General features: G+C 68.9%; 46 protein-coding genes and 1 pseudogene (2 of these 47 cut by a window edge). 36 read left to right on the forward strand and 11 right to left on the reverse strand.

Annotation, left to right across the window (positions count from 1 at the left end):
* Positions 1–2,128, forward strand: the 3' portion of a protein-coding gene (locus ACJH5R_RS09710) for a PGRS repeat-containing protein (RefSeq protein ID WP_406757707.1). It extends 440 nt beyond the left edge of the window; only the last 2,128 of its 2,568 coding nucleotides appear in the window; its start codon lies beyond the left edge, outside the window; its stop codon occupies positions 2,126–2,128.
* Positions 2,129–2,314: 186 nt separating this feature from the next.
* Here ACJH5R_RS09710 and ACJH5R_RS09715 read toward each other — a convergent pair whose 3' ends face one another.
* Complete coding sequence (locus ACJH5R_RS09715) at positions 2,315–3,757, reverse strand: PE-PPE domain-containing protein (protein ID WP_406781812.1); 1,443 nt, start codon at positions 3,755–3,757, stop codon at positions 2,315–2,317.
* Between the two features lie 238 nt (positions 3,758–3,995).
* Between ACJH5R_RS09715 and ACJH5R_RS09720 the strand changes: the two genes are divergently transcribed.
* The 9 genes from ACJH5R_RS09720 (at position 3,996) to ACJH5R_RS09760 (ending at position 9,817) form a co-directional block, all read left to right on the forward strand.
* Positions 3,996–4,322, forward strand: coding sequence for a WXG100 family type VII secretion target (locus ACJH5R_RS09720; RefSeq protein ID WP_406757705.1), 327 nt, complete (start codon positions 3,996–3,998; stop codon positions 4,320–4,322).
* Positions 4,323–4,334: 12 nt separating this feature from the next.
* Positions 4,335–4,631, forward strand: coding sequence for a WXG100 family type VII secretion target (locus tag ACJH5R_RS09725; RefSeq protein WP_406757704.1), 297 nt, complete (start codon positions 4,335–4,337; stop codon positions 4,629–4,631).
* A 293-nt stretch (positions 4,632–4,924) separates the two neighbouring features.
* Positions 4,925–5,368: a 50S ribosomal protein L13 gene (rplM, locus tag ACJH5R_RS09730; protein ID WP_046191136.1), complete on the forward strand. Its 444-nt coding sequence runs from the start codon at positions 4,925–4,927 to the stop codon at positions 5,366–5,368.
* Positions 5,365–5,877, forward strand: a complete 513-nt coding sequence (gene rpsI / locus ACJH5R_RS09735) for a 30S ribosomal protein S9 (RefSeq protein ID WP_406757703.1) — start codon at positions 5,365–5,367, stop codon at positions 5,875–5,877. Before rplM ends, rpsI begins: the two co-directional genes overlap by 4 nt.
* Positions 5,878–6,022: 145 nt before the next feature.
* Complete coding sequence (gene glmM, locus ACJH5R_RS09740; RefSeq protein WP_406757702.1) at positions 6,023–7,354, forward strand: phosphoglucosamine mutase; 1,332 nt, start codon at positions 6,023–6,025, stop codon at positions 7,352–7,354.
* A 117-nt stretch (positions 7,355–7,471) separates the two neighbouring features.
* A complete protein-coding gene (locus ACJH5R_RS09745; RefSeq protein ID WP_406757701.1) occupies positions 7,472–7,774 on the forward strand; it encodes a type VII secretion target in 303 nt (100 codons plus the stop codon).
* A 19-nt stretch (positions 7,775–7,793) separates the two neighbouring features.
* Entirely contained in the window at positions 7,794–9,095 is a 1,302-nt protein-coding gene (locus tag ACJH5R_RS09750) for a hypothetical protein (protein WP_406757700.1), read from the forward strand.
* 57 nt (positions 9,096–9,152) lie between these two features.
* Positions 9,153–9,389 (forward strand): CopG family transcriptional regulator, encoded by a 237-nt coding sequence (locus ACJH5R_RS09755; protein ID WP_406781813.1) that lies wholly within the window; start codon positions 9,153–9,155, stop codon positions 9,387–9,389.
* Positions 9,386–9,817 (forward strand): TA system VapC family ribonuclease toxin, encoded by a 432-nt coding sequence (locus ACJH5R_RS09760; RefSeq protein WP_406757698.1) that lies wholly within the window; start codon positions 9,386–9,388, stop codon positions 9,815–9,817. The genes ACJH5R_RS09755 and ACJH5R_RS09760 overlap by 4 nt, the downstream gene beginning before the upstream one ends.
* Positions 9,818–9,833: 16 nt before the next feature.
* On the opposite strand, the gene ACJH5R_RS09765 is transcribed toward ACJH5R_RS09760, so the two are convergent.
* Positions 9,834–11,657, reverse strand: a complete 1,824-nt coding sequence (locus tag ACJH5R_RS09765; protein ID WP_406781814.1) for a fatty acyl-AMP ligase — start codon at positions 11,655–11,657, stop codon at positions 9,834–9,836.
* A 56-nt stretch (positions 11,658–11,713) separates the two neighbouring features.
* A complete protein-coding gene (locus ACJH5R_RS09770) occupies positions 11,714–12,757 on the reverse strand; it encodes an LLM class F420-dependent oxidoreductase (protein WP_406757696.1) in 1,044 nt (347 codons plus the stop codon).
* Positions 12,758–13,052: 295 nt separating this feature from the next.
* On the opposite strand from ACJH5R_RS09770, the gene gjpA (ACJH5R_RS09775) reads away from it, so the two are divergent.
* From gjpA (ACJH5R_RS09775) to gjpA (ACJH5R_RS09805), 7 genes are all read left to right on the forward strand, one after another.
* The gene (gene gjpA, locus ACJH5R_RS09775; RefSeq protein WP_406757695.1) at positions 13,053–14,183 is read left to right on the forward strand and encodes an outer membrane porin GjpA; all 1,131 of its coding nucleotides are present in this window, start codon (positions 13,053–13,055) and stop codon (positions 14,181–14,183) included.
* A gap of 67 nt (positions 14,184–14,250) precedes the next feature.
* Complete coding sequence (locus tag ACJH5R_RS09780; RefSeq protein ID WP_406757694.1) at positions 14,251–17,685, forward strand: PGRS repeat-containing protein; 3,435 nt, start codon at positions 14,251–14,253, stop codon at positions 17,683–17,685.
* Between the two features lie 371 nt (positions 17,686–18,056).
* Positions 18,057–19,247, forward strand: coding sequence for an outer membrane porin GjpA (gene gjpA, locus ACJH5R_RS09785; protein ID WP_406757693.1), 1,191 nt, complete (start codon positions 18,057–18,059; stop codon positions 19,245–19,247).
* A gap of 83 nt (positions 19,248–19,330) precedes the next feature.
* Positions 19,331–22,732, forward strand: coding sequence for a PGRS repeat-containing protein (locus ACJH5R_RS09790; RefSeq protein WP_406781815.1), 3,402 nt, complete (start codon positions 19,331–19,333; stop codon positions 22,730–22,732).
* 550 nt (positions 22,733–23,282) lie between these two features.
* Positions 23,283–24,473: an outer membrane porin GjpA gene (gene gjpA / locus ACJH5R_RS09795; RefSeq protein WP_406757691.1), complete on the forward strand. Its 1,191-nt coding sequence runs from the start codon at positions 23,283–23,285 to the stop codon at positions 24,471–24,473.
* Positions 24,474–24,536: 63 nt separating this feature from the next.
* Positions 24,537–27,911, forward strand: coding sequence for a PGRS repeat-containing protein (locus ACJH5R_RS09800; protein ID WP_406781816.1), 3,375 nt, complete (start codon positions 24,537–24,539; stop codon positions 27,909–27,911).
* A gap of 402 nt (positions 27,912–28,313) precedes the next feature.
* On the forward strand, positions 28,314–29,411 hold the full coding sequence (gene gjpA / locus ACJH5R_RS09805; protein WP_406757689.1) for an outer membrane porin GjpA: 1,098 nt from the start codon (positions 28,314–28,316) through the stop codon (positions 29,409–29,411).
* Between the two features lie 61 nt (positions 29,412–29,472).
* Here the strand turns inward: gjpA (ACJH5R_RS09805) and ACJH5R_RS09810 are convergent, their stop codons facing one another.
* Together ACJH5R_RS09810 and ACJH5R_RS09815 are read right to left on the reverse strand one after the other, a co-directional pair.
* Positions 29,473–30,312, reverse strand: coding sequence for a dienelactone hydrolase family protein (locus tag ACJH5R_RS09810; RefSeq protein ID WP_406757688.1), 840 nt, complete (start codon positions 30,310–30,312; stop codon positions 29,473–29,475).
* A 39-nt stretch (positions 30,313–30,351) separates the two neighbouring features.
* Entirely contained in the window at positions 30,352–32,184 is a 1,833-nt protein-coding gene (locus ACJH5R_RS09815; protein ID WP_406757687.1) for a fatty acyl-AMP ligase, read from the reverse strand.
* A gap of 285 nt (positions 32,185–32,469) precedes the next feature.
* Here ACJH5R_RS09815 and gjpA (ACJH5R_RS09820) point away from each other — a divergent pair, with 285 nt between their 5' ends.
* The 7 genes from gjpA (ACJH5R_RS09820) (at position 32,470) to ACJH5R_RS09850 (ending at position 38,926) form a co-directional block, all read left to right on the forward strand.
* Positions 32,470–33,582, forward strand: a complete 1,113-nt coding sequence (gene gjpA, locus ACJH5R_RS09820; RefSeq protein ID WP_406757686.1) for an outer membrane porin GjpA — start codon at positions 32,470–32,472, stop codon at positions 33,580–33,582.
* 111 nt (positions 33,583–33,693) lie between these two features.
* Entirely contained in the window at positions 33,694–35,562 is a 1,869-nt protein-coding gene (gene glmS / locus ACJH5R_RS09825; protein WP_406757685.1) for a glutamine--fructose-6-phosphate transaminase (isomerizing), read from the forward strand.
* Between the two features lie 12 nt (positions 35,563–35,574).
* Entirely contained in the window at positions 35,575–36,132 is a 558-nt protein-coding gene (locus ACJH5R_RS09830) for a hypothetical protein (RefSeq protein WP_406757684.1), read from the forward strand.
* A 214-nt stretch (positions 36,133–36,346) separates the two neighbouring features.
* The gene (locus ACJH5R_RS09835) at positions 36,347–37,168 is read left to right on the forward strand and encodes a DUF4436 domain-containing protein (protein WP_406757683.1); all 822 of its coding nucleotides are present in this window, start codon (positions 36,347–36,349) and stop codon (positions 37,166–37,168) included.
* Positions 37,169–37,203: 35 nt separating this feature from the next.
* Positions 37,204–37,830 carry a glyoxalase gene (locus ACJH5R_RS09840; protein WP_406781853.1) on the forward strand — a complete coding sequence of 209 codons (627 nt, stop codon included), beginning with the start codon at positions 37,204–37,206 and terminating at the stop codon, positions 37,828–37,830.
* Entirely contained in the window at positions 37,827–38,342 is a 516-nt protein-coding gene (gene rnhA, locus ACJH5R_RS09845) for a ribonuclease HI (RefSeq protein ID WP_406757682.1), read from the forward strand. Before ACJH5R_RS09840 ends, rnhA begins: the two co-directional genes overlap by 4 nt.
* Before the next feature lie 35 nt (positions 38,343–38,377).
* On the forward strand, positions 38,378–38,926 hold the full coding sequence (locus ACJH5R_RS09850; RefSeq protein WP_406781817.1) for a hypothetical protein: 549 nt from the start codon (positions 38,378–38,380) through the stop codon (positions 38,924–38,926).
* A gap of 3 nt (positions 38,927–38,929) precedes the next feature.
* Here ACJH5R_RS09850 and ACJH5R_RS09855 read toward each other — a convergent pair whose 3' ends face one another.
* The 5 genes from ACJH5R_RS09855 to ACJH5R_RS09875 all read right to left on the reverse strand — a co-directional run bounded on the left by ACJH5R_RS09855 (position 38,930) and on the right by ACJH5R_RS09875 (position 44,547).
* The gene (locus ACJH5R_RS09855; RefSeq protein WP_406757680.1) at positions 38,930–39,667 is read right to left on the reverse strand and encodes an SDR family NAD(P)-dependent oxidoreductase; all 738 of its coding nucleotides are present in this window, start codon (positions 39,665–39,667) and stop codon (positions 38,930–38,932) included.
* 1 nt (position 39,668) lies between these two features.
* Complete coding sequence (locus ACJH5R_RS09860) at positions 39,669–41,594, reverse strand: flavin-containing monooxygenase (protein ID WP_406757679.1); 1,926 nt, start codon at positions 41,592–41,594, stop codon at positions 39,669–39,671.
* A 100-nt stretch (positions 41,595–41,694) separates the two neighbouring features.
* The gene (locus tag ACJH5R_RS09865; RefSeq protein WP_406781818.1) at positions 41,695–42,570 is read right to left on the reverse strand and encodes a sensor domain-containing protein; all 876 of its coding nucleotides are present in this window, start codon (positions 42,568–42,570) and stop codon (positions 41,695–41,697) included.
* Between the two features lie 40 nt (positions 42,571–42,610).
* Entirely contained in the window at positions 42,611–43,525 is a 915-nt protein-coding gene (locus tag ACJH5R_RS09870; protein WP_406781819.1) for a sensor domain-containing protein, read from the reverse strand.
* 155 nt (positions 43,526–43,680) lie between these two features.
* Positions 43,681–44,547, reverse strand: a complete 867-nt coding sequence (locus ACJH5R_RS09875) for a sensor domain-containing protein (RefSeq protein ID WP_406781820.1) — start codon at positions 44,545–44,547, stop codon at positions 43,681–43,683.
* A 114-nt stretch (positions 44,548–44,661) separates the two neighbouring features.
* On the opposite strand from ACJH5R_RS09875, the gene ACJH5R_RS09880 reads away from it, so the two are divergent.
* From ACJH5R_RS09880 to ACJH5R_RS09935, 12 genes and pseudogenes are all read left to right on the forward strand, one after another.
* A complete protein-coding gene (locus tag ACJH5R_RS09880) occupies positions 44,662–45,309 on the forward strand; it encodes a rhomboid-like protein (protein WP_406781821.1) in 648 nt (215 codons plus the stop codon).
* Between the two features lie 32 nt (positions 45,310–45,341).
* Entirely contained in the window at positions 45,342–46,763 is a 1,422-nt protein-coding gene (locus tag ACJH5R_RS09885) for an NAD(P)H-hydrate dehydratase (protein ID WP_406757676.1), read from the forward strand.
* Between the two features lie 12 nt (positions 46,764–46,775).
* The gene (locus tag ACJH5R_RS09890; protein ID WP_406757675.1) at positions 46,776–48,164 is read left to right on the forward strand and encodes a glutamate decarboxylase; all 1,389 of its coding nucleotides are present in this window, start codon (positions 46,776–46,778) and stop codon (positions 48,162–48,164) included.
* Positions 48,165–48,286: 122 nt separating this feature from the next.
* Entirely contained in the window at positions 48,287–49,441 is a 1,155-nt protein-coding gene (gene alr, locus ACJH5R_RS09895) for an alanine racemase (protein ID WP_406757674.1), read from the forward strand.
* Positions 49,431–50,537, forward strand: a complete 1,107-nt coding sequence (locus ACJH5R_RS09900) for an alpha/beta fold hydrolase (protein ID WP_406781822.1) — start codon at positions 49,431–49,433, stop codon at positions 50,535–50,537. Before alr ends, ACJH5R_RS09900 begins: the two co-directional genes overlap by 11 nt.
* On the forward strand, positions 50,530–50,991 hold the full coding sequence (gene tsaE / locus ACJH5R_RS09905; RefSeq protein ID WP_406781823.1) for a tRNA (adenosine(37)-N6)-threonylcarbamoyltransferase complex ATPase subunit type 1 TsaE: 462 nt from the start codon (positions 50,530–50,532) through the stop codon (positions 50,989–50,991). Before ACJH5R_RS09900 ends, tsaE begins: the two co-directional genes overlap by 8 nt.
* Positions 50,976–51,602: pseudogene (gene tsaB, locus ACJH5R_RS09910) on the forward strand (tRNA (adenosine(37)-N6)-threonylcarbamoyltransferase complex dimerization subunit type 1 TsaB); the annotation flags it as partial. The gene tsaE and the pseudogene tsaB, both read left to right, overlap by 16 nt.
* Positions 51,603–51,617: 15 nt before the next feature.
* A complete protein-coding gene (gene rimI, locus ACJH5R_RS09915) occupies positions 51,618–52,064 on the forward strand; it encodes a ribosomal protein S18-alanine N-acetyltransferase (RefSeq protein ID WP_406781854.1) in 447 nt (148 codons plus the stop codon).
* Positions 52,061–53,095 carry a tRNA (adenosine(37)-N6)-threonylcarbamoyltransferase complex transferase subunit TsaD gene (gene tsaD / locus ACJH5R_RS09920; RefSeq protein ID WP_406781824.1) on the forward strand — a complete coding sequence of 345 codons (1,035 nt, stop codon included), beginning with the start codon at positions 52,061–52,063 and terminating at the stop codon, positions 53,093–53,095. The genes rimI and tsaD overlap by 4 nt, the downstream gene beginning before the upstream one ends.
* Positions 53,096–53,291: 196 nt before the next feature.
* On the forward strand, positions 53,292–53,594 hold the full coding sequence (gene groES / locus ACJH5R_RS09925; RefSeq protein WP_406757670.1) for a co-chaperone GroES: 303 nt from the start codon (positions 53,292–53,294) through the stop codon (positions 53,592–53,594).
* A 91-nt stretch (positions 53,595–53,685) separates the two neighbouring features.
* On the forward strand, positions 53,686–55,302 hold the full coding sequence (gene groL / locus ACJH5R_RS09930) for a chaperonin GroEL (RefSeq protein ID WP_406781825.1): 1,617 nt from the start codon (positions 53,686–53,688) through the stop codon (positions 55,300–55,302).
* A gap of 230 nt (positions 55,303–55,532) precedes the next feature.
* Entirely contained in the window at positions 55,533–57,359 is a 1,827-nt protein-coding gene (locus ACJH5R_RS09935; RefSeq protein WP_406781826.1) for a hypothetical protein, read from the forward strand.
* 94 nt (positions 57,360–57,453) lie between these two features.
* Here the strand turns inward: ACJH5R_RS09935 and ACJH5R_RS09940 are convergent, their stop codons facing one another.
* Positions 57,454–57,671 carry the 3' portion of a hydrogenase gene (locus ACJH5R_RS09940; protein ID WP_406781827.1) on the reverse strand. Its footprint extends 184 nt past the window's final position, so the window shows 218 of its 402 coding nt (coding positions 185–402); its start codon lies off the right edge, out of view; its stop codon occupies positions 57,454–57,456.

Raw genomic sequence — 57,671 nt, forward strand, 5'->3', positions numbered from 1 at the left:
CGGCGGCAACGGCGGTAACGCGATCGGCTTCGGCAACGGCGGCGACGGTGGTGACGGCGGTGCGGGTGCGGCCGGCGGCAACGGTGGTATCGGTGGGGTCTGGATGGGCCACGGCGGCGACGGCGGCGCCGGCGGCATTGCGACTGTGGCGGGCGGCTTCGGTGGCGCCGGAGGCGATGGCGGTGCGGCGATGGCCTGGATGTTCGGCAACGGCGGCGCCGGCGGAGCCGGCGGCACCGGCATGGATGGCACCCAGAACGCCAGCGGCACGGGCATGAGCGGGGGCCAAGGCGGCAACGGCGGCAACGGCGGGGTCAGCGGATACCTGCTCGGCAACGGCGGCAAGGGTGGCGGCGGCGGCGCGGCCGGCGACGGTGGCGCCGGCACCAACGATGGCACGAACGGACTGGCCGGTGGCGTCGGTGGCCGCGGCGGCGTGGGCGGCCTCGGTGGTGCCCGCGGTTCCATGTTCTATGGCGCCCCGCTCTATGGCAGTGCCGGCCAGGCCGGCGACGGTGGCGACGGCGGCAACGGCGGCGCCGGCGGCGAAGCAGTCAAGGACGCCAACGGCCACTTCATCGGCAACGGCGCTGAGGGCGGCATCGGCGGTGACGGCGGCGCCGGATACGCGGGCGGCAACGGCGGCAACAGCGGCAACGGCGGCTCCGGCATCAACGGCGGCAACGCCGGCGGTTGGGGCGGCAGCGGCGGATACGGCCTGGGCAATTCCGCCACCACCGACGGCGCCACCGGTATCGGCGGGCAGGGCGGCAATGGCGGTGTCGGTGGCAATGCCACCGGTGCGGTCGGGGTGACCGGCACCGCCGGCAACGGTGGATCCGGGGGCCAGGGCGGCTACAGCGGTTCCAACCACGCCGGCGGCGACGCCGGCCAGGCCGGGGCCGGCGGCAACGGCGCCACCACCGACAACACCATCCAGACCATCGGCGGCCGGGGTGGCTATGGCGGCGGCGGCGGCAACGGCCAGACCGCCGGGGCCAGCACCGACGGCGGGGCCGGCGGCACCGGCACTTACAAAGGCGGCGACGGTGGCGGCGGCGGCAACGGCGCCAACGCCGTCAACGGCGGTGCCGGCGGCAACGGCGCCGACGGCGGCGTGGCGACCGGCTGGAAGGACGCCGACGGAGTGATCTGGAGCATCGGCGGCAACGGTGGCGCCGGCGGCGGCGGCGGCCAGACCAGCGGCAACATGCTCACCGGCGGCACCGGCTCCGGCGGGGCCGGCGGCCATGGCGGTGCCGGCGCAGACGGGTTGACCGGTCCCGGCGTGGTCAGCATCGGCGGCAACGGCGGTTGGGGCGGCACCGGCGGCGCGGGTAGCGGCGCCGACGGTGGTGCCGGTGGTGCCGGTGGCGACGGTGGTGACGGCACCGCCTCCGGCGGTAACGGCGGCGGAGGCGGCGGAGGCGGCACTACGGACACCAGCGGAACCGCCGGAGTCGGCGGGGTGGGCGGTAACGGCGGCAACAGCGGTGGCGTGCAAACCCCCACCAACGCCCTCGGCATCGGGCCCAGCCACGCCGGCAACGGCGGCAACGGCGGCAACGGCACCACTTTCTACGGCAGCGGCCCCAGCAGCGTCGGCGGCGCCGGAGGTAATGGCGGCAACGGCGCCGGCGACGTCAACGGCGGCAACGGCGGCACGGGCGGCACCGGTGGTCGCGGCAATTTCGGGGCTGAGGGCTCGACTGGTAACAACCCGCTCACCGGGGCGCCCGGCAAGGTGGCCGGCGGTGTCGGCGGCAACGGCAGCAACGGCGCGGTCGGCGGCAAGGGCGGCAATGGCGGCAGCTCGGAGAACGGTGTCGGCGGCAACGCCGGTAATGGCGGCAAGGGCGGTGACGCCGGCCAAGGCGGCAACGGCGGTGCCGGCGGTGTCGACCCGACCACCGGAGCCGGCCTGGCGGGCGGCGACGGCGGCAACGGCGGCAACGGCGCGGCCGGTGGTGCAGCCGGCACGGCCGGACACGGCGGTGCCGGTAACGGCGCTGCGGGTTCGGTGGGCGCAGGCGGCGCCGGCGGTGCGGCCGGTGCCGGTGGCGCCGGTGGCCCCGGAGACCCCGTTGGTGCTGACGGCAACGCCGGCAACGCGGGCAGCCCTGGCTAGCCAGTACCTCCTCGACACGGTCGCCGGGTCCCTACATGGGGCCCGGCGACCGTGCCATTTGTGGCTGCCCCCTCTCCCGCGAGCCCCTGAGCCGCGAGCCTCTCTACCGCGAGGGTGCGTGTCTGTACACGACACGCGGCGCAGAATCGTGCGTCTGCGCACGCTCGCCGTGGTCCGGGCGAGTGGTTAGAGCAGCGCCCCAATCAGCATGAGCGGGGCGAGTCCGACCAGCGCTGCCAGTGGTTCGCCGATCGCGTCGAGTGGGTTGCCGGCGGCCATCTCGGTGTTGAAGAGCTCCACGGCGAGCGGTGGCAGGGTGAACAGCAGCGCACTGGCCATGTCGACCGCGGGGAGGCCGGTGTGGGTGAACGACAACTCCCCGAAGCTCTGGGTGAACCAGTTCGCGGCGCCGGCGAGGAACGTCGAGAGGTAGTTCGAGATGTCGTCCGGTGATCCGTCGAGGTTGAACGCGGCTATCGCGGAGTTGATGATCGGACCGAGTACGTAGTCCATCGTCTGGGGCGAGATCAGTTGGTAATTGGTCGGATTCATCAGGGTGTTGAACGCGTCCTGGACGCCTTGTTGTATGCCGTTCAGCAGCGCATCGGGAACTTGGTCCAGGACACTTTGGGGCGGCAGGAACCCCATGGGAGTGGGCACATCGGCGAACCCCGGCGACCAACCGTTGTCGATGCTGCCGTAGCCCAGATTGACCAACACCGACAAGCTCGGCTGCAGCAGATCCGCCAGGGGATTGCCGACGAACGGAATCAACCGCAGCGGGTCAAGCAACGGCAGGCTGGGCGACTCGATCATGTAGTAGTTGGTCAGCGAGTCGGCCGTCGACGTCGGGAGTGGGATCGCGTTGGCGACCTGATCCGGTGTCAGGCCCAGGTACGCGATGTGGTTGAAGACGATGCCGAGGTACGCGTTGAGATCGGACAGCAGGTTGATCGGGTACTTCGGGAAGTCGGCAAAGCCGTCGTATTCGTAGGTGTAGATGTCGGTCGGGGAGATATCCGACGGTGTCGCACCACTGAAAGTGAGTCCCAGGCTGGTGGCGTCGGGACTGTTGCCGTCCGGGACCGCGAAGCGTTCCAGCAGGCCGCCGTTGGGATTGCTGGGGTCGCCCAGCAGCACGAAGTGCACGTCGTTGGGGTCCACCCCCTCGGCCGCCAGCCGCGACATCAGCAGCGAGTCGATCGTGGAACTCTGCGAATAGCCGCTGACCACAACGGGATTGTCGTGGCTGACTCCGCCGGCGGCGATCTGCGCTTTGATCGCGTCCAGGATGATCTGCTGGCCCTGGGCCGTCGAGTTGTCGAACGTCATGCTGAAGGGGCCGGTGAACGGATACAGCGACTCCGGTGTGGTCACCGCCAGCATGTCGCCGGTGAAGCCATGTGGTTGCAGGTACAGCCTGTCGAACGCGTTGAGCCAGCCCTGGCTGGGGGTTGCAATGAAGCTGGCGCCCATGATCAGCGCGGTGCCGTCCCCGAGCGAGGACTCAACGGCGGCCAGTAGCGCCGGCGCATGAGCTACCGCAGGTTGCGCCGGCGGAACCAGCTGCATGCCGGCGCCGGTGATGACCAGTCCAGCGGTGAGATAGGCGCCCAGAGCTAGCTGCATTTCCCCTCCTCGATGCAGTCGACGGGCCGGACGCGGCAGTCAGCTCAAGGCGTACGGTCCTCGTTCTGCATTTATGTCATCCAGGCGGTGGCAGTGGACGGGGAATGCGCAGATCGACGCGTCACCTCGGCGGCAACGCGCTGCTGTGGCAATGCCCAATGGAACCGAACCCGCCCGGCAGCAGTCGAACTACATATCAGCGCGACTTGAACCGCGGCCGCCGACGGCAGGAGACGATGTGACCACACCCGCAGCCACCAGCACACTCAGCGCCGACTTCGACCTCATGCTCGCCGTCGCGGCTGCCACCGACGCCCGCAACGAGGAAATCCGGGGGATGCTGCAGGCGTTCGTCGGCAAGATGCGGTCGGTGCCGCCGTCGGTGTGGTCGGGCCTGGCGGCTGCCCGCTTCCAGGACGTGCTGGACCGCTGGAACACCGAATCGCTGAGCCTGCACCACGCGCTGGCGCGCATCGCCGAGACCATCCGCCACAACGAGCGTGCGCTGCGTGAGGTCGCCGAGACCCACTCGCACCACATCGCCGCCGCCGGCGACGGAATCTGAGTGGGGTCGGATATGGACACCGCATTGTCGTACAACTTCGACGAGATCGAATATGGCGTCCGTCAGGAGATCCACGCCACGGCCGCCCGGCTCAACGGGGCCCTGGAGGAGCTGCGGTCGCAGATCGCGCCCCTGCAGCAGGTGTGGACACGGGAGGCGGCCGGTGCCTACCACGCTGAACAGCTGCGATGGCAGCACGCCGTCAGCGCGCTGAACCAGATCCTGTTCGACCTGGGTAGCGCCGTGCGCGACGGCGCCGCCGACGTTGCCGATGCCGATCGTCGCGCCGCGGGAGCTTGGGGCAGCTAGGAGAGCCTGCCCCCGGAGCACGGTGTGGCCCCGAAGGAGGAGAGCCGACGGGGCCACACCGGCATCTAGGCTGGCCACGGCGGCTATTGGGGTGCAATGCCCCGTTTTGACCTGCGCGGATCCCCGCCGGTAAGCTGCACCGTTGGCGTGCGGTGCCTCCTGGCACAGCGGGTCCTCGGGTCACTGTCGGTCGCCGAGAACCAACGCGTCGACGCCAGACCGGCACCCGGCTCGCACCGGGATCCGCAAGAACCGGGAAACCCCGGCTCGAGTTAAAAGAAGAGGTAAGCGCTGTGCCCACCTATGCGCCGAAGGCGGGTGACACCACGCGTTCGTGGTATGTCATCGACGCCACCGACGTGGTGCTCGGCCGGCTCGCCGTTGCGGCAGCAACCCTGCTGCGCGGCAAGCACAAGCCGACATTCGCGCCGAACGTTGACGGCGGTGACTTCGTCATCATCATCAACGCCGACAAGGTCGCCATCAGTGGCGACAAACTGCAGAAGAAAATGGCTTACCGCCACTCGGGCTACCCGGGCGGGCTGCGCAAGCGCAGCATCGGTGAGCTGATGGAGACCCGTCCCGACCGTGTCGTGGAGAAGGCGATCCTCGGGATGATCCCGCACACCAAGCTGGGGCGTCAGATTCAGCGCAAGCTGCACGTCTACGCCGGGCCGGTGCATCCGCACACCGCCCAGCAGCCGATCCCGTTCGAAATCAAGCAGGTGGCGCAATGACCGAGACGGCATTTGAAGGTACTGAGGCCCACGAGGTCGACGAGGCCCCCGAGGCCATCGTGGTCGAGGAGACCGTAGAGGTGCACGAAGAGGTCGCGCCGGCCTACGAGCCGCACGACCTGGGTCGGCCCATCCAGACCGTCGGCCGCCGCAAGGAGGCCGTGGTGCGGGTGCGCCTGGTGCCCGGCACCGGCAAGTTCAACCTGGACGGGCGCACCCTGGAGGCGTACTTCCCGAACAAGGTGCACCAGCAGCTGATCAAGGCTCCGCTGGTCACCGTGGACCGGGTGGACAGCTTCGACGTCTACGCCCACCTCGATGGCGGCGGCCCCTCCGGCCAGGCCGGTGCGCTGCGGCTGGCTCTGGCCCGCGCCCTGATCCTGGTCCAGCCCGAAGACCGTCCGGCGCTGAAGAAGGCCGGCTTCCTGACTCGTGACCCCCGGGCCACCGAGCGCAAGAAGTACGGTCTCAAGAAGGCCCGCAAGGCTCCGCAGTACAGCAAGCGCTGATCTGCGATTGCATTCTGGCAGCGAGTTGGGGGTGCCTTCCGCACGCGGAAGGTGCCCCCGGCTTGCGTTTGAGGGTGCGTGTTCTCGGTCCGATACCGGCGTGTCGGGTCGGGGATACGCGCGCTCGCGGCGATAAAGGATAGTTATGGGTCGACTTTTCGGCACCGACGGCGTCCGCGGCGTTGCCAACCGCGAGCTGACTGCCGAGCTGGCGGTCGCGCTGGGCGGCGCGGCGGCGCAGCGGCTCTCCACCGGTACCGGGCGCCGGGTGGCCGTCGTTGGACGCGACCCGCGGGCCAGCGGCGAGATGCTGGAGGCCGCGGTCATCGCCGGGCTGACCAGTCAGGGCGTTGACGCGCTGCGCGCCGGTGTGCTGCCGACCCCAGCGGTGGCCTATCTGACCAGCGCATATGAAGCCGACTTCGGGGTGATGATCTCCGCCTCGCACAACCCGATGCCCGACAACGGCATCAAATTCTTCGGCCCGGGCGGACACAAACTCGACGACGCCACCGAGGACCAGATCGAAGACCTGGTAGCCGCCGGACCGGGCTTGCGCCCGATCGGCGCCGAGCTGGGCCGGGTGGTGGACGCCAAGGATGCGCTGGACTGCTACCTGCGGCACCTGGGCGAATCCCATCGCACCCGCTTGGACGGCCTGACCGTGGTGGTGGACTGCGCTCACGGCGCGGCATCGGACGCGGCGCCGCGGGCCTACCGGGCCGCCGGTGCCACCGTGATCACCATCAACGCCGAGCCCGACGGCCTCAATATCAACGAGGGCTGCGGCTCGACGCACCTGGAACCGGTGCGCGCCGCTGTACTGCACCACGGCGCCGACCTGGGCCTGGCACACGACGGGGACGCCGACCGCTGCCTGGCCGTGGATGCCGACGGCAACGTGATCGACGGCGACGCCATCATGGTCGTGCTGGCCCTGGCCATGCGCGATGACGGTGAACTGGCCGAGGACACCCTGGTGGCGACCGTGATGAGCAACCTCGGACTGCATCTGGCGATGCGCGAGGCCGGGGTGACCGTGCACACCACCGATGTCGGCGACCGCTATGTCCTCGAACAGCTGCGGGCCGGCGGATTCACCCTCGGTGGTGAGCAGTCGGGTCACATCGTGCTGCCCCAGGTGGCCACCACCGGCGACGGCATCATCACCGGCCTGCGTCTGATGGCGCGGATGGCGCAGACTGGCACTCCACTGGCCGGCCTGGCCTCGGCGATGCGCACGCTGCCGCAGGTGCTGATCAACGTCGAGGTCACCGACAAGGCCGAGGCGGTCGGGCGCCCGACCGTGCGCGACGCGGTGCAGCGTGCCACCGACGAGCTCGGTGATACCGGACGAATCTTGTTGCGCCCGTCCGGAACCGAGCAGCTGGTCCGGGTGATGGTGGAGGCCTCCGACGAGGAGACGGCTCGCCGGATCGCGGCCGACGTCGCCGACGCGGTCCGCACCCGGCGCTGAGCCCGGCGGTTCAGCGAGGCTCGACGTAGGAGAGGCGAAGCTGGGACCGCCGCATGAACCCGGCGAATCTCGGCGAACCCAGGGGAACCCCTCGAGCGCTGTCAGCGTCAAACCCGTATGGGACGACAACAGCTCTACCTCGAGGCCTCCGCGCTGCGCTCGGTGGCCGACCACTTCGATTCCACCGCAGCGGCTATCGATATGGCCTCCCGTATCCGGTTGGGCGGGTTGACATTCGATGGCGGAACTGCCGGGCGCGACCATGTCGGGGCAGGGGAGGCACTGCGCCGTGCCGTACAGGCCTGGTCGCCCGAGCTGATGCGCTGGTCGCGGGCCACCAGTGAGATCGCGACGGCACTGCGCGCCGCGCTGGCGCGTTACGGGCAGGTCGAGGCCGCTTCTGCCCTGCGAGTGGGCTGAGGTGGCCCAGCGATATGACGTGTCCGCACGGCTGGCCGAGGGGCGCAAGGCTGTCACGGACACTCAGGCCTACGTGGCGGCCTGCCAGCGGCGTGGATACCGGGATCCGGAGCTCACCGGCTACGACGGTCAGCTCGTCGACCGCTACGACAGTGAAACCGGCCTGGACCTGCGGTCGCTCGATGATGACTGCGCCGCGCTGAACGCACTGGCCGATGCCGCCGGCGACGCACTGCGCACACAACGACAGCAACTGGCCGAGCTGGACAATGCCTGGCGGGGGTCGGGCGCGGACGCCGCCGCGGAATTCCTGCGCCAGCACTGCGACGCCGCAGCACAGCTGACGGACCGGCTGCGTGCCGCGGCCGCGGGCTGTGGTGCGCTGCGTGATGAGCTGTGGCGGTTGATCGACACCAAGGTCGCCGCGGTGGTGGACGTCGATCAGCGAGTGGGCACGCACCGGCCTTCCTGGCTGGCGGCAGCCCACGCGGTGAGCTCCGGCGCCGACGACGAGCGTGCTGCCGAGGTGGTGGAGACGCAAGTGATGCCCTACGTGGACAACGATGTTCGCGGCGAGTGGGTGGCGGCCGTCCGGTCGGCGCAGGATGGGAGTGCCGCGGCCTACAGCGCCGCGGTCGCGGCAGCGGAACCCGGGGCGGGTGTGGCGTTCGCGATTCCGGGGGATCTCGGACCGGTGCTCGAGCCCGACGTGGCGGTGCCCGCCGTGCCGGTCCCGGTTACGCCGATCGCTGGCCCCGTCGATGGTCCGCCGGTCCAGACGGCAGCGGTGGCGCCGGATCCAACGGCCCAGCCGGCGAGCGACCCGGTGCCCGCAGGACCACCTGCGGGGCAGCCGGGTGATCTGGGGCCGCCCGGAGCGCTCGGCCTGCCCGGCGACTGGGGTTTGCCATCGGCGGGACTGCCGGGCGGCGCGGGCGGTGGCCTCGGCGGACTCGCAGGCCTGGGTGGGCTGATCCCGCGGCTTGCCGATGCGCTCGGCGCGCCCGGCGTCGGGGAGCCGTTCGCCGAGCCGTTCGATGATCACCCCCGGGGCGATGCCGACCCCACAGACTCCGATGACCCCGGCGATTCCGAGCCGGACGCCGAACCGGCGGCGGAGACCGCTGAGGAGCCTGATGCCGAGGATCTCACCGGCGACGCGCCGGTCACCGATGTCGCACCGGAGTCAGCACCGGTGACCGGGGACTCCGAACCCGTAGCCGACGGGGACAACAGCGAGGCCGAACAGCCGACAGACGTCATCCCACCGAAGACCCCGTGTGAGACCGCGGCCGAGGAATTACCGCAGGTGGGGGAGTGATCCGAGGGCATGCATCATGATGTGCCATCTATCGCATCATGATGCGCCACGCGTACGATGCTCAAGGTGAGAACCACCGTGGTGATCGATAGCGATGTCGCCGCCGAGGTCGAGCGACTTCGGCGGCAGGGAATGGGTATCAGCGAGGCGCTGAACCTGCTTGCCCGCCGCGGCATCGCCGCACAGGCCAGCGCCCCCGGGGCTCGATACCGCCATCGCACCGCGCCGATCGGACTGAAGGTCGATGTCACCAACGTGGCCGAGGTGCTCGACCTACTCGATGACGACCGATGATTGTCGACGCGAACCTCCTGCTGTACGCCGTCGACGCCGATAGCAACCACAATCCGGTGGCCGCGGCGTGGTTGGAAGAAACGTTGAACGGCGCCAACCGGGTTGGCTTGCCATGGCAGACCATCGGTGCGTTCTTGCGGATCGTCACACATCCCAGGGTGGCCGCCAACCCATTGACCGGGCCCGAAGCGTGGACGTACGTTTCGGACTGGTTAGCGGTCCCGGTGGTGTGGATCCCGCCCGCCACCGAATCGACGGCAAAGACGTACGCCAAGATCTGCACGCAGGTCGACGTCACCGGCAACCTTGTACCGGATGCCCAGCTTGCTGCCCTCGCGATCGAGCACGGCGTCGAACTAGCCTCGGCCGACTCCGATTTTCAGCGATTTCCCGGCCTGCGCTGGATCAACCCGCTGACATCCGGCTAGGTGCCCGGCGCGTTGTTCAGCCTTGGCGGGCCCCCCACGACTGCAGTGTCGAGACGATCTTGGCCGCCGCCTCCAGCTCCTCCAGCGACAGTTCCTTGGTGGGCGTACGCCACTCGGCCAGGGTTGCCAGCTTGCCCTCGACAAAGTTCTGCTTGGACTGGCCGCGCTGGATCTTGCCGCTCGAGGTGGTCGGCAGTGACACGTGATGCACCAGGACCACGGCGTCGGCCGCGATCCCGTGATGGGTGGCGACCGCCAGCCGAATTGCCTCGATGACGGCATCGAGATCGGTCTCAGCGGCCCGCGCGCTGTCCACTTCGTGTACGACGACAAGCTGCTCGAGGCCACCGGGCGGCGCGTCGGTGGCAAAGACCGCCCCGCGACCCGACACCAGTACCGGGTCGCATTGCTGCACGGTGAACTCAATGTCGTTGGGGTAGTAGTTGTGACCGTCGATGGTGATCAGGTCCTTGCATCGTCCGGTGGTGAAAATCTCACCGGCACACAGGAAGCCGAGATCTCCAGTGCGTAGGAACGGGCCGCGGGTCGCCTCGCCCGGCTCGGCCAGCACCGCCCCGAATGTCGCCGCCGTCTCCTCCGGCCTGTTCCAATAGCCCTGCGCGACATTGGGTCCGGCGACCCAGATCTCGCCGACCTCGTCGGGACCGCAGGGCTGGCGGGTCACCGGGTCGACGATCGCGATGTCGGCTTGTCGCGGCTGACCGCAGCCCACGAACGTTGCGGCGGCGGGATCATCCGGCGACACGTCGACGATGCGGTCCTGCTCCAGCGCGACTCGGTCGAGATAGCGCACCCCGGGCACTCCGGCGGGCGAACCGGACGCCACACACAGGGTGGCCTCGGCCAACCCGTACACCGGATAGCACGACGAGAGCTGGAAACCCGACGGCGCAAAGGCGTCGGCGAACGCCGCCAGCGACGTGGCGCGCACCGACTCGGCGCCGTTCATCGCCACGGTCATGCAGGAAAGATCCAGTGCGGCACGCTCTTCGGGAGTGCTGGTCTCCACGCACCGGTCATAGGCGAAGTTCGGCGCGGCGGTGATCACGCCGCGATGCGCCGACACCAGTTCCAACCAACGCATCGGGCGTTTGATGAACGCCGTCGGCGACATCAGCGCCGTGCTGGCCCCGACGTAGATCATGGACAAGATCCCGCCGATCAGACCCAGGTCGTGGTGCGGTGGCAGCCAGAACACGCCTTTGGCGTTCTCGTCGCCGTTCCACGACTGACGGATGGCATCGCAGTTGTGCAGGATGTTGCCGTGGCTCAGCAGCACGCCCTTGGGGGAGCGGGTCGAGCCCGACGTGTACTGGATGGCAGCCGGGGAGTTGGTGTCGATATCGGGGGCGACCCAGGTGTCGGGGTCGGCGCCCGCATCGGTGAAGAACCACTGCTCGGGTTCCCCGGGAATCCCTGCGACCGCGGCCCGGGTGTCCTGGCTCTTCTCGGCGGCGGTGAGTGCGAACCGGGCCTGGGCGTCAGGGACGACTACCTGCAGGCGCGGCGCCAGCTTCTGGTGCACCGGCACAGCCACGGCACCTGCGTACAGGCAGCCGAAGAACCCGGCGATGAAGTCCAGGCCCGGCCGCACCAGCACCAACACTCGTTCTCCGGTGACGTCGTAGCGCTGCAGGTTCGCGGCGATGGCACGCGCGCGACGGTCCAGCTCACTGAAGGTCAGCTCGCTGCGGCCTTCGTCGTCGCCGTTGTAGGAGAAGCTGAAGGCGACCTTGTCGCCGAACCGCTCGGCTTGCCGCTGTAGCAGGTCTACCAGGGTTTCTGCGATGGGGGTTGTCACGGTGGGCGTGAATTCCATGGGCCCATCTTGGCGTGCGGGGTGTTCTGGACCACACCCGGCCCCCGCGCACTGAGTCAGGACGGCAGCAGGGCGCGCAGCTCCTCGACGTAGCGCAGCGCTTCGGCGGGCCCGGTGGCCAGCGGGCCGACCAGCAGCGTCGTCACGCCGGCCTCGGCGTATGCGGCCAGTCGTTCGGCCACTAGGCCCCGCGGCCCGACCAACGAGGTGTTGCGCACCAGCTCGTCGGGCACCGCGTCGATTGCCTCGTTCTTGCGTCCGGACAGGTAAAGCTCCTGGATGCGGTTGGCGACGTCGCCGAAGCCGTATCGGGTGGCCAGGTTGTGGTAGAAGTTGCGGCCTTTGGCGCCCATTCCACCGATGTAGAGCGCCAGCTGCGGTTTCACCCAAGCCAGCCGGTCCTCGACGTCTTCGCCGATGGCCAGCGAGGCACCCACGATCAGGTCGAGCGGGCCCAACGCCGGATCACGTTTGGCCGCACCGGCTTTCAGGGACGGACCCCACACGTCATTGGCCCGTTCCGGGTAGAAGAACACCGGCTGCCAACCGTCGGCGATCTCGGCGGTCAGCTCGACGTTCTTGGGCCCCAACGCGGCGATCGAGATCGGAATGCGCTCGCGCACAGGGTGATTGATCAGCTGCAAAGATTTGCCCAGTCCGGTTCCGCGCTCCGCCGGAAGCGGCATTTGGTAGTGCTTCCCGTCGTAGCTGAGGCGTTCGCGGCGCCACACCGCCCGGCAGATCTCCACGACCTCGCGAGTACGGCCCAGGGGGGCGTCGAACGGCACCCCGTGGAAGCCCTCCACCACCTGCGGCCCGGAGGTGCCCAGGCCCAAGGCGAACCGGCCGTCGGAGACGTAGTCCAGGCCGGCGGCCGTCATCGCCAGCAGGGCGGGCGTTCGGGTGTAGATCGGCAGAACCCCGGTCAGGAGCTCGACTCGCGACGTCTTGGCCGCCAGGTAGCCCAGCTGGCTGATGGCGTCGAACGAGTAGGCCTCGGCGACCGAGACCACGTCGATCCCGACTCGCTCCAGCGCGACAACCTGCTCGACCGCTTCCTTGAACCCACCCGCATAGGCCAGCTGTACACCGATCCGCACTTAACAGAGATACCACGGCGCTCCTTACTGCGACAGCCTGAGCGGTGCGCCATATCGGCAACAAGTCCACCGATCGGTCTCAGGTCTTACTTACGGTTGACCTGGGAAGTTAACCGGGGCACTTGGAGTAAGCACCGAAAACCCTGGAAAAACATCTAATGAATTTGCTTGCCTCTAAGGTTACTCACCGGTAGTGTCGCCTTTCACATCTGTGGACAAATGTGACTGCAGACGCAATACGGCGGCGTCACGGCCTACGGGGCGCTGGTCAAGGGCGGTACCCAACAACAAGGAGATGGCTGTGCAACAAACCCTTCGTCCCTACGTCACCGCCGCCGGCGTCGCGATCGTGGGCGCAAGCCTGATCGCAGCCACCCCGGCCGCGATGTCGCCGCCAACCATCGGCACCGCCCGTGATGTGGCGCTGACCGCGAACAGTGCGTGGGACGAGGTGTTCAACGCGGCATCGCAGAACCTGACCCAGATGCTGAACAACTACTACTTGGCGCCGGGTGTGGCGTTCCAGCAGTTCATCGCCAACCAGAACGACTACGCCCAGCAGTTGCTCGACGACCCGGCGAACCTCACCCACGTCACCGAGCAGATCCGCCACAACCTCGACGCCGTGCTGACCGGGTACACCCTGAGCAATCCCACCGAGGAAACCCTCAACATCGTGCTCAGTCACACCTTGGCGGCCGGCAACTCGGCGGACTTCACGTTCGGCTGGTATGACCTGTTTGCGGGCCCGTTGGCGTCGATTGCGGGTGGAATGTTCCCGGCGGATCTCATCCCGATCATCCACTTCTTGTCCTCGCCTTTGAGCGGCATCATCATGGGCTCACTGGGCCCGGCGATTGCCCCGTGGGTCGCGCTGCTCAACAGCATCAGCGACCACGACGGCATCTCCGACACGTTGGCCAACATGTTCGGGGCCTCTCTCAACGGCGCCACCCTCAACCTGGACAGCCTGCTGCCGATGATCAACGAAGTCGCCGGTGGCATGCTGCCGGCCGGCATGGGGATCGGCCACTTGGACATCGCGTTCGGCGGGCTGCTCAGCGCCGGCCATGTGGCCATCGACCCCTATCAGGTGCTCGGCGCCAACGGCGAGGTCGTCGCCGAGACGCCCGCGGTGGGCGGCTCGATCCTCAACAGTGTCGGCATCGACCTCACCGGTGTTCCGATTCTGGGGAGCATCAGCATCGACAGCAACCCAGTCGGCCCGATCGGCGCGATCCTGGGGCTCGGGCAGACCCTCGGTGCGCTGTTGGGCTCGGGCTGGGACGGCAAGGGCGCGGTGCCGGTCACCCCGCCGCTGGCCGGGACTGACCTGCCGCTGATCCCCGACCTCGACGATGGCGGCGCCGGTGGGGCCGCGGCTACCGACTGGTTCGCCGACCTGGTGGCAGGGCTGGGCCTGTAGCCACCGCCCGACATAGATCGCCCGAAATCTGCTATCCCCAAACGACTTTCACACGAGAGGTATTCGCATGACTCAAGGTAAGACCGCATCGCGGCACCGCAATCGGATGATCGGCACTGGCAGCGCCGTGGCGGCGTTTTTGGCGTTCGGTATGACGCCGTTGGCGCCTGCGCCGGCCGCTTCGGCTGATTTTGAGGATCTGTTCAGTTTCGATTGGTTGGTTCCGACGGCCGCCGATGTTGATGTCTCGGGTTCGGCGGACGCGTTCGATATGTCGGCGATGTTCGGTGATTTCAACGTGGCCACGTTGTTTGATCAGGTGTTCTACAGCCCGCTGCACATGTTGACCGAGTTCTGGATCAACAATCCGCTCGGCGAGATGGTCAACGGCGCCATCAACACGATCTCGGGGCAGTACTTGATCGGTGACGGTATCGATGGCACCGCGGAAAACCCCGATGGCGGCCATGGTGGCCTGTGGTTCGGCGATGGTGGTGCCGGTTGGAACAGTGATGTGGCCGGGGTTGTCGGCGGCAACGGCGGTAACGCGATCGGCTTCGGCAACGGCGGCGACGGTGGTGACGGCGGTGCGGGTGCGGCCGGCGGCAACGGTGGCATCGGTGGGGTCTGGATGGGCCACGGCGGCGACGGCGGCGCCGGCGGTGACGCCGTGGGCCTGGCAGCCAACGGCAACGGTCTGATGGGCGGCGCCGGCGGTGACGGTGGTGCGGCCATGGCCTGGATGTTCGGCAACGGCGGCGCCGGCGGCGCCGGCGGCCAGGGTTCGGGCGGTGCGCAGGGCAGCTTCGCCAACGGCGGTACCGGCAACGGCGGAATCGGCGGCAACGGCGGTGCCGGCGGCGCGGGCGGGGTCTCGGGCTACCTGTTCGGCAACGGCGGCAGCGGCGGTGCCGGTGGTATCGCCGGCAACAGCGGTAACGGCGCCGCAGGAACCGTCGACCACCACAACGGTGGTAACGGAGGCTCGGCCTCGTTCAACCAGGGCTTGGGAGGTGCGGGCGGCGCGGCCGGCGCGCGCGGTTCCAACTTCTACAACTCGCCGCTGCTCGGTGCGGCCGGCCAGGTCGGCGCCGGCGGCGACGGTGGTGTCGGCGGCAACGGCGGTGCGGGCTTCAAGGACGCCACCGGCACCTTCCTCGGAGACGGAGGTAGGGCCGGCCTCGGTGGTGGCGGTGGCAACGGCGGCGTCGGCGGCAACGGTGGCAACGGTGGCAACGGCGCCGAAGGCATCAACGGCGGTGGCGGCGGTCAGGGTGGCCAGGGCGGCTCGTCCGTGGGCGCCACCGCCGGCGGCTCCGGCGGAAACGGGGGCGTCGGCGGTAACGCCACCGGTGCTGTCGGGGTGACGGGCACCGCCGGCGACGGCGGTCGCGGTGGCACCGGCGGCGCCAGTGAGGCCGGTGCCGGTGGTGCCGGTGGTAACGCCGGTGCGGCCGGCAACGGCGCCACCGACGACGCCACCATCAAGACCGTCGGTGGCAGTGGCGGTGCTGGCGGCGGCGGCGGTGCGGGCCTGACCGGCGGCAACGGCGGTAACGGCACCGTCGGTGGCACTGGAACCTTCAAGGGCGGCGCCGGCGGCATCGGTGGTGGCGGCGGCAGCACCATCAGCGGTGGCACCGGCGGGAATGGGGGTAACGGTGGTGCCGGCGGTACCAGCACCGGCTGGAAGGCGGCCGACGGCACCGTCTACAGCCAAGGCGGCAACGGTGGTGCCGGTGGTAGGGGTGGTGGAGTCTCGGGCGTGCTGATCGGTGCCTCCGGTGTCGGCGGCAACGGTGGTGTCGGCGGCGACGGCGGGGCCGGTGCCACCGGTGCCGGTGTGGTCAGCGTGGGCGGCAACGGCGGCAACGGCGGCAGCGGTGCGGATGGTTACGGCGACCAGGTCGGGGGTACCGGCGGTGCCGCCGGTAACGGTGCCGGCGGCACCGCCTCCGGCGGCAACGGCGGCGTGGGCGGCAAGGGCGGCGACGCCGAGCACGGGGCCGCTGGAGTCGGCGGGGCCGGCGGCAGCGGTGGCGACAGCGGTGGCGTGCAAACCACCGTCGGCAACCCCGCCGGCTTCGGGACCAGCCACGCCGGCAACGGCGGCAACGGCGGCGTCGGCGGCAGCGGCAACGGCACCAGCGGCGTCGGCGGACAAGGCGGCAACGGCGGAAACGGTGCCGGTGACGTCAACGGCGGTAACGGCGGCACTGGCGGCGTCGGCGGTGCGGGCGCGGCCGGCGCTGTCGGATCGACCACGAACGGCGCCTTGACCGGCACCGGCGGCACTACCCCCGGCGGCGTTGGCGGCGACGGCACCAATGCTGCTGCCGGAGGCAAGGGCGGCAACGGCGGAACCTCGGAGAACGGGATCGGCGGCAACGCCGGCAGGGGCGGCACCGGTGGCCGCGGCGGAGCGGGCGGTGACGGCGGTGCCGGCGGCAACGACCCCACCACCGGCGTCGGCCTGGCCGGCGGCACCGGCGGTAACGGCGGGATCGGTGGGGCCGGCGGTACTGCCGGCACTGCCGGGCACGGCGGCGCCGGTAACGGTGCCACTGCCACCGACGGCGACGGCGGCCTCGGCGGGTTCGGCGGTCAGGGTGGCGCCGGCGCAAACGGCAGCACCGGCACCAGCTCGGCCACCACGGCCGGTGGAAATGGCCAGGCCGGCGGTGCCGGTGGTCAGGGCGGCAACGGTGCCGCCGGCGGCACCTCGGGCACCGGCAACGGTGGCGGTGGCGGCGCTGGCGGTCAGGGCGGCAAGGCCGGCGACGGCGGCGCAGGCGGTGCTGGTGGCGTCGACGCCAACGGCAACGGACTGGCCGGCGGTAACGGCGGTGCTGGTGGCGTCGGCGGCCACAGCGGCACCGGCGGCGCGGGTGGTGCCAGCACCAGCGGCACCGCCGGCACTGCCGGGAACGACCTTTTCGGTGGCGCGGGCGGCGCGGGCGGCGCCGGCGGGGCCGGCGGCAATGGCACCGACGGCGCCAGCGTGCCTACCAAGCCAGGCGACGATGGCGGTAACGGCGGGGCCGGCGGCACGGGCGGCACTGGCGGGGCCGGTGGCGGTTCCACCGGCAACACGGGCGGCGCCGGCGGCGCGGCCGGCGCCGGCGGCCACGGCGGCAACGGCGGTGACGGCGGGACCGGCAGCGCCGGGTCCGGCGCCAACGGCAATGGCCTTGACGGTGGCAATGGCGGTAACGGCGGTAAGGGCGGCAGCGCCGGGACCGGCGGAAACGGCGGATCGAGCACCAGCGGCACCGACGGGCGTGGCGGTGCCGGAGCCAACGGCGGCGGCGGCGGTAGTGGCGGTGACGGCGGTGACGGCGGCAACGCGGCCGGCACCGGAACGCCCGGCGACGGCGGCGCCGGGGGCGCGCTGGGGACCGGTGGTGCGCCCGGTGCGGGCGGCACCGGCACCCCCGATGGCAGCCCCGGCACCTCGGGTGCCGACGGGACCGCCGGCACCCCGGGTAACCCCGGCAGCTAGTTACACCCAGATAGATCGCCTGACGGTCGCCGGGTCCCCACCAGGGGACCCGGCGACCGCGTGGTTTGCGGGGCTTTCCAGCGATTCGGCCATGTCGTTCACGTCAGTTCTGTTGTGAATATGCGCCATGCCCAGAACAGGGTGACCGTCCACTCTCAGGCGAAAATTATGCAGGATCGCGAGATACCGCAAAGTTAACGCCTGTGAGCTTTGAAAACTCAAGAAGAATGTTCGACGAAGATGCTTGTGTCTTATGTTCTTCACGGTTAGTGTTCTGTTTCGCATCAGTGAATAAGTGTGAATTCAGGAGCAACACGGCGGCGCCATGACCTCTCCAGGCGCTTGCCGAGGGCGGCACCTCACCTAAGGAGATGGCTGTGCAGAAAACCCTTCGCCCCTACGCCACCACGGGTGTCGCGATCGTGGGCGCCACGCTTATCAGCGTGCCGCCGGCGGTTGCGTCGCTGCCCGACATTCCCGCGGCCCGCGACGTAGCGCTCACCAGCTTTCTGACCGACTCGATGGCGCCGTGGATCGAGCAGTACAACATCGCGGCCGAGAACTCCACGGTGCTCGCCAACAACTTCAGCATCGCCCCGTTCGTGGCGTTCCAGCAGTTCATCGCCAACCAGTACGCGGCCTTCCAAGAGATCCTCAGCGACCCGTCGAAGATCCCGGACGTGGTCATGGAGATGCAGGATCAGCTGCACGCGGTGACGAGTGCATACACCATGCTCGGTATCGCCCCGGATGACCCCATCGCGGCCGCCACGATTCTGCACACCCTCAGCGGTAGCGACCTCAACACCCTGTCCATCGGACACGACCTGCTCTTCACGCTGCTGCCGCAGTTGTTGCCGGGCTTCCTGCCGCCCGGCACCGACGCCGAGGCGATAGTGCCGATCATCAACTTCATCTCGTCACCGATGAGCGGCATGATCATGGGCATGCTGGGGCCCGGGCTGAGTCCCCTGGTCGCGCTGATGAACAGCATCTCCGACGGCGACAGCCTGAACGAGATCTTTGCCAACATGACCGGTGCCTTCTTCAACGGCGCCACCCTCAACCTCGACTTTGTGCTGCCGATGCTGGAAGGCGTGGTGCCGCCGGGCACGGTCACCCATCTGGACTTCGCGCTGGGCGGGCTGCTCAGCACCGGCACGGTCGCCAACCTCCCCTACACGAGCTACGACTCTTCCGGAGCCGTTGTCTCCGAGGTGCCCGCGGTCGGCGGCTCGATCTTCAACAGCGTCGGCCTCACTATCGACGGGTCGGCTTTCCTGGGGGTCCCGCTGACGCTGGACATCCAAAGCCATGCGGTCGGGCCGATCGGCGCCATGATGGCCTGGTCGCAGACCATCGCCGGTTTGCTGGGCGCAGACGCCTGGAACTGGGGCGGCAAGAGCGGTGGCCCCCCGCCGCCCGCGGATCCGCCGCTGTCCGGGTTCTCCTTCCCCGTCATCCCCTCCGACTTCTTCGACGACGGCGGCGCAGGCTCCAGCGTGGGGGGCGAGTTCGATTGGACCAGCCTCATGGACGCCTTGGGCGGTCTGGGCCTTTAAGCCCGCAGACCAGCAAGTCATATGACCCGAACTGAGAAGTCACAACCGCTCAACAGGACTGTTCACAGGAGAGGTGTTCGAAAATGAATCGTCGTCACACCAGCAGCCAGCGTGGCTCTCAGCCCGGGACTGGCGCGCGGCGCTGCAACCGGGCGGCCGGTGCCGGCAGCGCGGTAGCCGCGTTCTTGGCGTTCGGCATGGCCCCGTTGGCGTCCGCACCCGCGGCGCAGGCCGACTTCGAAGATCTGTTCAACTTCGATTGGCTCTCCGACATGTTCCAGTCCGACGCCCAGCCGGCGGACTTCAACTTCAACTTCGAACCGGGGTCCGCGGCGGACTTCGGTACCGACCTGTTCACCAACCTGTTCTACAACCCGATCCACATGGTGATGGAGTTCTGGATCAACAACCCGTTGGGCGAGTTCGTCAACGGTGCCATCAACGACATGTCCGGGCTGTATCTGATCGGTGACGGTGCTGACGGGACGGCGCTGAATCCCGATGGTGGCGACGGCGGCCTCTGGTTCGGCGACGGTGGTGCCGGATGGACCAGCGACGCGGCCGGTGTCGCCGGCGGCAACGGCGGCAGCGCCCTCGGCTGGATCGGCACCGGTGGTGACGGCGGCGCCGGTGGAGCCGGCGCGGCCGGTGGTGATGGTGGTTCCGGTGGCTGGCTGATGGGGATTGGTGGTGATGGCGGTGCCGGCGGCAGTGCTATCACCGCGGGCTTCGCCGGTGGCGCAGCTGGTGACGGTGGTGCCGGTGTGGGCTGGCTGTTCGGCGTCGGCGGCAACGGCGGCGTCGGCGGTGACGGCGGCAATGGCGCCGCCGGCACCTTCGCCAACGGCGGCAGCGGGAACGGCGGCACGGGTGGTAGCGCCGGCAACGGTGGGGCCGGCGGCCGCAGCGGGTACATCTTCGGCGCCGGCGGCAACGGCGGCGCGGCCGGCGCTGCCGGTAACGGCGGCGCCGGCGCTGACGGTGACGCCACCCACCTCAACGGTGGTAACGGTGGCTCCGGTGGTCTCGGTGGCGTCGGTGGTGTCGCGGGGATCAAGGTGGACGGCATGCTCGGCGGGCCCGGCCAGACCGGCGCCAGCTCGGACGGCGGTAACGGTGCAGCCGGCGGCGACGCGGCCAAGGACGGCAGCGGTGCCTTCCTCGGCAACGGCGGTTGGGGTGGCTCGGGCGGTCAGGGCGGCGGCCCGGGCTATAACGCTTCGGCGGGTGCCGCGGCTGACGGTGGTGACGGTGGTGCTGGCGGTGCCGGCATCAACGGTGGTGCCGGTGGCTCCGGCGGCTCGGGTGGCACCGGCGCCGGCGCCGACAACGCCGGTAACGGTGGTAACGGTGGTGCTGGCGGTGCCGCCACTGGTTCCGCGACCGGCCCGGGTGTCGGTGGCGCCGGCGGTGCCGGCGGGTTCGGCGGAGGCACCAATGGCACGGGCGCCGCCGGTGCCGGTGGTAACGGTGGCGCCGGTGGTGCAGGCGCCACTAACGATGCCACCGTGAAGACCACCGGTGGTGCCGGTGGCGCCGGTGGTAGCGGTGGCGCCGCCAATTCCAAGGGCGGCCCCGGCGGCCTCGCCGGTAATGGTGGCGACGGCGGTACCGGTACCTTCGCCGGCGGTAACGGTGGCGCCGGTGGCCAGGGTGGCTACACGAACGCAAGCGCCGACGGCGGTAACGGCGGTAAGGGCGGTAGCGCCACCGGCTGGAACAACGGATCCGGTGTCTACAGCCGTGGCGGCAACGGTGGCGCGGGTGGTGCCGGTGGCATGGCCTTCGCCAACGGCGGTGCCGGCGCCGGTAACGGCGGCCTTGGCGGTGCCGGCGGTGCCGGCGCAAGCACCGGTATCAGCGTGGGCGGTAACGGCGGCGCTGGTGGTGCCGGCGGCGCTGCCGGCCAAGGGCTCAGCGGCCTCGTGCTTCCCGGCGGTAACGGTGGTGTCGGTGGTGCCGGTGGCTCCGGCACGGTCATCGGCGGTAACGGCGGTACCGGTGGCGACGCCGGTGTCGGTGGCACGTACGGGACGGCCGGCAACGGTGGTAACGGCGGCGCGAGCAGCGGCTCCGCGGCGGCGCCGATCGGCAACCCCCTCGGCATCGCGGCGGGCGACGGCCACGGCGGTAACGGCGGTGACGGCGGGGCCGGCGGCGGCCAGGGCGGTAACGGTGGTGCCGCTACCGGCACGGCGGACGGCGGTAACGGCGGTAACGGCGGTGCCGGCACGGCCGGAGCGGCCGGCGCCGCTGGCACAGCGCTTGCCGGCGCGGCCGGCGGTAACGGCGGCGACGGCTCGGCCGGCAGTGCCGGCGGCAAGGGCGGTGCCGGCGGTACCGCAACCACCGGTGACGGTGGCAAGGGCGGTAACGGCGGTGTCGGCGGTATCGGTGGTCACGGTGGGGCAGGCGGCGCCGGCGGCACTGATGCCAGTGGCAATGGCCTGGCCGGCGGCAACGGCGGCAAGGGCGGTGCCGGTGGTGACGGCGGCGCAGCGGGCGCGGGCGGCGTGAGCACCAGCGGTACCAGCGGTGCCGCCGGAACCGTTGGACTCGACGGCAGTGGCGGTGCCGGTGGTGCCGGCGGTAACGGCGGGGCTGGATCTGCCGGCACTGACGGCGCCAGCTCGGCGAGCGCGGCCGGCGGCAACGGGACCAACGGCGGCAACGGCGGCAGCGCCGGCAACGGCGGAGCGGGCGGTACCTCGGGCACCGGGGCCGCCGGCAGCGGCGGAGTCGGTGGCACCGGCGGTGCCGGCGGTGCGGGCGGTAACGGCGGGGCCGGTGGCACCGGCCAGGACGGCGGAAATGCCGGCAACGGCGGCATCGGCGGCAAGGCCGGCGTCGGCGGTGCGGCCGGTACCAGCACTAGTGGACCGGCCGGAACCGTCGGGAGCGACGGCACCGGTGGAGCCGGCGGGGCCGGCGGCAACGGCGGGACGGGCGGTGCCGGTGCGGCCGGCACCAACAACTCGAACGCGGCCGGCGGCAACGGCAGTGCGGCCGGCGACGGCGGCAACGGCGGCAAGGGCGGTGCCGGTGGCACCTCCGTCGATGGTCACGGCGGTGCCGGTGGCGCCGGTGGTCTTGCCGGTGCGGGTGGCGCCGGCGGCGCCGGCGGCAGCGGCGGAACCAACGCCACCGGTGACGGCTTTGACGGCGGCAACGGCGGGGTCGGTGGCACCGGCGGTCAGGGCGGCGTCGGCGGGGCGGGCGGTAGCGGCGCCACGGCCGGTAGCGACGGTGCTGATCGGGCCGGCGGGGCCGGCGGTCACGGTGGGGCCGGCGGTAAGGGCGGCGCCGCCCAAGGCGCCGGCAACACCGGCGGCGACGGCGGCGATGGCGCCACCGGCGGCAACGGTGGCACACCGGGTGGTCCCGGCGGGGCTGGTGGTGCAGCCGGTACCGGCGGCACTGGAACCGGCGGTGCCGGCAATGGCGCCCCCGGTACGCCGGGCACTGACGGAGCGCCCGGCGCCTAGCCGAAAGCTGAACGCGACCACGGTCGCCGGGTCCATCACGGGCTCGGCGACCGTGGTCGTTTCGGTGTCATTTTCGCCTTCACGGCGGGCGAGCGCGCGTGTCTCCACGCGACTCGACCGGCCTTAGAGCCAGATATGACCTCGAGAGTCCACTCAAGGGGCTTTCGGCACACCTGCCTGTACCAATAATCCACCGATGAATCCACGCCGCGAAGCGGACACAAGTTATCGACCATGAGGATTTCCCCCGGTCCGAGTGTTCGTCGCCCCGCTAATCATCGTTCCTCAGTGTGTTCACAGCATGTCGGATAAGTCTACTTACGTGAACGATCCTTCCGGGGAGCGAGATTCGGTTCTGCCGACCACTGCGTGACAGATAACCGCAGGTCAAGGGTGGTTGGCCGAGGCCAATTCGAGGCGTGGATCACGTTTTGGGCCGCCGTTGAGGCACTTCACGTTTCCAGTTGATTCTAAGTTAAATATTAGATAGGTTCCCCGTGGTCCTACCTGCGCCTCAGGGTGCGGCGACAAGTTGTGAGGAGAAATTTTGATGCAGCAAGCACTTCGCCCCTACGCCACCGCCGGTGTCGCGATCGTGGGCGCAAGCCTGATCGCTGCCACCCCGGGTGCCACACCGGCGACCCACATGGCCATCGCACGTGACTTGGCCTTGACCGCCGGCTTCAGCCTCTCGGATTTCACTGACCCGTACCTTGCGGCCTACAACACCGCTCAGGACAACATCGCGCAGATGATGGCCTCCTATGACGCGGCGCCCAACATCGGGTTCACCCAGTTCACAAATAACGTCGAGGGCTACATCCAGAGCATGATCGACGACCCGTCGACCATCCCGGCGATGATGAACGCGATCCAGACGGACCTCAAGAACGCGTGGTCTGCGATCACGTTGATGAGCGCCGACCAGGCCACCATCAACGACGTCATCCGCCACACGATGGACAGCAGCTACACGGTAGGCAACCTCAGCGGTGGCCACGAAATCATCTTCAACCAGGTCCCGGGCTTCCTGCCGGAGGATCAGGCCGACACCCTCACCCCGATCATCAACTTCCTGGGCTCGCCGATGAGCGCCCTCATGCTCGCCTCGGTGAGCCCCTGGATCGCGCCCTGGGTCGCGTTGGGCAACAGCTGGGACGACATCAGCGACGCACTGCGTGACGGTGACACGTCAGGGGCGCTGCAGGGCCTGATCAACATCCCGGCGAACATGTTCGACGCATCGCTCAACGGCGCCACCCTCAACCTGGACGGCCTGCTGCCGGCGATCAACGGCGCCGGTCTGCTCCCGGCGCCCATGGAGCTGACCCACCTGGACTTCGCGTTCGGCGGATGGTTCAGCACCGGCGGGCATGTCACGGCCGGCCCCATGCACATTCTGGACGCCGACGGGAACGAGATCGGCACGGCGCCGGCCTCCGGCGGCTCGATCTTCAACAGCATCGGCTTCAACCTCAACACCGGTGTCGCGCTGTCGCCCACCATCGACGCGCCCAGCGACGCGATCGGCCCGTTGGGTGCCTTGCTGGGTCTGTCGCAGGTCATCGGGTCGCAGCTCGGCTGGGGCTCGTGGAGTGGCAAGGACCCGATCTTCAGCATCCCGGCGCCCGAGGGCTTCGTCGTCGACGACGGCGGCATTGACGATGGCGGCGCGGGCAGTTCGATGGCGGACAGCTTCAGCTTCGGCGACCTGTTCTCGGACCTCGGCCTGGTCGGCTGATCCTTCGCTTTCCCCAACAACTTTCACTACTAGCCGAACTTTTCATCAGGAGAGGTATTCGCAATGACTCGTCGTCACACCGGTAGCCAGCCGGGTTCAGAAGTTCAGGCCGGAGCGCGGCGCGGCAACCGGGCGATCGGCACCGGCAGCGCCGTGGCAGCGTTCTTGGCCTTCGGAATGGCCCCGCTGGCCGGCGCGCCGGCGGCCCAGGCCGACGGTTTCGAGGATCTGTTCGACTTCAGTTGGCTCACCCCGGCCGACGTCACCTCCGACGTCGACCCCGGACTCGCGGCCTTCGATCCCGCCGCCTTCGACATGATCACCATCCTCGACCAGTGGTTCTACACCCCGCTGCACATGGGGATGACCGCCTGGATCGACAGCGACTTCGGCGCGATGGTCAACAACGCCATTAACGAAATGTCCGGGCAATACCTGATCGGCAATGGTGCGGCCGGCACGGAGCTCAACCCTGACGGCGGCGACGGCGGGCTGTGGTTCGGTGACGGTGGCGCCGGCTGGAGCAGCGATGCCGATGGCGTGGCCGGCGGCAACGGTGGTGACGCGCTCGGCTGGCTGGGCAACGGTGGCGACGGCGGGGCCGGCGGGCTCGGTGCCGCCGGTGGCGACGGTGGCGCGAGCGCCTGGGGCCTGGGGCACGGTGGCGTCGGCGGTGCCGGCGGTATCGGTGGCGACGGTGGCGACGGTGGCGCCTCTGTGGCCTGGTTCTTCGGTAACGGCGGCGTCGGTGGCGATGGCGGTAACGGCGTGGCCGGCAGCTTCGCCAATGGCGGCAACGGCAACGGCACCGCCGGCGGTAACGGTGGCGCCGGTGGACGCGGAGCCTTCAACCTCGGCAACGGTGGCGATGGCGGCAAGGCCGGCGCCGGCGGTGACGGCGCGGCCGGCACCGTCGACCACGTCAACGGTGGCAACGGTGGCGCCGGTGGCGCCGGTGGCGCGGCCGGAAGCAACTTCTGGGAACAGGGCCACGCGGGCGTTGGGGCCAATGGTGGCGCGGCCGGTAACGGTGGCGAGGGCTTCAAGGACGTAGGCGGCAACTTCCTGGGCAACGGCGGTAATGGTGGCGCCGGTGGTGCCGGCGGCAGCAGCGGTGACCCCCTGAGCAGCACCAGCGGCGGTGTCGCCGGCAACGGTGCTGCCGGCGGTTCCGGCGGTGACGGTGTCAAGGGCGGCAACGGTGGCGTCGGTGGTGCCGGCGCGAACGCCGGTGACGGTTCCGGTGGTACCGGTGGCGTCGGTGGCGCCGGTGGTGACGGTGTCACCAACGGTGGTAACGGCGGTGTCGGTGGTGCCGCTGGCGCCTCGACCGGGTTCAACGTGGGTGCTGCCGGTGGTGATGGCGGCCGCGGTGGTGACGCCAGCGGCGCCGCCAATGTCCAAGGTGTGGCGGGCAACGGCGGCAGTGGTGGTGCCGGCGGTGCCGCTGCCAGCGCGCCCGCGGGGGCAGGCGGCAATGGTGGTGCGGGCGGTAACGGCGCCACCGATGACGACACCGTCCAGACCTTCGGCGGCAACGGCGGTAACGGTGGCACCGGTGGCGCGCCCGGTTCCGGCGTCGGCGGAACCGGTGGTAACGGTGGCGCGGGCGGTAATGGCACCGTCGGTGCCGGCGGCGGTTTGCTCTCCGGCAACCACGCCCAAGGTGGTAACGGCGGTGCCGGTGGTGGTACCGGCCTGGCCGGGGCGGGAACCGCCGGCAACGGCGGCGACGGCGGTGCCGGTGGTTCCGGTACCGGCTGGCGCGACGTCAATGGTGACCACTTCACCGCGGGCACCGTCTACAGCGTCGGCGGTAATGGCGGTAACGGCGGATCCGGACCGTCCTCCACGGCCGGTACCGGCGCCACCGGCGGCGATGGCGGTGCCGGCGGCAACGGCGCGGCCACCGGGGTGAGCATCGGCGGCAACGGCGGTAACGGTGGTAGCAGTGCGGTCGGCGCCGGCGGTGCCGGCGGCGACGGCGGCAATGGCACCGCCAGCGGCGGAAACGGCGGCAATGGTGCTACCGGCGGCGCCGGTTCGGCCGGCGGTGCGGGTGGTAAGGGCGGCAACAGCGCCGGAACTGCGATACCGACCAACAACATCGGGGTCGCACCCAGTCACGCCGGTAACGGCGGTAACGGCGGTACCGGAGGGGCCAACGGGATCGGTGGCGCCGGCGGTAACGGCGGTAACGGCGCCCTCGCGGTCAACGGTGGCAACGGCGGTAACGGTGGCGCCGGCGGTGCGGCCGCGAACGGCGGCACCGGTGGCAACGGTGGCACGGCGGATGCCGGTAACGGTGGTAACGGTGGCGCTGGTGGCGCCGGTGGCACGGGTACCACCGGCAGCACCGGGGCAACCGGCACGACGGCCACGGACACTGTCGCCGGCACGGTCGGTGGCAACGGCGGTAACGGATCCGCCGGCGGCGTCGGTGGCACCGGCGGCAACGGTGGTACCTCGAACACCGGTAACGGTGGCAACGGCGGTGCCGCAGGCAAGGGTGGCAACGGCGGTACCGGTGGTGCCGGTGGGACTGGCGGCGTGGACAGCGACGGCAACGGTATGGCCGGTGGCATCGGCGGTGACGGCGGGGCCGGTGGAGCGGCCGGGACTGCCGGCAGCGGCGGTGCCAGCACCAGCGGAACTGCGGGCAACGCCGGTGCCGGGGCACTGGACGGCAACGGCGGCACGGGCGGCCGGGGTGGCGCCGGTGGGGCCGGGGTCGCAGGGACGGCCGGCGATGCCGGCACGACCGCGGCCGGCGGCAACGGCACCACCGGTGGCAACGGAGGCGCGGCCGGCGCCGGCGGCAACGGTGGCACCTCGGGCACCGGCAACGGTGGCACTGGTGGCGCCGGCGGCACCGGTGGTGCCGGCGGTAAGGGTGGTGCCGGCGGTGTCGGTGGCACGAACAACGGTGCCGGCTTCGACGGCGGTACCGGTGCTGCCGGTGGCAATGGCGGTACTGCCGGGTCCGGCGGGCTGGGCGGGGCGAGCACCTCGGGCACGAATGGTTCGACCGGTGCCAGTGGCGTCGGTGGAGCCGGCGGCGTCGGCGGCGCTGGCGGGGCCGGCGGCGCGGCCAGCGGTGCGGGCAACACCGCGGGCAACGGTGGTGCGGCCGGAACCGGCGGCAACGGCGGTACAGGTGGAGTCGGCACCGAGGGTGTCGCCGGCGGCAAGGGCGGCGCTGGTGCGGCAGGCGGCGTCGGTGGAGCCGGTGGCGCCGGCACCGATGGGGCCGCTGGCGGTAACGGCGCCAATGGTGGCCAGGGCGGCGACGGTGGCACCGGCGGCGCGAGCACCGGAACGCCCGGCGCCGGCGGGGCGCTCGGCAAGGGTGGCGCCGGCGGCGCGGCCGGTGACGGCACGCCGCCCGGGACAGCCGGCACGGTCGGAGCCTCGGGCACCGCGGGCGCGGGCGGATAGACGCCACACAACAACGGCAACGGCCGTCGGGTCTGAAAAGACTCGGCGGCCGTTGCCGTTGTTGCAGACACCCGGGTGCGTCTGTCTGCGCAGCCCTGGATTTCAGATCGGAAATCTCAGCATTCCCTCATATGGGATAGGCTTTCATAAAGATGGACATTTGGTTGCAAAATGTAATCTTGCGTCGAGTAAATAGGTGTGAGGCGACTGGAAAGTCACTGTGAGCTGTAGGTATCTGAAAACTATTGGTGTATGGGGAATCGAAGTTCCGGGTCTCGCTCTGGATTCTGGCGAATTTTTCCGAACCGAACATCCGCATTATTTCTCAGCCTAATGTCAGTTGTGTTGCATGAATTGGCATGGCGCCTAAGGGGCGCGCAACGGAAATTTGAGGAGATGTCGATGCACCAATCACTTCGTCCCTACGTCACCGCGGGTGTAGCGGTCCTGGGCGCCAGCACGATCGCTGTCACTCCTGTGGTCACCGCGTCCGCTGTCGCGCATGCGCCTGCACTGCGACTCACCGCCGGTGAGGGCTTCCTTGACGCATGGCAGAACGTCTTCGACACCGCGTCCGCCAACGCCACGCAGGTCGCCAACAATTTCCTGATCGCCCCCGAGGTGGGGCTGCAGCAGTTCATCGTCAACCAGCAAGCCCTCTGGGCGGAGGTCTCCGACGGCACCAAGACCGTCCAGGACGCGTTCACTGAGATCCAGGGCAACTTCCAGATGTTGGGGTCGGCGCTGACGCTGAACGTCGACACCTCCGAGGACGCCGGCAAAGCCATCTGGGATGCGGTGACCCCGCATACCCTCGACGGGTTACGCGGCATCATGGTCAGCCTGTTGCCCGGCTTCCTGCCCGAAGATTCCGGGATCGATCCGGATCAGGTGACCGACATTCTGCAGTTCCTGTCGTCGCCGTTGAGCGCAATGCTCATCGGGTCGCTGGGGCCTTCTATCAGCCCGCTGGTGGCATTGGTCAACAGCGTCACCGACGTCTCCAACGCGCTGAACGGTGACACGCCGGACTTCGAGGCGGCGTTCAACGAGCTGCTCAATATTCCCGCCAATATGGTCAACGGATTCCTCAACGGCGCCGACCTGAATCTCGATGCGCTGGTACCGACGATCAACGACGCGGGACTGCTGCCGGAGGGCATGGAGCTCACCGCGCTCGACTTTGCGTTCGGTGGGTTGTTCAGCCCCGGCATTGCGGGCGGGGCCGGAGATCAGGGCACCTACACCTTTGCCGATGGCACCACGGTGGACCCGGTGGGCGGGTCGATCTTCAACAGCCTGGGTCTGACGCTCACCGGTGTTCCGATCCTTGACACGCTGACCCTCGACAGCGTGGCCATCGGTCCGATCGCGGCCATGGAGCAGTGGTCGCAGGTCATGGGGGTGCTGCTCGGCGACAACTGGGACGGCAAGGGCGCCGACCAGATCCCGCCCCTTTTCGGGCTCGACCCGATCGGCGACATGCTGTCCGACGTCTAGATCACCACAGCGGTTGCGGCCGTCGGGTTCCGGCCCGGGGGCCGCGACCGCTTGCCGCGCGCTACTTGAACAGTGCGGCGATCTTCTCTTCCGGGCTCACCGGCTCCGGCAGAGTGTCGAATGCCTCGGTCTTAGGCAGGGACACCTGCGGGTTGGCGAATTCTCGGAATGTCTTGTCGCCCACCAGTTGTGCCAGCAGGTATCCGGACAGCAGGGCCCGTACCCGCCGCTGGGTGCGCCGATCCGAGGTCGGCAAGCCGAAGAACCCGGTCAGTCGGCGGCCCTGCGGCAACCCGGCCGGCGATGCTTTGCCGATCACCCGCAGGGTGGAATGCTGCCAGGCATGCGCGAGCTCGATCGCGTTGGAACGCAGTGCTTTCGGGTCGTCGGGACTGCTGAACACGATGCCCGGCGAATCCAGCGTCAACGCCGCCTGCTCGGCGGGCGGCGTGGTCACGGTTGGGAAGATCGCTGCCACCGCTTTGGGTTTCATCGACAAGCTGGCTGCGGCGAACACCGCGGCCGAACCGCCGAAGCCGTGACCGGCCACCGCGAGTCGGTCGCGGTCGACACTGATCCGGCCCGGCCCCAATCGGACCTCAGTGGCGATCTCCAGGGCGCGGCCCAGATCAGCTGCCAGATCCAGTACCGACGGCGCCAACCCTCGTCCGGTGTCGGGGGCCGCGGCCACGATGCCCCAGGAGGCCAGGTGTTCCAGCAATCCGGCGTAGCGATCGGCGCCGGTCAGCCAATCGTGGCCGAAGGCCACCGCGGGAAGTCGATACCCGGACTCTGGGGTGTACACCGCCCCGGCCAGGCCCGCATAGGCCAGGTTTCCGCGCAGGACGCGATGCGGTCCGGGACGGGTCAACGCGGCGTAAAGGCGCTTGATGCTGGCCATCTGATGACCGTAACGCACGCCGGTTCGTACGTTGAGCTCTCAGCCCTGCCGTGCCTTCCAGTACTGCAGCGCCACCGCCCGCTGCGCCGCAGCGGCGGTCTGGGCCGCCGCCAGGGGCTGCGCGGGGGCGCTGCTGGATCCCTGCGCGGCTCGCCATTGCGCCAGTGCGGTGAACCCTCCGTCGAGGAACTTCTGCCGGGCGGCCTGCCGTTGGATCTTGCCGCTGGAGGTGGTCGGGATCGAGCCCGGCTCCACCAGGGCGACGGTGTGGGCCCCGATGCCATGGTGGCGGGTGATCGCCGCTTTGATCGCGTCCAGCACGCGGGCGAGGGCGGCGGGGTCACCGGTGGCGCCGACCTCTTGTATCACCACGAGTTGTTCGCCGGCACCCGGTTTCGGCGTCACCGAAAAGGCCGCACCGCGCCCGGACAACAGCGCTGAATGACTGCCCTGCACCGTCTTTTCGATGTCGTTGGGGTAGTAGTTGTTGCCGCGGAGAATGATCAGGTCCTTGCAGCGCCCGGCGATGAACACCTCGCCGGCTCGCAGGAAGCCCAGATCGCCGGTGCGCAGGAAGGGCCCTTCGCCGGTGTCGGCCAGGTAGGCGCCGAACGTCTGCTCGGTGTCCTCCGGTTTGCCTCGGTAGCCGTGGGCGACGCACGGGCCGGAGACCCAGATCTCGCCAACCTGCTCGGCGTCGCGGCGCCGGCGAGTCTCCGGGTCGGCGATCACGATCTGCTGATCGCCTCGCGGGAGGCCGCACCCGACCAACTCCACGACGCCGGGATCGCCGTCGTCGGCGTCGGTGATCTCGACTACCCGATCTTCGCCGAGCGCGGTGCGGTCGATGCAGCGGATCACCGGTGCGGTGGCGTCCGATCCGCCCGAGACCAGCAGGGTGGCTTCGGCCAATCCGTACACCGGTAGGAACGCCTCCGGCCGGAAACCGGCGGGCGCGAAAGCCTCGGCGAAGGCGCGCAGGGTGTCGGCCTGTACCGGTTCGGCGCCGTTCATCGCGGTCGACCACTGCGACAGATCCAGCGCCGCGCGCTCCTCGGCGGTGCTGCGCTCGACGCAGAGCTGGTAGGCGAAATTCGGTGCGGTGGCGATGGTGGCGCGATACCGGGACATGGCCTCCAGCCAGCGCATCGGGCGGGTGATGAAGCCGGCCGGCGACATCAGCACGGTGTTGCCGCCGACGTAGATGCTCTGCAGGATGCCGCCGATCAAGCCCATGTCGTGGTGCTGGGGCAGCCAGCAGACTGCGACTTTCTGGTCGTCGCCGCCCCACGCCTCATGGATCGCGATCAGGTTGGCCAGTAGATTGCCGTGCGTCAGGACGACGCCCTTGGGCGCCCTGGTGGAGCCCGAGGTGTACTGCAACATCGCTGTGCTGTCGGCGTCGATATCCGGCAGCGTCCAGCTGTCCGGGTCCGCGCCGGGGTCGCCCGGGGCCAGCCAGCGCAGCGGCCGTTTGGTCATACCGTCGACCTTCGCCCTGAGTTTGTCCTGTGTCGCGGAGTCCGCCAGGGCGAAACCGGCTCGCGCATCGGGGGCGATCAGCGTCAGCCGCCCGAGCCGATCCTGCACCGGCACCGCAACCGCGCCGGCGTACAGGCAGCCGAAGTAGGCCGCGACGCTGTCCAGGCCCGGCCGGCAGATGACAAGCACGCGGCGTCCCGCCGCTCCCTGTTGTTGCAGTGCGGCCGCGATCGCCCGCGCGCTGCGGTCGAGTTCGGCGTAGGTCAGCCGACCCTGTTCCTCCAGGCCGTCCGGGGCGAACACGAACGCGACCTTGTCTCGATAGCGGTCGGCCTGCTGACGTAGCAATTCCACCAGGGTGCGCGCGGTGGCTGGGTTGTCCTCTGGCATGTCGTCACCTAGACCGTCGTTTGCTGGCCGACCCCGCCTCGGGTCTTCGTGCGGATCCCCAACATAACCGCTGGGGACCGGAGCTGAGCCGGGTTGGCCGCAACGTGCTGGGAGCAGCCCAAGAAAGTATCGGGGTCGAAAAGGCCACGTCGGTGCCGAAACGCCCGGCGGCGATGCCGGAAATCTGGGAACTGAGCCTTGCATCACAGCTATTTATTAAATATGATCTTCCTCACACTCAGTTATTTCCGCTGGCAAGACACTGGATCTTGAGGAGTTGCTCAAATGAATCCGACACTGCGCCCCTTCGTCACCGCCGGAATCGCGCTGGTAGGTGCGGGCATGATCACTGTCACGCCGGTGGCCACGCCGTTGCTCGAAGCTCACACGGTTCATGACGTCGCGTTGACCGCCGATATCGATTTCACGGGGGCTTGGGCCGACGCCTTCAATACCGCCGAAGTCAACTTCGAGCACCTGCAGACCGCGATGCAGGACGCCAACAGCGCGCTGAGCGAAGCGCTCAGCAACGCCGATCTGAGCAACCTGGACCTCGAGCAGCTGGGTGCCGCCCTGACGTTCCTTGGTGGTGACCAGAAGGGCTTCCTCAACCCGCTGGCCGAATTTACGACCAGCCTCCCGTCGGGCGACGGTGGGATTGGGAGTCCGGACTTCTTCCTGGGCAATTTCTTGCTCTACGGCCTGCTCAGCAACCAAGGGGAAGCCTTGGCTCCCGGGCTCATTCCGGCAATTCCCGACCCGATCCCGGAGATCGTCCAAGTCTTGGCCTCGCCGTTGTCCGGCTTGCTGATCGGCGCCCTGGGGCCGTCCCTGTCGCCGTTGGTGGCGCTCATCAACAGCATCGAAGCCATCAGCGCCAATCTCGGCGGCGACAACCCGGACACCACGGCGGCGTTGCAGGAGCTGATCAACATTCCGGCCAATATGTTCAACGGCCTACTCAACGGCGCCACGTTGAACCTGGACGCGTTGATCCCGATAGTCGCCGACGCCGGCCTGCTGCCCGAGGGCGTCGCCGTTTCCGGCCTGAGCTTCGCCTTCGGCGGCCTGCTATCGCCGGGAGAAGTCGGCGGCAATATCGATGCGTTGTCCGCGGAAGAGCTCCCTCCGCCCATCTACGGCGGCGGCTCGATCCTCAACGCGCTCGGAATCACCATTTCGGTCACCGACCCACTCACCCTCGACCTGACCTTCGGTCCGGGGCAGGGGGTCGGGTTGACCGGCGCGTTGGCCGGCTTGGAGCAGGTGATCGCATTGCTGCTCACTGGCGACCTGGACTTCGATGGGCCACCTCCCGAGGTTGAGCCGGATCCTGGCGCGGCTACGGACTTCGACTTCGGCGCCCTGTTGGCGGACCTGTTCGGTGGCGCGCAGTAGCGAGTAGCGCAAGCCTCGGACTGAAACGGCAGTTGCACGGCTGGCAGCCCGGACGCCACTGACCTGCACGGTTGACGGGACCGGGCTGCCGGTGCACTACCCTGAACAGCTATGTGTGGAATCGTCGGCTACGTCGGGCAACGCCCTGCCCGCGACGTTGTCGTCGAGGCCCTGCGTCGCATGGAATACCGGGGCTACGACTCCGCGGGCATCGCCGTCGTCGACGGAATCGGGCAGCTGACCGTTCGGCGCCGCGCGGGTCGGCTGGCCAACTTAGAAGCCGAACTGGCCGCGACCGATCCCGCGTTGCTGGCCGGGGGCACCGGGCTGGGTCACACCCGCTGGGCAACCCATGGCCGCCCCACCGACCACAACGCCCACCCGCACTGCGACGCGGCCGGCAAGTTCGCCGTGGTGCACAACGGCATCATCGAGAACTTCGCGGTACTGCGCGACGAGTTGGAACGCGCCGGGGTGGAGTTCACCAGCGAGACCGACAGCGAAGTGACCGTCCACTTGCTGGCCCGCCAATACCGGGACGGTGACACCGCCGGGGACTTCGTCGCCTCGGCGCTGGCGGTGCTCCGTCGGCTGGAGGGCCACTTCACCGTGGTGTTCGCCCACGCAGACGAGCCGGGCACGATCGTGGCGGCGCGTCGGTCCACCCCACTGGTGGTCGGTATCGGTGACGGCGAGATGTTCCTGGGCTCGGATGTGGCGGCGTTCATCCCCTTCACCCGCGAAGCCGTCGAGCTGGGTCAGGACCAGGCGGTGGTCATCACCGCCGACGGCTACCGCATCACCGATTTCGCGGGCAACGACGATGCCGCCAACGCCCGGCGTTTTCACATCGACTGGGACCTGTCTGCCGCCGAAAAGGGTGGCTACGAATACTTCATGCTCAAGGAGATCGCCGAACAGCCCACCGCGGTGGCCGAAACTCTGCTGGGGCACTTCGAGGACGGCCGGATCGTGCTCGACGAGCAGCGCCTGAGTGACCAGGAGCTGCGCGAGATCGACAAGGTGTTCGTCGTGGCCTGCGGCACCGCGTACCACTCCGGTCTATTGGCCAAGTACGCGATCGAGCACTGGACGCGGCTGCCGGTGGAAGTCGAACTGGCCAGTGAGTTCCGTTACCGCGACCCGGTTCTGGACCGCAGCACCCTGGTGGTGGCGATCAGCCAGTCGGGCGAAACCGCCGACACCCTGGAGGCTGTCCGGCACGCCAAGGAGCAGAAGGCCAAGGTGCTCGCGGTCTGCAACACCAACGGCTCGCAGATCCCGCGGGAGTGCGATGCGGTGCTCTATACCCGGGCCGGACCGGAGATCGGTGTCGCGTCCACGAAGACGTTCCTTGCCCAGATCACCGCGAACTATCTGGTCGGTCTGGCGCTGGCGCAGGCCCGGGGCACCAAATACCCCGACGAGGTCGAGCACGAGTACCGGCAACTGGAGGCGATGCCCGAACTGGTGTCGCATGTGCTGGAAGGCATCGACTCGGTCGCCGAGTTGGCGCGGCAGTTCGCGTCGTCGAGTGCGGTGCTCTTTCTTGGTCGCCATGTCGGCTACCCGGTGGCACTGGAAGGCGCGCTCAAGCTCAAGGAACTGGCCTACATGCACGCCGAAGGCTTTGCCGCCGGTGAACTCAAGCATGGCCCGATCGCACTGATCGAGGACGACCTTCCGGTGATCGTTGTGATGCCTTCGCCCAAGAATGCGGCGATGTTGCACTCCAAGCTGCTCTCCAACATTCGCGAGATCCAGGCCCGCGGTGCCGTCACCATCGTTATTGCCGAGGAGGGCGACGAGACGGTGCGTCCCTACGCCGACCATCTGATTGAAATACCTGCGGTGTCAACGCTGTACCAGCCGCTGCTGTCGACCATCCCGCTACAGGTGTTTGCCGCCGGCGTGGCGCAGGCTCGCGGCTACGACGTGGACAAGCCGCGCAACCTGGCCAAGTCAGTCACCGTCGAGTAGCGGGAGCATTCAGTGCGACAATTGTTGGCGGTGGTGTGCGCCGCGATGGCGGTGCTGGCGCAGGCGCCGAATGCTGGTGCGGCGAACGAGGTTCCCGACCTGGGCCCGCTCTTCGACGACAGCGGACCGCTGCCCGGCTCGGTCGCTGACCTCACCGGAATCCCGGATCTGGCGTTTACCACCCCGTCGGGTCTGGCCTGCCGGAAGAGTCGCGGGAAAGTGACGCACAGTGTGGCCTGTGCCGGGAATCTCGTTGGCGCCCCGGCGGGAACTCGCAGCGTCAGTCTTGGGACCGTCTATGCCGACGGCAACGGCCCGGCGCAGTTCATGCCGATGGCCCCCGCCGGGCTCCTCGGCGATCCCGCAAAGGTTCCGTCGATCATGTTGGCGCCCGGCCACAAGATCGTGTTCTGGGATTTCTCGCCCACCGAATCGCTGGTCTGCGGTGCACCGATGGGTACCGAGGTGGCCTGTGTGCTCAAGGCTGCGCGCGAGAACGGTGGCAAGAGCGGCGGCCCGGCGGTGACGCACGGATTCGTCATCTCCGCGCCGAACAGCGAAGTCTTCTAACGCGGCGCAGATTCGCGGCGGTGCCGGAATCTGGTTGCAGCAGCTCGATTGTGTGTCGCCCGTCCGTCGAAAACTCGGCGGCAATCGCGGCGACGATGAGACGATGCAGCCGTTGTTGTCGACTGCGAAGCTGACCGAGTGAGGGAGAACAGACTTGTCCAACGTTGAGCCTGCTGTTCACGTCAACCGGCCCAGACTGCTTCTGATCCTCGGCATGACGATCTTCTTCGTCGCGTCCTACCTCGTCACCGTCGCGCTGTATGAGCGCGCGGGTTGTGGATGCCCGCGCCACCTCACCGAAGGCGTGGCGTCGGCCGACGGCACGACCGTGACCATCGATATCGAGGACCTCCAGACGGTCAAGGGCACACTGACCGGCAAGGTCACCATCACGCCGGGGGCCGAACTGCTCGACCCTGTCCGGCATGGGCTCACGGAAGAACTGAGCATCGCGGTGCACTCCGCGGTCACGCCGACGAAGCGCACCTGGACGAAGGGCATGGTGCCCGGTGAGTTCCCGGTGCCCTTGACCATCTCCGGTAACTCGGCGAAGTGGCCGTTCGATCACTATCAGACCGGGCCGATCACCGTCGATGTCGTGCGCGGGGATGCCACGGTTCCGGAACGGATGTCGGTGACGTTCGTCGACCACATCGCCGGTTGGAAGAACGAGATCGTCAGCGACCGCGAAGATGGTGGCCCATACCGCATCACGCTGCACCGGTCGCCGAGCACCATGGCGTTCGGTGCCGTGATCGTAGGCGTCTTGATCGCCCTGGCCGCGGTGGCCGTTGTCGTGGCGAACCTGACCTTCCTCGGCTGGCGCAAGTTCCAGCCGCCGATGACGACCTGGTATGCGGCAATGCTTTTCGCGGTGGTCCCGCTGCGAAACGCGCTGCCGGACGCTCCGCCGATCGGATCCTGGATTGACGTCACGATCACGCTCTGGGTGATCGTCGCGCTGGTGATGTCGATGCTGCTGTTTATCTACTGCTGGTGGCGCGACCTGAAACCCGAGCCCGTCACACCGGACTGACAAGATGCGCGGCAAGGCGCAGTACTGTGAGCGGCATGTCCGTCACCATCGACGAACTCCATCTTGCCGATCCGCCTGACACGTGGCGGTCGGCGGGGTTCAGTGTGGATCCCGACGACGTCTGCCGGGTGGGTGAGGTCCGGCTGCGGCTGACCGGGGGCGGCACCGGCATCCTCGGGTGGGCACTGCGGGGCTTGCCCTCCGGCGGCCCGCTCGACGGTATCCCCACCTCCCGCTCTGTCGCGGCGGCCACCGAACCGGCCGCGCATCCGAACGGCGTGATCTCGATCGATCACGTTGTGCTGTTGTCCCTCAACCTGCCTCGCACCGTCGAGGCACTGGCTGCAGTCGGGCTGCAGTCGCGCCGGGTCCGCGACGCCGAACTCGGCGGTCGGCCGATGCGGCAGATCTTCTTCCGGCTGGGTGCGGTGATCCTCGAAGTCGTCGGGTCGCCCCACACGGGGGCGGACGGTCCGTCAACGCTGTGGGGTATCACCTACGTCGTCGCCGATATCGAGGCGACGGCGTCGTTCTTCGGCGAGCGCACGTCGCCGGTGAAGGACGCCGTGCAGCCCGGTCGCCGGATCACCACGCTGCGGCATCGCGATCTGGGTATGTCGGTCCGCACCGCGATGATCTCGCCGCCTATCCTCAGCCGATGACCGAATCCACCGATGACGTGGTCGTCATCCATACCGACGGTGGGTGCCGCCCCAACCCGGGCCCCGGTGGTTGGGGCGCGGTGCTGCGCATGCGCCACCACGTCCGCGAGATGTGCGGTGGCGAGCCCGGCGAGACGAGCAACAACCGGATGGAGCTGACCGCTCCGATCGCGGCGCTGGAAGCCCTCACCCGGCCCGTGGTGGTACATCTGCACACCGACAGCACCTACGTCCGCAATGGCATCACCAAGTGGGTGTCAGGCTGGGAACGCAACGGCTGGCTGACCGCCGCCAAGCAACCGGTGAAGAACGTCGATCTGTGGCAACGGCTTCAGGCCGCCTGCGCGCGTCACCAGGTCGAGTGGTTCTGGGTGAAAGGCCATTCGGGGGTCGCCGACAACGAGCTGGCCGATGAGTTGGCAACGCGGGGCTTACAGGAAGCGATCGCCGCTTCGGCCATGCGCGCGGTTGGCCCGGCCGGCGACATTGACCAGCGAGCCCGCCGCTCGTAGTTTTGAAGATCTGACGGCGAACAGGGAGGCTTCGGGTGGTGCGGCGAGCACTGGCAGTGGCGGTCAGCTCGGCTGCCCTGCTGATGACGGTGCCGAACGCCGTGGCGGCCCCGGGTTTCCCCGACGTGGACTCCCTGATCGATGACAGCGGGCCGCTGCCCGGTTCGGTCAGCGATCTGCAGCAGGCTCCGAACGTCGTCTTCGCCACCGAATCCGGGCTGGTCTGCAGGATGCGGCAGGGCAGGATCACCCATGAGGTCAACTGCGCGGGCGACATTCCGGGGGCGCCGCGCGACGCCGGCTCGGTACAGCTGCCCGGGATCTACGGGAAGGAAAGCATCCCGGCGCGTTTCTTGCCTGCTCCGCCGGACGCGCTGCTCGCCGGAAGCCCGCCGGCCGCAAAGCTTCCGGTGGGCCACAAGATCGTGTTCTGGGACTTCTCACCCGCCCAGTCCATGGTCTGCGGGGTTCCGCCGTCCACCGACTTGGTCTGTGTGCTCAAGGAGCCACAGGTGCCCGGTGCGGTGAGTCCGGTGGCCGCCCACGGCTTCGTCATTGCCGCACCGCAGAGCTGGGTCTTCTAAACCTCACGGATGCCGGGCGGTGACTCCACCGTCGACGACGATCTGGGTCCCGGTGATGAACGACGCCCGGGGCGACATCAGGAACGCCACCGCCTGGGCGACCTCGCCCGGTTGACCGATCCGCCCCAGCGGCGCGGCGGCCACAAAGCCGGCCGCGACTTCTTCGACGTCGAGCGCGATCTGCAGCATCGGTGTCTCGATGAAGCCAGGACAGACCGCGTTGATACGGATTCCGGCCGGACCCAGTTGGGCGGCCATCGACCTGGTCAGCCCCAGCAGTCCGGCCTTGGAGGCGCAGTAGGCCGGGATGAACGGGTTGGCGGTCAGCCCCTCGATGCTTGAGATGCCGACCACCGCTGGGTCGCCGCCTGCTCGGGCGACGGACTCCAGGTGCGGCAGCATCAACTGCACCAGCATCGCCTGGGCGCGCAGGTTGACGCTCATCACGGCGTCCCAGGATTCGCCGGTGTAGGCGCCCACCGGTTCGGGCAGCACCCGGCCCGCGGCATGCACCAGCCCGTCGATTCCGTCCAGCGCCTCAGCCGCTGCCGCGACCGCGGCGGGCATCCCGGCGTCGTCGCAGACGTCGACCACCGTGCCGGGCATTCCCAAACTCTCGGCCACGTCCAGAACCGTTGGGGCTATGTCCCACAACGCAACCCGGCGGCCGTCGGCAACCAGGGCCTGGGCGCAGGCCCGGCCGATTCCCGATGCTGCCCCGGTGACGACAACTCCGCTCAATTCAGCGCTCCTTTGCGATGACGAACTGCGACCAATCCGGTTCACGCACCGCCGACCAGTACTCGTCGAGCCGCCACGGGCTCACGGTATGGATCTCGCCGTCGGCGTTCTTGAAATAGGAATGCTTGACCGCCGGATGCGCCCACACCGTCTTGGTGATCGCGGCCTGGGTGGCCTGGTGCCACTCGGTGGCCGCCCGCACGGTCGGCTCGATCGAGTGCAGCTGTTCATCGGCGAGCTTGGCCAGGCAGGCGTCGATGTAGCGCATCTCCAACTCGGAGTTGAAGATCAGGCTGCCGCCGTGTGCCAGATGCGCGCCGGGGCCGTAGAGCACAAAGAAGTTCGGGAAGCCGGGCACAGTGATGCCCAGATACGCGTACGGCTTGCTGCCCCACAGCGCGTGTAGATCGGTGCCGTCGCGGCCGGTGATGCGCATCGGCCACAACACATCGGTGTGCCGAAAACCGGTGGCGTACACGATCACATCCACCTCGTGGTGGACGCCGTCGTCGGTCTCCACGCCCTGCGGGGTGATTCGCCGAATGGCGGTGCGGTCCAGTTCGACGTTGTCGCGCCGCAGGGTTTTGAGCCAGGTGCCGTTGTCCTGCAGGGTGCGCTTGCCGGTCGCCGGATAGTCCGGCAGCACCTTGGCCAGCAGCTCGTCGTCGTCGCCCACCTGATCGGTGATCCAGCCGGTGAACATCTGCCGGGCCAGGGCGTTGATCTCGCTCACCGCGTAGTCCTGGTCGGGATAGTCCGGATCTACTCGGGCGGCCTCCAGGCCCTTGTCGGCACCGGGCCACAGCAGCAGGAAGCGGTACCAGCGGCCGTAGAACGGCAGGTGCTCCAACGCCCAGCGCACCCCGCCGTCGACGGCGTCGTGATACATCGGGTTGGGGAACATCCACTGTGCGGTGCGCTGAAACACCGTCAGGTGAGCCACTTTCTCCGCAATCGCCGGTGCGATCTGAAATCCACTGGCACCCGCCCCGATCAACGCGACCCGCTTACCGGTCAGGTCGACACTGTGATCCCACGCCGCAGAGTGAAACGACGGCCCGGCGAAACTGTCCGCGCCGTCGAGGTCGGGCAGATTCGGCCGATTGAGCTGACCGACAGCGGTGATCACCGCGCGTGCCGACAGCGTGGACCCTGCGCCGTCGGCGGTGCGGGTGGTCAGCGTCCAGGTTCCGTTGCCCTCGTTCCAGACGGCATCGGTGACCTCGGTACCCCACCGAATATGTTCAGTCAGGCCGTGTTTGGTGACCAGATCGCTGAAGTATGCCCGCAGCTCGGGTTGTTCGGCGAAATAGTGACCCCAGTCGTTGTTGGGTTCGAAGCTGTAGCAGTAGAAGTGGTTCGCGACATCCACCCGAGCGCCCGGGTAGTCGTTCTCCCACCACGTTCCGCCCGGGCCCTCGTTCTTCTCGATGATCGTGAAGGGAATACCGGCCTGGGCCAGCCGAATTCCGGCCAACACGCCCGATTCGCCACAGCCGATCACCACCACCGACAGCTCCGCCGCGCGTTCCACCGGCGCTGGACTGCGCGGGTCGACCCCGTCGAGGTCGAGTTCTTCGGAGAGCAGCCCCAGGTAGGCATCCGGCACGGTCTCGCAGGCCGCCCAGTCCATCATCTCCTTGACCAGCTCGGCAGGCAGGGGAGCGGGCTGCGGGCAGCCGCGATCGCGATAGTCGACGATCACCGGCAGCGCTTCGGCGCGGGCCCGGGCCTTGTCCTCTTCGGACATGAACCCCTGGATCTCGTTGAGGAAGATCCCGTTCTGCCTGAAGTCCCGGATGAAGCGGGGGTCGCCGGTGATGTGCACGCACGACAGCAACAACGTGGGGATGGAGACCTGCTCCAAGGCCGCCGCGATCTCAGCATCGGCGGTGGTGAACGGTTCCCCGGCGTAGCGGTTGCGCAACGGCTCGGCCCTCTCCCTCTATTCGCTACTGTGCGACGCGAAATTGAATCGGACGATACGCGAGGCGCAGGGGCTGATCAAGGGATTGGGTGGCTCCGGCTTACCCGGCCGCGTCGATCTTCGAGGCGATCGAATCGAGCAGCGTATGTACTGGCGCTACCGAATCGCTATACCCGCACACGTTGACGCGGACAACAACGTTGTTGCGCACGGTCAGCCTGGATTGACACGTCCAGCCGTTGCCTCGGGCGTTCGACGTGATGGCAGCGAGCACTCCGTCGGAGTCGCTGACCTTGTTGACGTACCAGAGCACATCGGGTGCTTCGGTCGCACTGGCGGCGCGGCTGTTGACAATACGGAGGTTGCATCTCCGCCACGCAGAGCTCTGACTGGTGTAAAACGCCCGGGCCGCATCGGCCTGCGGGTAGGTGGCTACGCTGAGCGAAACATGCCTCCACAGCTTGGTGGGATCGAGATCGGCCGGACTGTTCCATTGTTGCCAGCGGAAAGCAGTCCACCCGGAGCCTGCGTAGTCCCGCGAAGCAACGCCGGTGACACCTTGGCAATCGGCATCCACCGGATCCTCGGTGGCAATACCGTCGCCGTGAGCGACGAGGCCGATGTCGGGTGCGCGCACCGCAGTAGACACCACGCCACTGTCCGGCAATAGGCTGTCGAGGGCCGAGGCGGATAGCGGCGCCCGGTGGCTCGATGTCGCGGGTGCTGATGTCGTGGTAAGCGATTGGGAAATCTCGTGTCGGTCACGGCCTACGACGGTCACGCTGAGTGCCACGATGATCGCCGTCAGCGCGCAGACCAGCCCCACCAGCAGCCATATCAGCCGTCGGCCGCCATTCGGTGGTGGATTCGGTGGCCAGAACGGCGGTGCCTGACTGTCTGGTGAGACGGGGCCGTTGATCGGCGCGAATCGCATCGGATCATAGGGGTTGGGAGTCCGACCCTGCGGTTCACTCATTGGTGCACTCCACTTCCCGTAGGGCCTGTCGGAAGTCAGCTCAGCCTGCCGCGTCGACCTTCGGGGTGATCGAGCCGAGGATGTCCTGCGCCGCATTGGCCGGGATGCTGTTACCGCAGACATCGGCCTGCGCGACAACGTTGTTGCGGATGGTCAGGGCGTCCTGGCATGACCAGCCGCCGCCGCCCTCACTGATGGCAGTTGTCTTGACGAGCTCGTCGGACTCGGTGACCTCGGTGACGGTCCAGAAAACGCGTGGCTCATTGTCGCCGCTGGTCACGGTCATGTTCAGGGTGCGGCCGGCGCACCGCTTCCACTTGTCGCTCTGCTTCGCATAGAAGGCCTGCGCGTTCTCCGCCCGCGGAAAAGTCGCCACCGACACCAACAGACCGTGCTTCAGGTCGTGGGTGTCGATGTCGGGCGGGCTGTACCAGCGCTGCCAGCGGATCGCGGTCCAACCGGTACCGGCGTAGACGGGACCCGAGGCGACCGAACTGATGCCCTGGCAGTCCGCGTCCACCACGGTGACCTCATCCATCGCCTCACCACTCATCACGACACCGAGTTCGGGATCGGCCACTGCCGCGGCGAGAGCCCCCTGGCGAGGCAGCAACTCCTCAATCTTGGAGACCGGCACCGGTGACTTGTCAGAGGATGCCGATGCCGTCGCCGAGGTCTCCGTCTTTGCGGCGGGCCTGGCCGTGTCGTGCCGGCTACGCCCGGACAGTGTCACGGTGAGCACGATGCCGATCACCGCGACCACGGCGACCGTGGCCAACAGCGCCCACATCTTGCGGCGGTTGGGCCCCGGTGACCCCGGTGGGGGTCCCCCGAGCCCAGGCGGCAGCGGCGGCACCGGGTATTGCCCGCCCGGGAATGGCTGGATGGGCCGGTTCATCGGCGCAAATTGGGGCTGGGTGTACTGATTGGGTGTCGGACCGTGCGGTTCGCTCATTGATGCCCCCACATCCCATCGGGGCCGGTCGCAGGCGGACAGCCCTCACTCGCGTGTGACGTTATCAGCGGTTGGGCTATCACGGTCTGCACTGACAATGCGAAGCTGCACGCCGTCGCAGGGGTGAGAATCGACGCGAACCGCTTGTGCCCGAGTCAGGCCGCCGCGTCGATCTTCGCGGTGATCGCATCGAGGAGCGCCTGTGCGGCTGCTGTCGAATCTCTCAACGCGCACGCGTTGGTTTGGACAACAACGTTGCTGCGTGCGGTCAGTGTGCTTTGGCACGACCAGCCGCCGCCTCCCTCGGAGATCGTGGTCGCCTTGAGCGTCCCATCGGTGTCGGTGACGCCTCCGACCGTCCAGAATCCGTCGGCCGAGTCCGTGACCGCGGGCATGCGGGTATTGATGATGTGGCCGGAGCACTTCTGCCACGCTGCGCCCTGCTTGGTGTAGAAGGCGCGGGCAGCGTCAGCCTGGGGGTACGTGGTTACCGACATCAGGGCTTGGCGCACCAGCTTTGGCGCATCGGGCTCGGCGGGACTGTTCCACCGTTGCCACCTGGTAGCGGTCCAACCCGTACCGGCATAAACCGGCCCCGAAACAGAGGTAAGTCCTTGGCAGTCGGCGTCCACCATGACGTCGGTGCTGATACTCGTACCCTCATTGGCGAGGCCGATGTCGGGGTCGCTCACTGCTGAGGCGACGGACTCCTTGGCCGGCAGTAGTTCGTTGAGAGCGGCGACGGCCACCAGCTTTCCGCCGCCGGACTCCGAATCCGTGGTGGCCTGCGTGTTCTCGTGCCGGTCACGTCCGATGACGTTCACGGCAAGTACCACGGCGGTTACGGTCAGCACGATGACCAGCCCCAGCAGAGCCCAAATCAATCGGCGGTTGCGTTGCGGCGGCGGACTGGGTGGCCACGGCGGCGGGAACTGTCCACCCAGCGGCGGCATGGGCCGGCTGGTGGGCGCAAATTGCGTTGGGTCGTACGGATTGGGAGTTGGACCGTGCGGTTCGCTCATCGGGGCACCCCCGTCCCGTCGGGGCCGGTCACAGGCGGACGGGCCTCACTGGCATGAGACGTTATCAGCGGTCGGTCTGTCCGTGTCTGCATCAACCATGCGACGCTGTACGCCGTGGCGGACGTCAGAACGCGCCTGGCCGCGGTGTGGCACTTCGTGCACACCGCGCCGCTGACCTACCTGTGGCTGGCGGTGCTGGGAGTCACCACCGTCATCCAGCACCTGGTCGGCCGGCGGCTGCACACCATGCTCGTCGAGCAATCCACCAACCTGCACCATCTGGCCACCGACCCGCTGGAGGTGCTGGTCTCCAGCCTGCTGTGGATCGACGGTAAGGACTGGTCACCGTATCTGGTGCTTTTCACCCTGTTCCTGGCGCCGGCCGAACACTGGCTGGGCCACCTGCGTTGGCTGATGGTCGGATTGATCTCCCACGTCGGTGCCACCTATGTCAGCGAGGGTGCGCTGTATGCGCTGATCCACCTGCACCGGGAATCGGAGCGCCTGACCTACGCCCGCGACATCGGCGTCAGCTACTTCCTGGTCGGGGTGATGGCGGTGCTCACCTACCGGATCCGTCGGCCCTGGCGCTGGGTTTACCCGGCCGGCCTGGTCGTCATCTTCACGGTGCCGCTGCTCATCAATCCCGACTTCACCGCGATCGGCCACGCCGCCGCGCTGGTGATCGGGTTGTGCTGCTACCCGCTGACCCATCCCCACCATCCGCTGCGACATCACCCGAGTACCGCCGGCGGCCACTAGCCTGACAATCGCGAGCAGGGCGAGGAGGGCAAGTGCGGCATTACTACAGCGTCGAGGTCATTCGCGCCGCCGAAGCACCGCTGTTGGCGAGCCTGCCCGACGGGGTGCTGATGCGCCGGGCGGCGTTCGGGCTGGCGACCGCGATCGCTGGGGAACTGGCCGCGCGCACCGGCGGGATAGCCGGACGCAACCTGTGCGCGGTGGTGGGTTCCGGCGACAACGGCGGCGATGCGCTGTGGGCGGCCACCCTGCTGCGCCGACGCGGCGTGGCGGCCAGCGCCATCCTGCTCGACCCCGAGCGGGCCCACGCCAAAGGTCTCGCGGCGTTCAGACGTGCCGGTGGCCGGATCGTCGACACCGTGCCGCCCGCAACGGATCTGGTGATCGACGGTGTGGTCGGCATCTCCGGGCGCGGCCCGCTGCGGCCGCACGCCGCCGAGATCTTCGCCGACGTCGATGCGCGAGGCATCTCGGTGGTGGCCGTCGATATCCCCAGCGGCTTGGACCCGCACACCGGCGCGGCGGACGGGCCCGCGGTGCACGCCGCTCTCACGGTCACCTTCGGTGGCCTCAAGCCGGTGCACGCGCTGGGGCAGTGCGGGCGGGTCGAGCTCGTCGAGATCGGTCTGGACCTGCCGGACACCGACATTCGGTCATTGACCGCCGCCGACGTCGAGTCCTGCTGGCCGGCGCCCGGTCCCCGCGACGACAAATATACCCAGGGCGTCACCGGAATCCTGGCCGGCTCGGCGACCTACCCGGGCGCGGCGATCCTGTGCGCCGGGGCGGCGGTGGCCGCCACCTCCGGGATGGTGCGCTACGCCGGAAGCGCTGACGCCCAAGTGGTTTCGCACTGGCCGGAAGTGGTCGCCGCACCCAGTCCGGCCGCCGCCGGGAAGGTGCAGGCCTGGGCGGTCGGTCCCGGTCTGGGCACCGGGGAACAGGCCGCCGCCGCACTGTGGTTCGCGCTTGGCGCCGATCTGCCGGTGATCGTCGACGCCGATGCGCTCACCATCCTGGCCGCCCACCCAGCCCTGGTGGCCGAGCGCAACGCCCCAACGGTGCTGACACCGCATGCCGGCGAATACGCCCGGTTGGCCGGGCACCCACCCGGACCCGACCGGGTCGGTGCGGCCCGCGAGCTGGCCGACCGCTTCGGGGCCACCGTGCTGCTCAAGGGCAACGTCACCGTCATCGCCGACCCCGCCGGCCCGGTCTATCTCAACCCGTCCGGCGGGTCATGGGCGGCCACCGCGGGCTCCGGCGACGTGCTGTCCGGGATGATCGGCGCGCTGTTGGCATCGGGCCTGCCCACCGCCCAGGCCGCTGCCGCCGCCGCATTCGTGCACACCCGCGCCGCCGCAGCCTCGGCCGCCGACCCCGGCCCCGGCGACACCCCGACGTCGGCCTCGCGCATCCTGACCCACATCCGCACCGCCCTGGCCCAGCTATAGAGGAGAGTCGCAGTGACCCATTCCCACCCGTCCGTGCCGGCGCATGCCATCGCTCCGGCCTACACCGGCCGGATGTTTACCTCGCCGGTCCCGGCGCTGCGGTTGCCCGACGACCCGATGGACCCGCAGACCGCCTACCGCTTCATCCACGACGAGCTGATGCTCGACGGCAGCTCTCGGCTGAATCTGGCCACCTTCGTCACCACCTGGATGGACCCCGAAGCGTCGGCGCTGATGGCGGAGTCGTTCGACAAGAACATGATCGACAAGGACGAATACCCGGCCACCGCGGCCATTGAGCAGCGCTGCGTGTCCATGGTCGCCGACCTGTTCCACGCCGAGAACCTGCGCGACGACGACCCCGCCAGCGCGATCGGGGTGTCCACCGTCGGGTCCAGCGAGGCGGTGATGCTGGGCGGGCTGGCGATGAAGTGGCGCTGGCGCCAGCAGGTCGGTGACGACTGGAAGGGTCGCACTCCGAACCTGGTGATGGGCTCCAACGTCCAGGTGGTGTGGGAGAAGTTCTGCCGCTACTTCGACGTCGAACCCCGCTACCTGCCGATGGGCCAGGACCGCTACGTGATCACCCCCGAACAGGTGATCGACGCCGTCGACGAGAACACCATCGGCGTGGTGGGCATCCTGGGCACCACCTACACCGGGGAACTCGAACCCGTCGAGCAGATCTGTGCGGCACTGGACACCCTCGCCGCCGGCAGCGGGCCGGACGTGCCGGTGCACGTGGACGCCGCCAGCGGCGGATTCGTGGTGCCCTTCCTGCACCCGGGCCTCAAGTGGGATTTCCGGTTGCCGCGGGTCGTCTCGATCAACGTCAGCGGCCACAAGTACGGCCTGACCTATCCGGGCATCGGCTTCGTGGTGTGGCGCAGCGCCGACTACCTGCCCGAGGAGCTGGTGTTCCGGGTCAACTACCTGGGCGGCGACATGCCGACATTCACGCTGAACTTCTCCCGGCCGGGCAACCAGGTCGTCGGCCAGTACTACAACTTCCTGCGGCTGGGCCGCGCCGGCTACACCGAGGTGATGCGGACCCTGTCCGACACCGCCCGCTGGCTGAGCCACCAGTTGGCCGCTTCTGAGCACTTCGAGGTGATCAGCGACGGTTCGGCGATCCCGGTGGTGAGCTGCCGGCTGGCCGGCGAGCGCGGCTACACCGAGTTCGACGTGTCCCACGAGTTGCGCACCTACGGCTGGCAGGTGCCGGCCTACACCATGCCGGAGGGCGCCGAGGACGTCGCGGTGCTGCGCGTTGTGGTCCGCGAGGGGCTGTCGGCGGATCTCGCCCGCGCGCTTTTCGACGACATCATGAAATCGGTGACCGCGCTGGACCGGGTCAAGCCCGCGGGCCATTACGACGATCAGCAGCACTTTTCGCACTGATCAGGCGAGCGCTGCGGCCGAGTGTGTGTTCTCGGTCGCAAAACGGCTTTGAGGCCGATCAAACCGCACACTCGGCGATCCGACGGGCCGGTTTGGGAGGTTCTGGGACAATCGAACCTGACATGACTGCCGTATCCCGAACGTCCGGCCTGCTGGCGCAGGCGCTGGTGGACCTGGACGCCATTGCCCACAACGTGCGGGTGCTGGACGAACACGCCGGCGCCGCCGGGGTGATGGCTGTGGTCAAGGCCGATGGTTACGGCCACGGCGCCGTCCCGGTGGCCCGCGCCGCGCTGGGTGCCGGTGCGGTCGAACTCGGGGTGGCCACCGTCGACGAGGCGCTGACGTTGCGAGCGGCCGACATCACCGCACCGGTGCTGGCATGGCTGCACGGGCCGCACGCCGACTTCGCTCCCGCCCTGGCCGCCGACGTACAGATCGCGGTCTCTTCAGTGGCGCAGCTGAACGAGTTGCTCGATGCGGTGGAGCGCACCGGGCGCACCGCGACCGTCACGGTCAAGGCCGACACCGGCATGAACCGCAACGGGGTGGGCGGCGCCGACTTCCCGGCACTGGTGACCGCGCTGCAGCGGGCCGTCGCCGACGACGCGATCCGGGTGCGTGGCCTGATGTCGCATCTGGCCTGCGCCGACGAGACTGACAACCCGGTCAACGATGTTCAGGCGCAACGCTTTTCCGACCTGCTGACTGTGGCGCGCGCGCAGGGCCTGGAGTTCCCGGTCGCGCACCTGGCCAACTCGGCAGGGGCGATGACCCGCCCCGACCTGGCCTACGACATGGTTCGGCCGGGAATAGCCATGTACGGCCTGAGCCCCATCCCCGAGCGCGGCGACATGGGCCTGATTCCGGCGATGACGCTGAAATCGCTTGTGGTGTTGGTTCGTCCGATCAAAGCCGGCGAGGCCGTCTCTTACGGGCACACCTGGGTCGCCCCGGTCGACACCACCGTGGCACTGGTGCCGATGGGCTACGCCGACGGGGTGTTCCGACCGCTGAGCGGACGGTTCGACGTGTTGATCAACGGCCGACGTCGGCGCAGCGTCGGGCGCGTCTGCATGGACCAGTTTGTCGTCGATCTGGGTCCCGGCCCCGTCGACGTCACCGAGGGTGACGAGGTCATCGTGTTCGGGTCCGGAGCGGACGGCGAACCGCTGGCCCAGGACTGGGCCGACGTGTTGGGCACCATCCACTATGAGGTGGTCAACAGCCCGCGCGGGCGGGTCGCCAGGACTTATCGGGGCGCCGATGGCGGGTAATCGGCGCGGGTCGCGGCGGGCCGGCGGCTGGCTGGCGGGGGTGGCCGGTCTGGCGGCCGTCGGCACCATCGCCGGAAGCACCATCGCCCGGTCGGTGACGCGACGCACCACCGCCGAAGACGCTTACGCCGATGAGGATTTCGAGATTCTCGACCACGACCACAGCTCGGTGGTGGTCACCGACGACGGCGTGGAACTGGCGGTGCGCGACGTGGGTCCGCGCAATGCACCGCTGACCGTGGTGTTCGCGCACGGATTCTGTCTGCGGATGGGCTCGTTCCATTTTCAGCGGGCGCGGCTGGCAGCGGAGTGGGGCGATCAGGTGCGCATGGTCTTCTACGACCAGCGCGGGCACGGGGATTCCAGCGTTGCCCCACCGGGCACCTACACCGTGCCGCGGCTCGGCCAGGATCTGGAGGCGGTGCTGCGGGCGGCCGTGCCGCGCGGACCGATCGTCCTGGTAGGCCATTCGATGGGCGGCATGACGGTGTTGGCGCACGCACGGCAGTTTCCCCAGCGCTACGGCAACCGGATTGTCGGTGCGGCGTTGATATCGTCGGCCGCCAAAGGGGTTTCGCGGTCTCCGCTGGGGCAGATCCTGCGCAACCCGGCGCTGGAAGCCGTGCAGTTCAGTGTGCGGTACGCGCCGAAACTGGTGCACCGGGGCCGCGGCGCGGCGCGCGGGGTGATCGCACCGATTCTGCGGGCCGCCTCCTACGGCACCGACCAGATCAGCCCGAGTGTGGTGGCCTACTCCGAGGAGATGATGCACTCCACCCCGGTCGCCACCATGGTGGGCTTCCTGCACGCCCTGGAAGTCCACGACGAGAGTGCCGCGCTGCCGACGCTGGCCAAGATCCCTACCCTGGTCGCCTGTGGCGACCAGGACCTGCTCACCCCACCGGGGTACTCGCGGGCGATGGCGGCCACGTTGTGGGATTGTGAGCTGGTGATCGTGCCCGGGGCCGGGCATCTGGTGCAGTTGGAGGAACCCGATGTCATCGACGAGGCGCTGGTGCGACTGGTGGAGCGCGCCACTCCGCGCCGTGGCATGCTGACGCACCGGTTGCGCCGAAAGGCCGGGCGCAGTGGCTGATCCGCAGGAGGCGACCCTGTCCACCGCCGAGGACACCGTCGCGCTGGGAGCCCGGCTGGGCGAACAGCTACGAGCCGGCGACGTGGTGGTGCTGTCCGGTCCGCTGGGTGCCGGAAAAACCGTGTTGGCCAAGGGGATCGCCGCGGCACTGGATGTCGATGGTCCGGTCACCTCGCCGACGTACGTGCTGGCCCGCGAACATCGGGCCCGCCGGCCGGACAGCCCGGCGATGATTCACGTCGACCTTTACCGGCTGCTCGATGAGTCGGGCCTGGACCTGCTGGCCGAGCTGGACTCTTTGGACCTTGACACCGAACTCGACGACGCCGTCGTCGTGGTGGAGTGGGGTGAAGGCCTGGCCGAGCGGCTCTCCGACCGGCACCTGGACATTCGGCTGGACCGCGCGGCGGACTGCGAGACACGCACCGCGACCTGGCGGTGGCACGCGCCGTGACCGGAGCGATTCTGACCATCGACACCGCCACCCCCGCCGTCACCGCCGGCGTGGTGGCCGCCGACCGCCGCACCGTGCTGGCCGAGCGGGTCACCCCCGACGCCCGCGCGCACGCCGAACGGCTGACCCCCAATGTGCTGGGCGCACTGGCCGATGCAGGCCTGACCATGGCCGATCTGGCCGCGGTCGTAGTGGGTTGCGGACCGGGACCGTTCACCGGCCTGCGGGTCGGGATGGCCAGCGCCGCGGCCTATGGCCACGCCCTGGGCATCCCGGTGTACGGCGTGTGCAGCCTGGACGCGATCGGCGTGCGCACTTCCGGACCGACCCTGGTGGTCACCGATGCCCGACGTCGAGAGGTCTACTGGGCGCGCTATCGCGACGGGGCCCGGGTGGCGGGCCCGGCAGTGTGTGCCCCGGCCGCCGTCGACCCGGCCGACGCCGTTGCGGTGGCCGGCTCGCCTGCGCACACCGAGCTGTTCGGCCTGCCGATCCTTGACGTCACATATCCGACTCCTGCGGGACTGGTTGCCGCAGTGCGGGATTGGAATGAGGCGCCGGAATCGCTGGTACCGCTGTACCTGCGTCGCCCCGACGCCAAGCCCCCAGCGACCGTCGCTGCGCCGGTGACGCTGGGCGCGCTGGTTCACAGCGACGCGCTGCGCTGCGCCGAACTGGAAGCCCAACTGTTCGGCGGCGACGATCCGTGGCCGGCCGAGGCGTTCAGCCGGGCGATCGATGCTCGTGACAACCACTACGTCGCCGCCCGGATCGGCGACGCCGTGGTGGGCTACGGCGGAATCGCGCGGCTCGGGCGCACCGCGCCGTTCGAATACGAGGTGCACACCATCGGGGTGGACAAGGCACACCAGGGGCGCGGCATCGGGCGGCGACTGCTCACCGACCTGCTGGAGTACGCCGACGGCGGCGTCGTGTACCTGGAGGTCCGCACCGACAACGCCGCGGCGATCGCGCTCTACCGCGACGTCGGTTTCGTCGAGACCGGACTTCGTAAGCGCTACTACCGCAATGGCGCCGACGCCTACACCATGCGGCGGGAGGCCCGATCTTGACAGTAGTCCTGGCCATTGAATCCTCTTGCGACGAAACAGGTGTCGGCATCACCCGCCTGGAATCCGACGGCACCCTGACGCTGCTGGCCGACGAGGTGGCCTCCAGCGTGGAGGAGCACACCCGGTTCGGCGGGGTGGTGCCCGAGATCGCTTCCCGGGCGCACCTGGAGGCGTTGGGCCCCACCATGCGCCGGGCGTTGGCAACGGCGGGGTTGGGAGAGGACCGCCGTCCGGACGCAGTCGCAGCCACCATCGGGCCGGGCCTGGCCGGGGCGCTGCTGGTGGGTGCGGCCGCGGCCAAGGCCTACGCGGCGGCCTGGGGAGTGCCGTTCTACGCCGTCAACCACCTGGGCGGGCACCTGGCCGCCGACGTCTATGCCCATGGCCCGCTGCCGGAGTGCGTGGGACTGCTGGTCTCCGGCGGCCACACCCACCTGCTGCATGTGCGGTCGCTGGGGGAGCCGATCGTCGAACTCGGCAGCACCGTCGACGACGCGGCGGGGGAGGCCTACGACAAAGTGGCCCGGCTGCTCGGGCTGGGCTATCCGGGTGGGCGGGTGCTCGATGAGCTGGCCCGCACCGGCGACCGCAGTGCGGTGGTGTTCCCGCGCGGGATGACCGGCCCGCGCGACGACCCGTACGTGTTCAGCTTCTCGGGCCTGAAGACCGCGGTGGCCCGCTATGTGGAGCGCAACCCGGACTTCGTCCCAGCCGACGTGGCGGCCGGGTTCCAAGAATCGGTCGCCGACGTGCTGACCGCTAAGGCGGTGCGCGCGGCCACTGATCTGGGGGTCAGCACCCTGCTGATCGCCGGCGGGGTGGCCGCCAACTCCCGGTTGCGTGAACTCGCCGAACAACGCTGTGCGGCAGCAGGCTTAACGCTGCGCATCCCGCCGCTGCGGTTGTGCACCGACAACGGGGCGATGATCGCGTCGTTCGCGGCACACCTGATCGCCGCCGGGGCGGCGCCGTCGCCCCTGGACGTGGCCACCAACCCGGGCCTGCCGGTGGTGCAGGGCCAGATCTCCTGACCGATTCGCAGCGGGGTCACCTTGAGTGCTAGCACTCTCATGTATAGAGTGCTAGGTGGCAGTCGGTCGGATTCTCGCTCGGCACCCGCGACGACGACGCGAGGGCTCGTACGAATGCCGAACACCTTAAGTAAGTACGTTCCGATGGGCTCGGCATCGGCCGGGTCGCATCCAGACAATGTGGAGGGCTCCAATCGTGGCGAGCGTGAACATCAAGCCACTCGAGGACAAGATCCTCGTTCAGGCCAACGAGGCCGAGACCACGACCGCTTCTGGTCTGGTCATTCCGGACACTGCCAAGGAGAAGCCGCAGGAAGGCACTGTCGTTGCCATCGGCCCCGGCCGGTGGGACGAGAGCGGCAGCAAGCGGATCCCGCTGGACGTCGCTGAGGGTGACGTCGTCGTGTACAGCAAGTACGGCGGCACCGAGATCAAGTACGGCGGCCAGGAGTACCTGATCCTGTCCGCGCGCGACGTGCTGGCCATCGTCGGCAAGTAGCCACAAAGCAACCACCGTGCCCGCCCCGGAGATCCCCGTAATACGGGTGATGTCCGGGGCGGCACGCGTAGAGAAAAGGGCTTAAACAGCTATGAGCAAGCAGATTGAGTTCAACGAGGCCGCGCGCCGGGCGTTGGAAGCCGGCGTGAACAAGCTCGCCGACGCAGTCCGGGTGACCCTGGGCCCGCGCGGCCGCACGGTGGTGCTGGCCAAGTCCTTCGGCGGCCCGACGGTGACCATGGACGGCGTCACCGTGGCCCGCGACGTGGACCTGGAAGACCCGTTCGAGAACCTCGGCGCCCAGTTGGTGAAGTCGGTGGCCACCAAGACCAACGACGTGGCCGGCGACGGCACCACCACCGCCACCGTGCTGGCCCAGGCCATCATCTCCGGCGGGCTGCGCAACGTTGCGGCCGGCGCCAACCCGATCGCGCTGGGCGCCGGTATCGCCAAGGCCGCCGACGCGGTGTCCGAAGCGCTGCTGGCCGCGGCCATCCCGGTCTCCGGCAAGGAATCGATCGCCCAGGTGGCCAACGTGTCCTCGCGCGACGAGGAGATCGGTGAGCTGGTCGGCGAGGCGATGACCAAGGTCGGGACCGACGGCGTGGTCAGCGTGGAGGAGTCCTCGACTCTGTCCACCGAGCTGGAGATCACCGACGGTGTGGGCTTCGACAAGGGTTTCCTGTCGGCGTACTTCGTCACCGACTTCGACTCGCAGGAAGCCGTCCTCGAAGACGCCCTGATTTTGCTGCACCGCGACAAGATCAGCTCGCTGCCGGACCTGCTGCCGCTGCTGGAGAAGGTCGTTGAGGCAAACAAGCCGCTGCTGATCATCGCCGAGGACGTCGAGGGCGAGCCGCTGTCGACCCTGGTGGTCAACGCAATCCGCAAGACGCTCAAGGCCGTTGCCGTCAAGGCGCCCTACTTCGGTGACCGCCGCAAGGCGTTTCTGGAGGACCTCGCGATTGTCACCGGCGCTCAGGTGGTCAACCCCGATGTGGGCCTGACGCTGCGGGAGGCCGGCCTGGATGTGCTGGGCACCGCTCGCCGGGTGGTGGTCAGCAAGGACGACACCGTGATCGTCGACGGCGCCGGGACTGCCGAGGCCATCGCGGGGCGGGTCAAGCAACTGCGCGCCGAGATCGAGGCGACCGACTCCGACTGGGACCGCGAAAAGCTCGAGGAGCGGCTGGCCAAGCTGGCCGGCGGCGTGGCCGTGATCAAGGTCGGCGCAGCCACCGAGACCGCACTCAAGGAGCGCAAGCACCGGGTCGAAGACGCGGTGGCGGCGGCCAAGGCTGCGGTGGAGGAGGGCATCGTCACCGGCGGCGGTGTGGCGCTGGTACAGGCCCGCGCGGCGTTGGCCGGGCTGGCGCTGACCGGCGACGAGGCGACCGGCGCGGAGGTGTTCGCCGCTGCGCTGAGCGCGCCGCTGTACTGGATCGCCACCAACGCCGGCGTCGACGGTGCCGTGGTGACCAGCAAGGTCGCCGAGTTGCCGGCCGGACAGGGCTTCAACGCCGCGACGCTGTCCTACGGCGACCTGGCCGCCGACGGTGTCATTGACCCGGTGAAGGTGACCCGCTCAGCGGTGCTCAACGCCGCGTCGGTGGCGCGGATGGTGCTGACCACCGAGACCGCGGTTGTCGACAAGCCCGTCGAGGTCGACGCGCACGCCGGCCACGGCCATCACGGGCACGCGCACTAGTCAGTTCGCACGAAACGCCCCCGGTCCTGATGGGCCGGGGGCGTTTTCGTGCGGAAGTTTTCATACGGCTGCGTTCAGCCGCTACCGTGCGCGGGACACACAGCAATTATTTGCCTTTCTAACAGAAAAACCACAGGATGGATTTCTGCATGTCTCTCGCCCGTAGAACCGTGAAGCAATCACAGAGCCAAACTGGCGAGGTTGCCCGGCGCATCGTCGGAACGGGCGGCATGGTTTGCGCACTCGTCGCGCTTGGGCTCGCCCCGCTGGAGACGGCGCCGACCGCACAGGCAGGCTTCGGTTTCGAGGATGTCGTTGAGTCGCTGATCGACTCGTTCAGTGCCACGTCGGCCCCCATCTGGGATTTCGGCGGCTGGCTCGATGCCTCCGCCGCGGCTGCCACGGACCCGTTGGCCGCAGCGGATCAGGGCCTCGTGGACGTCTACAGCGCGCTCTACGGTGCGATCCACGGTTTCGGCGAGGTCGTGGTCGCCACCCGCGTCTTCGACCTGATCAACCCGTTGTTCGCCTATGGCGACTCGTGCGGCCTCATCTGTCACGGCGTTGGTGCTCACCTCGATGACGCCGGCAACGTCGTCGCCGCCGGAGACGGCGGATGGCTGTTCGGTGATGGCGGCAGCGGCGTGTTGTTGGACCAGAACGGCGACGTTGTCATTGGTGCAGCTGGAACCGTTGGCGGTGACGCGGGATTGATCGGTAACGGTGGAGTCGGCGGCAACGGGGCGGCGGCCTCCCTGAATGACGGCATCATGACCGCGGCCACCGCCGGTCTGAACGGCGGTACCGGTGGCCAGTTGATGGGCAATGGCGGTAGCGGTGGCGCAGGTGGCGCGGGCTGGGTAGGTGCCGACGGAGACTACGCCGGGGGCGTTGGCGGTAATGGCGGCAATGCGCAGTCCATCGGCAACGGCGGCAATGGCGGCCAGGGTGGCGTGGGCATGGCCGGCGAATCAGCGGACGGTCCCGGCGGTTCCGGAGCCAACGGTGGGTCCGGTGGCAACGGCGGCAATGGCGGTCTCGGCGGTAAGACGCTTGGCGCGATCGGCAACGGCGGCAACGGCGGCGGTGGTGGCAACGGCGGCTCTGGCAGCGAGACCGGCTGGGGCAATGGAGGTTCCGGCGGCGCCGGCGGTAACGGTGGTATTGGCTACCATGCCGGCGTTGGTGGCAATGGAGGTGCCGGCGGTGCTGCCAGGGGGTACGCGGGCGCCGGCGGTGCCGGGGGTATCGGCGGTGCAGCCACCAGCAGCGCCGACGGCGGGGATAACCACGGTGGGACCGGTGGTGCTGGCGGCGCCGGCGGCAACAGCAACGATGGCTTTGCGGGTGTAGGTGGCGCGGGAGGCGCCGGAGGCTCCGCCATTGCTGGGGATGGCGGCAATGGGGGAGCCGGAGGCAACGGCGGCACGACCAATCAGGGAGCTGCGACCTCGGGTGCCGGCGGTGCGGGAGGCGCCGGGGGCGACAGCGTCAACGGAGATGGTGGCAATGGCGGTCAGGGTGGCGCCGGTGGTGATCTCCACAATGGCAACGGAGCCGACGGTGGCGCCGGCGGCGCTGGAGGTTCCAGCACGGGAAGTCACACCGCAGGCAACGGGGGCAACGGCGGCGGCGGCGGTGCTGCTGGTGCCGGAAAGGTCAACGGCGGTCACGGCGGCCAGGGCGGCGCCGGTGGCTCCAGCGCCGGCACCGGTGCTGGAGGCCGCGGTGGAAATGGTGGCGCCGGTGGTGCCAGCGAGAGCGCGATAAGCAATATCCGGGGAACCGGTGGTGACGGCGGTGGCGGCGGCACAGGTGGCACCAGCGCCACGGGTCGCGGCGGCAGTGGCGGGAGCGGCGGCGACGGCGGCAAGGGCGCCACGTACGACGTTGGTCCCGTCCACTTTGAGACCGATGGCGGCGATGGCGGTCCTGGTGGCGCTGGTGGTGCGTCGGGCAACACGCCCGGTGAAAGCGGCGCTCCTGGCACGGCTCACGACGGCACGACGCCCGGTAAGGGTGGTGTCGGTGGTGCAGGGGCTGGCAACCGCCCCTGACCGGGCTGTTCGACGAGGATTCCGGTCGTGCGCCGCCCGGGGGTTGGGCAAGGACGCGGGAGGGGTAACCAGCTCGTGGTCGGCAGGCGGCGCCTCAGAGTCCGACGATGACGATGATCACGCCTACCACGATCGACACTGCGAGGGACACCAATAGGAAGCCGACGATCCCTTCTTTGCCCGCTGATGTCGCATGATCCCCCGCCGCGATCGGGGCGAACTTCCGGCCGGCGCCCCATGCCGCCGCGAGCAGTGTCGCCAGCCAGTTCGCGTAGGCGGCGTAGACGATCAGTGAGACCGCCGTAACTCCCC

It is taken from the genome of Mycobacterium sp. SMC-19 (assembly GCF_045310815.1).
Classification (GTDB): Bacteria; Actinomycetota; Actinomycetes; order Mycobacteriales; family Mycobacteriaceae; genus Mycobacterium.

Bases quoted from the DNA above. Each gene is read 5' to 3' on its own strand.
- ACJH5R_RS09715 (WP_406781812.1), bottom strand. From the start codon at position 3,757: ATGCAGCTAGCTCTGGGCGCCTATCTCACCGCTGGACTGGTCATCACC.
- ACJH5R_RS09725 (WP_406757704.1), top strand. From the start codon at position 4,335: ATGGACACCGCATTGTCGTACAACTTCGACGAGATCGAATATGGCGTC.
- rpsI (WP_406757703.1), top strand. From the start codon at position 5,365: ATGACCGAGACGGCATTTGAAGGTACTGAGGCCCACGAGGTCGACGAG.
- glmM (WP_406757702.1), top strand. From the start codon at position 6,023: ATGGGTCGACTTTTCGGCACCGACGGCGTCCGCGGCGTTGCCAACCGC.
- ACJH5R_RS09745 (WP_406757701.1), top strand. From the start codon at position 7,472: ATGGGACGACAACAGCTCTACCTCGAGGCCTCCGCGCTGCGCTCGGTG.
- ACJH5R_RS09755 (WP_406781813.1), top strand. From the start codon at position 9,153: ATGCTCAAGGTGAGAACCACCGTGGTGATCGATAGCGATGTCGCCGCC.
- ACJH5R_RS09760 (WP_406757698.1), top strand. From the start codon at position 9,386: ATGATTGTCGACGCGAACCTCCTGCTGTACGCCGTCGACGCCGATAGC.
- ACJH5R_RS09765 (WP_406781814.1), bottom strand. From the start codon at position 11,657: ATGGAATTCACGCCCACCGTGACAACCCCCATCGCAGAAACCCTGGTA.
- gjpA (WP_406757695.1), top strand. From the start codon at position 13,053: ATGGCTGTGCAACAAACCCTTCGTCCCTACGTCACCGCCGCCGGCGTC.
- ACJH5R_RS09780 (WP_406757694.1), top strand. From the start codon at position 14,251: ATGACTCAAGGTAAGACCGCATCGCGGCACCGCAATCGGATGATCGGC.
- gjpA (WP_406757693.1), top strand. From the start codon at position 18,057: ATGGCTGTGCAGAAAACCCTTCGCCCCTACGCCACCACGGGTGTCGCG.
- ACJH5R_RS09790 (WP_406781815.1), top strand. From the start codon at position 19,331: ATGAATCGTCGTCACACCAGCAGCCAGCGTGGCTCTCAGCCCGGGACT.
- gjpA (WP_406757691.1), top strand. From the start codon at position 23,283: ATGCAGCAAGCACTTCGCCCCTACGCCACCGCCGGTGTCGCGATCGTG.
- ACJH5R_RS09800 (WP_406781816.1), top strand. From the start codon at position 24,537: ATGACTCGTCGTCACACCGGTAGCCAGCCGGGTTCAGAAGTTCAGGCC.
- gjpA (WP_406757689.1), top strand. From the start codon at position 28,314: ATGCACCAATCACTTCGTCCCTACGTCACCGCGGGTGTAGCGGTCCTG.
- ACJH5R_RS09810 (WP_406757688.1), bottom strand. From the start codon at position 30,312: ATGGCCAGCATCAAGCGCCTTTACGCCGCGTTGACCCGTCCCGGACCG.
- ACJH5R_RS09815 (WP_406757687.1), bottom strand. From the start codon at position 32,184: ATGCCAGAGGACAACCCAGCCACCGCGCGCACCCTGGTGGAATTGCTA.
- gjpA (WP_406757686.1), top strand. From the start codon at position 32,470: ATGAATCCGACACTGCGCCCCTTCGTCACCGCCGGAATCGCGCTGGTA.
- glmS (WP_406757685.1), top strand. From the start codon at position 33,694: ATGTGTGGAATCGTCGGCTACGTCGGGCAACGCCCTGCCCGCGACGTT.
- ACJH5R_RS09835 (WP_406757683.1), top strand. From the start codon at position 36,347: ATGACGATCTTCTTCGTCGCGTCCTACCTCGTCACCGTCGCGCTGTAT.
- ACJH5R_RS09840 (WP_406781853.1), top strand. From the start codon at position 37,204: ATGTCCGTCACCATCGACGAACTCCATCTTGCCGATCCGCCTGACACG.
- rnhA (WP_406757682.1), top strand. From the start codon at position 37,827: ATGACCGAATCCACCGATGACGTGGTCGTCATCCATACCGACGGTGGG.
- ACJH5R_RS09865 (WP_406781818.1), bottom strand. From the start codon at position 42,570: ATGAGTGAACCGCAGGGTCGGACTCCCAACCCCTATGATCCGATGCGA.
- ACJH5R_RS09870 (WP_406781819.1), bottom strand. From the start codon at position 43,525: ATGAGCGAACCGCACGGTCCGACACCCAATCAGTACACCCAGCCCCAA.
- ACJH5R_RS09875 (WP_406781820.1), bottom strand. From the start codon at position 44,547: ATGAGCGAACCGCACGGTCCAACTCCCAATCCGTACGACCCAACGCAA.
- alr (WP_406757674.1), top strand. From the start codon at position 48,287: ATGACTGCCGTATCCCGAACGTCCGGCCTGCTGGCGCAGGCGCTGGTG.
- ACJH5R_RS09900 (WP_406781822.1), top strand. From the start codon at position 49,431: ATGGCGGGTAATCGGCGCGGGTCGCGGCGGGCCGGCGGCTGGCTGGCG.
- groL (WP_406781825.1), top strand. From the start codon at position 53,686: ATGAGCAAGCAGATTGAGTTCAACGAGGCCGCGCGCCGGGCGTTGGAA.
- ACJH5R_RS09935 (WP_406781826.1), top strand. From the start codon at position 55,533: ATGGTTTGCGCACTCGTCGCGCTTGGGCTCGCCCCGCTGGAGACGGCG.